Source organism: Lederbergia sp. B243.17, from assembly GCF_057657925.1.
Genome location: NZ_JBWBKF010000088.1, coordinates 1 through 55,838 on the forward strand (window position 1 = coordinate 1; position 55,838 = coordinate 55,838).

At 48.5% G+C, this 55,838-nt stretch carries 63 protein-coding genes, 1 pseudogene, 1 riboswitch and 1 other annotated feature (1 of these 66 running past the window's edge); of the genes and pseudogenes, 55 read left to right on the plus strand and 9 right to left on the minus strand.

All coding sequences use genetic code 11. From position 1 onward, the window contains the following. Together AC0TWI_RS18270 and AC0TWI_RS18275 are read right to left on the minus strand one after the other, a co-directional pair. Nucleotides 1-188: hypothetical protein (locus AC0TWI_RS18270; protein ID WP_488127839.1), on the minus strand; the 188-nt coding region annotated here is incomplete at its 3' end. Beyond that, entirely contained in the window at nt 176-577 is a 402-nt protein-coding gene (locus tag AC0TWI_RS18275) for a peptide ABC transporter substrate-binding protein (RefSeq protein WP_488127773.1), read from the minus strand. The genes AC0TWI_RS18275 and AC0TWI_RS18270, both read right to left, overlap by 13 nt. Nucleotides 578-771: 194 nt before the next feature. On the opposite strand from AC0TWI_RS18275, the gene AC0TWI_RS18280 reads away from it, so the two are divergent. From AC0TWI_RS18280 to AC0TWI_RS18290, 3 genes are all read left to right on the plus strand, one after another. Then, nucleotides 772-2,292 carry a carboxypeptidase M32 gene (locus AC0TWI_RS18280; RefSeq protein ID WP_488127774.1) on the plus strand — a complete coding sequence of 507 codons (1,521 nt, stop codon included), beginning with the start codon at nt 772-774 and terminating at the stop codon, nt 2,290-2,292. Nucleotides 2,293-2,342: 50 nt separating this feature from the next. Then, nucleotides 2,343-2,444, plus strand: a riboswitch (purine riboswitch). 170 nt (nt 2,445-2,614) lie between these two features. After that, nucleotides 2,615-3,199: a xanthine phosphoribosyltransferase gene (locus tag AC0TWI_RS18285; RefSeq protein ID WP_488127775.1), complete on the plus strand. Its 585-nt coding sequence runs from the start codon at nt 2,615-2,617 to the stop codon at nt 3,197-3,199. Between the two features lie 8 nt (nt 3,200-3,207). Then, a complete protein-coding gene (locus AC0TWI_RS18290) occupies nt 3,208-4,500 on the plus strand; it encodes a nucleobase:cation symporter-2 family protein (protein WP_488127835.1) in 1,293 nt (430 codons plus the stop codon). A gap of 378 nt (nt 4,501-4,878) precedes the next feature. Here AC0TWI_RS18290 and AC0TWI_RS18295 read toward each other — a convergent pair whose 3' ends face one another. Further along, nucleotides 4,879-6,000 carry a bifunctional 3-deoxy-7-phosphoheptulonate synthase/chorismate mutase gene (locus tag AC0TWI_RS18295; protein WP_488127776.1) on the minus strand — a complete coding sequence of 374 codons (1,122 nt, stop codon included), beginning with the start codon at nt 5,998-6,000 and terminating at the stop codon, nt 4,879-4,881. 297 nt (nt 6,001-6,297) lie between these two features. Then, nucleotides 6,298-6,531 (plus strand) — a binding site (T-box leader). Between the two features lie 44 nt (nt 6,532-6,575). On the opposite strand from AC0TWI_RS18295, the gene aroC reads away from it, so the two are divergent. The 11 genes from aroC to AC0TWI_RS18350 all read left to right on the plus strand — a co-directional run bounded on the left by aroC (nt 6,576) and on the right by AC0TWI_RS18350 (nt 19,134). Then, complete coding sequence (gene aroC / locus AC0TWI_RS18300; RefSeq protein WP_488127777.1) at nt 6,576-7,748, plus strand: chorismate synthase; 1,173 nt, start codon at nt 6,576-6,578, stop codon at nt 7,746-7,748. A gap of 30 nt (nt 7,749-7,778) precedes the next feature. Beyond that, nucleotides 7,779-8,858: a histidinol-phosphate transaminase gene (gene hisC / locus AC0TWI_RS18305; protein ID WP_488127778.1), complete on the plus strand. Its 1,080-nt coding sequence runs from the start codon at nt 7,779-7,781 to the stop codon at nt 8,856-8,858. 63 nt (nt 8,859-8,921) lie between these two features. Beyond that, nucleotides 8,922-10,025: a prephenate dehydrogenase gene (locus tag AC0TWI_RS18310; protein WP_488127779.1), complete on the plus strand. Its 1,104-nt coding sequence runs from the start codon at nt 8,922-8,924 to the stop codon at nt 10,023-10,025. 14 nt (nt 10,026-10,039) lie between these two features. Next, complete coding sequence (aroA, locus tag AC0TWI_RS18315; protein ID WP_488127780.1) at nt 10,040-11,329, plus strand: 3-phosphoshikimate 1-carboxyvinyltransferase; 1,290 nt, start codon at nt 10,040-10,042, stop codon at nt 11,327-11,329. 131 nt (nt 11,330-11,460) lie between these two features. Further along, nucleotides 11,461-12,549 (plus strand): type III polyketide synthase, encoded by a 1,089-nt coding sequence (locus tag AC0TWI_RS18320; protein ID WP_488127781.1) that lies wholly within the window; start codon nt 11,461-11,463, stop codon nt 12,547-12,549. Continuing rightward, entirely contained in the window at nt 12,546-13,061 is a 516-nt protein-coding gene (locus AC0TWI_RS18325) for an isoprenylcysteine carboxyl methyltransferase family protein (RefSeq protein WP_488127782.1), read from the plus strand. Before AC0TWI_RS18320 ends, AC0TWI_RS18325 begins: the two co-directional genes overlap by 4 nt. 196 nt (nt 13,062-13,257) lie before the next feature. Then, nucleotides 13,258-13,557, plus strand: a complete 300-nt coding sequence (locus AC0TWI_RS18330; RefSeq protein WP_488127783.1) for a hypothetical protein — start codon at nt 13,258-13,260, stop codon at nt 13,555-13,557. A gap of 122 nt (nt 13,558-13,679) precedes the next feature. Further along, entirely contained in the window at nt 13,680-13,892 is a 213-nt protein-coding gene (locus tag AC0TWI_RS18335; RefSeq protein WP_488127784.1) for a hypothetical protein, read from the plus strand. A 313-nt stretch (nt 13,893-14,205) separates the two neighbouring features. Continuing rightward, on the plus strand, nt 14,206-17,802 hold the full coding sequence (locus tag AC0TWI_RS18340) for a dynamin family protein (protein WP_488127785.1): 3,597 nt from the start codon (nt 14,206-14,208) through the stop codon (nt 17,800-17,802). 118 nt (nt 17,803-17,920) lie between these two features. After that, complete coding sequence (locus AC0TWI_RS18345; RefSeq protein ID WP_488127786.1) at nt 17,921-18,829, plus strand: 5'-3' exonuclease; 909 nt, start codon at nt 17,921-17,923, stop codon at nt 18,827-18,829. Further along, nucleotides 18,826-19,134, plus strand: coding sequence for a DUF6123 family protein (locus AC0TWI_RS18350; protein ID WP_488127787.1), 309 nt, complete (start codon nt 18,826-18,828; stop codon nt 19,132-19,134). Before AC0TWI_RS18345 ends, AC0TWI_RS18350 begins: the two co-directional genes overlap by 4 nt. A gap of 12 nt (nt 19,135-19,146) precedes the next feature. Here the strand turns inward: AC0TWI_RS18350 and AC0TWI_RS18355 are convergent, their stop codons facing one another. Continuing rightward, nucleotides 19,147-19,533 carry a reverse transcriptase-like protein gene (locus AC0TWI_RS18355; RefSeq protein ID WP_488127788.1) on the minus strand — a complete coding sequence of 129 codons (387 nt, stop codon included), beginning with the start codon at nt 19,531-19,533 and terminating at the stop codon, nt 19,147-19,149. Between the two features lie 141 nt (nt 19,534-19,674). Here AC0TWI_RS18355 and AC0TWI_RS18360 point away from each other — a divergent pair, with 141 nt between their 5' ends. Both AC0TWI_RS18360 and AC0TWI_RS18365 read left to right on the plus strand, forming a co-directional pair. Further along, nucleotides 19,675-20,340 carry a reverse transcriptase-like protein gene (locus AC0TWI_RS18360; RefSeq protein WP_488127789.1) on the plus strand — a complete coding sequence of 222 codons (666 nt, stop codon included), beginning with the start codon at nt 19,675-19,677 and terminating at the stop codon, nt 20,338-20,340. A 7-nt stretch (nt 20,341-20,347) separates the two neighbouring features. After that, complete coding sequence (locus AC0TWI_RS18365; protein ID WP_488127790.1) at nt 20,348-20,524, plus strand: zinc-finger domain-containing protein; 177 nt, start codon at nt 20,348-20,350, stop codon at nt 20,522-20,524. 36 nt (nt 20,525-20,560) lie between these two features. Here AC0TWI_RS18365 and cspD read toward each other — a convergent pair whose 3' ends face one another. Continuing rightward, the gene (cspD, locus tag AC0TWI_RS18370) at nt 20,561-20,770 is read right to left on the minus strand and encodes a cold-shock protein CspD (RefSeq protein WP_488127791.1); all 210 of its coding nucleotides are present in this window, start codon (nt 20,768-20,770) and stop codon (nt 20,561-20,563) included. A gap of 247 nt (nt 20,771-21,017) precedes the next feature. Between cspD and mntR the strand changes: the two genes are divergently transcribed. The 13 genes and pseudogenes from mntR to AC0TWI_RS18435 all read left to right on the plus strand — a co-directional run bounded on the left by mntR (nt 21,018) and on the right by AC0TWI_RS18435 (nt 31,905). After that, complete coding sequence (gene mntR / locus AC0TWI_RS18375; RefSeq protein ID WP_488127792.1) at nt 21,018-21,488, plus strand: transcriptional regulator MntR; 471 nt, start codon at nt 21,018-21,020, stop codon at nt 21,486-21,488. A gap of 128 nt (nt 21,489-21,616) precedes the next feature. Continuing rightward, nucleotides 21,617-23,503, plus strand: a complete 1,887-nt coding sequence (locus AC0TWI_RS18380; protein ID WP_488127793.1) for an ABC-F family ATP-binding cassette domain-containing protein — start codon at nt 21,617-21,619, stop codon at nt 23,501-23,503. A gap of 81 nt (nt 23,504-23,584) precedes the next feature. Then, nucleotides 23,585-24,724, plus strand: coding sequence for a conserved virulence factor C family protein (locus AC0TWI_RS18385; RefSeq protein ID WP_488127794.1), 1,140 nt, complete (start codon nt 23,585-23,587; stop codon nt 24,722-24,724). A gap of 15 nt (nt 24,725-24,739) precedes the next feature. After that, a complete protein-coding gene (locus AC0TWI_RS18390) occupies nt 24,740-25,174 on the plus strand; it encodes a BrxA/BrxB family bacilliredoxin (RefSeq protein ID WP_488127795.1) in 435 nt (144 codons plus the stop codon). Nucleotides 25,175-25,485: 311 nt separating this feature from the next. Then, complete coding sequence (locus AC0TWI_RS18395; RefSeq protein ID WP_488127796.1) at nt 25,486-25,608, plus strand: hypothetical protein; 123 nt, start codon at nt 25,486-25,488, stop codon at nt 25,606-25,608. A gap of 6 nt (nt 25,609-25,614) precedes the next feature. Beyond that, nucleotides 25,615-26,208: a YpjP family protein gene (locus AC0TWI_RS18400; protein WP_488127797.1), complete on the plus strand. Its 594-nt coding sequence runs from the start codon at nt 25,615-25,617 to the stop codon at nt 26,206-26,208. Nucleotides 26,209-26,328: 120 nt separating this feature from the next. Continuing rightward, on the plus strand, nt 26,329-27,021 hold the full coding sequence (locus tag AC0TWI_RS18405) for an anthrax toxin lethal factor-related metalloendopeptidase (RefSeq protein WP_488127798.1): 693 nt from the start codon (nt 26,329-26,331) through the stop codon (nt 27,019-27,021). A 21-nt stretch (nt 27,022-27,042) separates the two neighbouring features. Continuing rightward, nucleotides 27,043-27,999 carry a thymidylate synthase gene (locus tag AC0TWI_RS18410; protein ID WP_488127836.1) on the plus strand — a complete coding sequence of 319 codons (957 nt, stop codon included), beginning with the start codon at nt 27,043-27,045 and terminating at the stop codon, nt 27,997-27,999. 17 nt (nt 28,000-28,016) lie between these two features. Then, complete coding sequence (locus AC0TWI_RS18415; RefSeq protein ID WP_488127799.1) at nt 28,017-28,502, plus strand: dihydrofolate reductase; 486 nt, start codon at nt 28,017-28,019, stop codon at nt 28,500-28,502. A gap of 54 nt (nt 28,503-28,556) precedes the next feature. Next, nucleotides 28,557-29,255 (plus strand): Type 1 glutamine amidotransferase-like domain-containing protein, encoded by a 699-nt coding sequence (locus AC0TWI_RS18420; protein ID WP_488127800.1) that lies wholly within the window; start codon nt 28,557-28,559, stop codon nt 29,253-29,255. 175 nt (nt 29,256-29,430) lie between these two features. Continuing rightward, nucleotides 29,431-29,817, plus strand: a complete 387-nt coding sequence (locus AC0TWI_RS18425) for a VOC family protein (protein ID WP_488127801.1) — start codon at nt 29,431-29,433, stop codon at nt 29,815-29,817. A 24-nt stretch (nt 29,818-29,841) separates the two neighbouring features. Then, nucleotides 29,842-30,024 (plus strand): annotated as a pseudogene (locus tag AC0TWI_RS18430) (GNAT family N-acetyltransferase); the annotation flags it as partial. A 660-nt stretch (nt 30,025-30,684) separates the two neighbouring features. Next, complete coding sequence (locus AC0TWI_RS18435; protein WP_488127802.1) at nt 30,685-31,905, plus strand: MFS transporter; 1,221 nt, start codon at nt 30,685-30,687, stop codon at nt 31,903-31,905. Between the two features lie 50 nt (nt 31,906-31,955). Here AC0TWI_RS18435 and AC0TWI_RS18440 read toward each other — a convergent pair whose 3' ends face one another. The 3 genes from AC0TWI_RS18440 to trhA form a co-directional block, all read right to left on the minus strand. Continuing rightward, complete coding sequence (locus AC0TWI_RS18440; RefSeq protein WP_488127803.1) at nt 31,956-32,339, minus strand: VOC family protein; 384 nt, start codon at nt 32,337-32,339, stop codon at nt 31,956-31,958. 137 nt (nt 32,340-32,476) lie between these two features. After that, the gene (locus tag AC0TWI_RS18445; RefSeq protein WP_488127804.1) at nt 32,477-32,833 is read right to left on the minus strand and encodes an MmcQ/YjbR family DNA-binding protein; all 357 of its coding nucleotides are present in this window, start codon (nt 32,831-32,833) and stop codon (nt 32,477-32,479) included. 290 nt (nt 32,834-33,123) lie between these two features. After that, nucleotides 33,124-33,753: a PAQR family membrane homeostasis protein TrhA gene (trhA, locus tag AC0TWI_RS18450; RefSeq protein WP_488127837.1), complete on the minus strand. Its 630-nt coding sequence runs from the start codon at nt 33,751-33,753 to the stop codon at nt 33,124-33,126. A 176-nt stretch (nt 33,754-33,929) separates the two neighbouring features. On the opposite strand from trhA, the gene AC0TWI_RS18455 reads away from it, so the two are divergent. The 20 genes from AC0TWI_RS18455 to AC0TWI_RS18550 all read left to right on the plus strand — a co-directional run bounded on the left by AC0TWI_RS18455 (nt 33,930) and on the right by AC0TWI_RS18550 (nt 48,963). Next, nucleotides 33,930-34,772: a DegV family protein gene (locus tag AC0TWI_RS18455; RefSeq protein ID WP_488127805.1), complete on the plus strand. Its 843-nt coding sequence runs from the start codon at nt 33,930-33,932 to the stop codon at nt 34,770-34,772. A 138-nt stretch (nt 34,773-34,910) separates the two neighbouring features. Then, nucleotides 34,911-35,708 (plus strand): SGNH/GDSL hydrolase family protein, encoded by a 798-nt coding sequence (locus tag AC0TWI_RS18460; protein ID WP_488127806.1) that lies wholly within the window; start codon nt 34,911-34,913, stop codon nt 35,706-35,708. Nucleotides 35,709-35,738: 30 nt separating this feature from the next. Further along, nucleotides 35,739-36,323: a YpmS family protein gene (locus AC0TWI_RS18465; RefSeq protein ID WP_488127807.1), complete on the plus strand. Its 585-nt coding sequence runs from the start codon at nt 35,739-35,741 to the stop codon at nt 36,321-36,323. Between the two features lie 22 nt (nt 36,324-36,345). Continuing rightward, nucleotides 36,346-36,882, plus strand: a complete 537-nt coding sequence (gene msrA / locus AC0TWI_RS18470; RefSeq protein WP_488127808.1) for a peptide-methionine (S)-S-oxide reductase MsrA — start codon at nt 36,346-36,348, stop codon at nt 36,880-36,882. Further along, nucleotides 36,879-37,307 carry a peptide-methionine (R)-S-oxide reductase MsrB gene (gene msrB, locus AC0TWI_RS18475; protein ID WP_488127809.1) on the plus strand — a complete coding sequence of 143 codons (429 nt, stop codon included), beginning with the start codon at nt 36,879-36,881 and terminating at the stop codon, nt 37,305-37,307. Before msrA ends, msrB begins: the two co-directional genes overlap by 4 nt. A 20-nt stretch (nt 37,308-37,327) precedes the next feature. Continuing rightward, complete coding sequence (locus AC0TWI_RS18480; RefSeq protein WP_488127810.1) at nt 37,328-37,828, plus strand: PTS sugar transporter subunit IIA; 501 nt, start codon at nt 37,328-37,330, stop codon at nt 37,826-37,828. A gap of 159 nt (nt 37,829-37,987) precedes the next feature. Further along, a complete protein-coding gene (locus tag AC0TWI_RS18485; protein WP_488127811.1) occupies nt 37,988-38,152 on the plus strand; it encodes a YjcZ family sporulation protein in 165 nt (54 codons plus the stop codon). A 173-nt stretch (nt 38,153-38,325) separates the two neighbouring features. After that, nucleotides 38,326-39,333, plus strand: coding sequence for a beta-ketoacyl-ACP synthase 3 (locus AC0TWI_RS18490; RefSeq protein ID WP_488127812.1), 1,008 nt, complete (start codon nt 38,326-38,328; stop codon nt 39,331-39,333). A 26-nt stretch (nt 39,334-39,359) separates the two neighbouring features. Further along, nucleotides 39,360-40,046 (plus strand): HAD family hydrolase, encoded by a 687-nt coding sequence (locus AC0TWI_RS18495; RefSeq protein ID WP_488127813.1) that lies wholly within the window; start codon nt 39,360-39,362, stop codon nt 40,044-40,046. A 102-nt stretch (nt 40,047-40,148) separates the two neighbouring features. After that, complete coding sequence (locus tag AC0TWI_RS18500; RefSeq protein ID WP_488127814.1) at nt 40,149-41,534, plus strand: aspartate aminotransferase family protein; 1,386 nt, start codon at nt 40,149-40,151, stop codon at nt 41,532-41,534. Continuing rightward, nucleotides 41,500-42,195 (plus strand): CoA transferase subunit A, encoded by a 696-nt coding sequence (locus AC0TWI_RS18505; RefSeq protein ID WP_488127815.1) that lies wholly within the window; start codon nt 41,500-41,502, stop codon nt 42,193-42,195. The genes AC0TWI_RS18500 and AC0TWI_RS18505 overlap by 35 nt, the downstream gene beginning before the upstream one ends. Then, nucleotides 42,177-42,848 (plus strand): 3-oxoacid CoA-transferase subunit B, encoded by a 672-nt coding sequence (locus tag AC0TWI_RS18510; protein WP_488127816.1) that lies wholly within the window; start codon nt 42,177-42,179, stop codon nt 42,846-42,848. The genes AC0TWI_RS18505 and AC0TWI_RS18510 overlap by 19 nt, the downstream gene beginning before the upstream one ends. After that, complete coding sequence (locus AC0TWI_RS18515; protein WP_488127817.1) at nt 42,845-44,119, plus strand: peptidase; 1,275 nt, start codon at nt 42,845-42,847, stop codon at nt 44,117-44,119. The genes AC0TWI_RS18510 and AC0TWI_RS18515 overlap by 4 nt, the downstream gene beginning before the upstream one ends. Before the next feature lie 6 nt (nt 44,120-44,125). Then, nucleotides 44,126-44,983, plus strand: a complete 858-nt coding sequence (gene ablB / locus AC0TWI_RS18520) for a putative beta-lysine N-acetyltransferase (RefSeq protein WP_488127818.1) — start codon at nt 44,126-44,128, stop codon at nt 44,981-44,983. Between the two features lie 64 nt (nt 44,984-45,047). Beyond that, entirely contained in the window at nt 45,048-46,460 is a 1,413-nt protein-coding gene (kamA, locus tag AC0TWI_RS18525; RefSeq protein ID WP_488127819.1) for a lysine 2,3-aminomutase, read from the plus strand. After that, complete coding sequence (locus AC0TWI_RS18530; RefSeq protein WP_488127838.1) at nt 46,460-46,738, plus strand: YokU family protein; 279 nt, start codon at nt 46,460-46,462, stop codon at nt 46,736-46,738. Before kamA ends, AC0TWI_RS18530 begins: the two co-directional genes overlap by 1 nt. 68 nt (nt 46,739-46,806) lie before the next feature. Then, nucleotides 46,807-47,028: a YozE family protein gene (locus AC0TWI_RS18535; RefSeq protein WP_488127820.1), complete on the plus strand. Its 222-nt coding sequence runs from the start codon at nt 46,807-46,809 to the stop codon at nt 47,026-47,028. 17 nt (nt 47,029-47,045) lie between these two features. Further along, the gene (locus AC0TWI_RS18540; RefSeq protein WP_488127821.1) at nt 47,046-47,219 is read left to right on the plus strand and encodes a YozD family protein; all 174 of its coding nucleotides are present in this window, start codon (nt 47,046-47,048) and stop codon (nt 47,217-47,219) included. Between the two features lie 169 nt (nt 47,220-47,388). Beyond that, entirely contained in the window at nt 47,389-48,096 is a 708-nt protein-coding gene (gene deoD, locus AC0TWI_RS18545; RefSeq protein ID WP_488127822.1) for a purine-nucleoside phosphorylase, read from the plus strand. Between the two features lie 30 nt (nt 48,097-48,126). Beyond that, nucleotides 48,127-48,963 carry a M15 family metallopeptidase gene (locus tag AC0TWI_RS18550; RefSeq protein WP_488127823.1) on the plus strand — a complete coding sequence of 279 codons (837 nt, stop codon included), beginning with the start codon at nt 48,127-48,129 and terminating at the stop codon, nt 48,961-48,963. A gap of 203 nt (nt 48,964-49,166) precedes the next feature. Here AC0TWI_RS18550 and AC0TWI_RS18555 read toward each other — a convergent pair whose 3' ends face one another. Beyond that, nucleotides 49,167-49,487, minus strand: coding sequence for a hypothetical protein (locus tag AC0TWI_RS18555; RefSeq protein ID WP_488127824.1), 321 nt, complete (start codon nt 49,485-49,487; stop codon nt 49,167-49,169). A 304-nt stretch (nt 49,488-49,791) separates the two neighbouring features. Here AC0TWI_RS18555 and AC0TWI_RS18560 point away from each other — a divergent pair, with 304 nt between their 5' ends. From AC0TWI_RS18560 to AC0TWI_RS18585, 6 genes are all read left to right on the plus strand, one after another. Further along, the gene (locus AC0TWI_RS18560) at nt 49,792-51,378 is read left to right on the plus strand and encodes an L-lactate permease (protein ID WP_488127825.1); all 1,587 of its coding nucleotides are present in this window, start codon (nt 49,792-49,794) and stop codon (nt 51,376-51,378) included. Between the two features lie 74 nt (nt 51,379-51,452). Continuing rightward, nucleotides 51,453-52,160, plus strand: coding sequence for a FadR/GntR family transcriptional regulator (locus AC0TWI_RS18565; RefSeq protein WP_488127826.1), 708 nt, complete (start codon nt 51,453-51,455; stop codon nt 52,158-52,160). Nucleotides 52,161-52,244: 84 nt separating this feature from the next. Then, the gene (locus tag AC0TWI_RS18570) at nt 52,245-52,973 is read left to right on the plus strand and encodes a (Fe-S)-binding protein (RefSeq protein ID WP_488127827.1); all 729 of its coding nucleotides are present in this window, start codon (nt 52,245-52,247) and stop codon (nt 52,971-52,973) included. Nucleotides 52,974-52,998: 25 nt separating this feature from the next. Further along, entirely contained in the window at nt 52,999-54,426 is a 1,428-nt protein-coding gene (locus tag AC0TWI_RS18575) for a LutB/LldF family L-lactate oxidation iron-sulfur protein (RefSeq protein ID WP_488127828.1), read from the plus strand. Continuing rightward, nucleotides 54,423-55,133, plus strand: coding sequence for a LutC/YkgG family protein (locus AC0TWI_RS18580; RefSeq protein ID WP_488127829.1), 711 nt, complete (start codon nt 54,423-54,425; stop codon nt 55,131-55,133). Before AC0TWI_RS18575 ends, AC0TWI_RS18580 begins: the two co-directional genes overlap by 4 nt. Nucleotides 55,134-55,311: 178 nt before the next feature. Continuing rightward, nucleotides 55,312-55,838 carry the 5' portion of a lmo1851 family serine protease gene (locus tag AC0TWI_RS18585; protein WP_488127830.1) on the plus strand. The gene runs 943 nt beyond the window's last position, so the window shows 527 of its 1,470 coding nt (coding positions 1-527); it begins with the start codon at nt 55,312-55,314; the stop codon falls past the right edge of the window.

Sequence of the window (55,838 nt, forward strand, 5' to 3'; positions counted from 1 at the left end):
AGCGAGGGAAGCGGCTGGAGCCGTGCCCGCGGAAAGCGTCCATCCGTAGCGGAAATCAACTTTTTCAAATAATACTTCCATTGTAAAAGAAAAAAGGCTGTAGGCAAACTCCTGAATTTCTGGAGTTTGTCTACAGCCTGAGAGGTGCAAACTGCACCTCTTTGTTCATTTTTGTTTAGCTTATCCAAGTCAAATTCGACTCTTTTATTTCCCATTTTCCATTTGTATAATGGACGGTGCTCTCTACACCAATCGCCCCTGTCCCCGACTTGAATTTCGAGCCTTCGAATATAACATTTTTGTTAAATGTAATGTCAACCTTCTCAATCGTGAGAAGTACACCGGCCAATGCCAGAGTATCCTGGTTGAAATGGCCTGCTTCTGTCAGCTCATCCATTGTCGCATCTATGGCCTCAACCTTATATTTATCCTTAAAATTATGTAAAATCGCTTGTTTCTCCTCCTCGTTTATTCCATCAAAATTACTCATATCAATCGCGATGAATTCCATTTCGTGATTTAATGCTTGATCCATCTCCATCATGGAGTCGAGAGCAAGGATGTAAAGTTCTTCCAAATGCTCCTTTGGATTCTCTTTAATGTTAGCGGAAAATAAAAGCCTTACTAAAGCTGCCAGCCATATGCTGAATGATGATAGATAGTTCATAGAACCCGGCGATTTAATGAGAGAAGAATCTGTTTATTTTTTTGCTTCGGTAAAGTACTTTCCTCCCAGTTTGTGGTACACTCAGATGGAAAGGGAGGATGGCTATGGCAGAACAACATCTAGAGATTGAGAGAGAATTTTTGCAATATGTGAAGAAAATGACCGCTTACGAGGAAGCGCTATCATTGATTTATTGGGATCTTCGGACCGGCGCGCCGAAAAATGGCGTTTCCAGACGTTCGCAGGTAATCGGGATGCTGTCTTCTGAAGTGTTCAATATGTCCACCTCTGAGGAAATGGCAGCTTTCATCGCGAGCTTAGCCCCGCATGCCTCGAATCTCTCCAAAGAGACGAGACGGATTTTGGAAGTGAGCAAAGAGGAGTACGAGAGAAACAAGAAGATTCCTGCCCATGAATATGAGGAATTTGTGGTTCTCAAATCCGAAGCGGAACATGTGTGGGAAACGGCACGAGAAAAATCTGATTTCAGCCTGTTTCAACCTTATCTTGAAAAACTCGTTGACTTTACGAAGCGGTTCCTTCGATACTGGGGCTATGATGCCCATCCATACGATACGCTGCTTGACCAATATGAACCGGGTGTAACAGTCCAGCTTGTCGACAAAGTTTTTGGCGAGCTCCGGGATGCAATCGTACCGCTCGTCAAGAAAATCCAGGAAGAGGGCAAGGAACCGGAAACATCCTTCTTGTTCGGCCATTTTCCGAAGAAGACACAGATTGATTTCAGCGTAGAGCTGCTTAAAGGGATGGGCTATGATTTCGATTCCGGCAGACTCGATGAATCGGTCCATCCGTTTGCAATCGGATTGAATCCCGGCGATGTAAGGATAACGACCCGCTATGACGAGAATGATTTCCGGATGGCGATTTTCGGCACGATCCATGAGGGAGGCCACGCGCTTTACGAGCAAAATATATCCAAGCAGCTTTTCGGCACACCGCTCTGCACGGGCACATCGATGGGTATTCATGAATCCCAATCATTATTTTACGAAAACATTGTGGCACGAGATCGAAATTACTGGGTCCATAATTACCCGCTTCTGAAAAAGTATGCGCCTGACCAATTTGCGGACGTCTCTTTAGACGATTTTTATCGTGCCATCAATGAGGCAAAGCCTTCGCTGATCAGGATTGAGGCAGATGATCTTACATATGCACTCCATATCATCATCCGCTATGAAATTGAAAAGGCGCTGTTCAGCGATGAGATCGAGGTTACGGATCTGCCGCGGATCTGGAACGATAAATATGAGCAATATTTGGGCATCAGGCCTGAAAATGACGGGGAAGGCGTGCTGCAGGACATCCACTGGTCAAGCGGCGACTTCGGCTACTTCCCGTCCTATGCACTCGGCTATATGTATGCAGCCCAGCTGAAAAATGCGATGGTGAAAGACTTGCCGAACTATGATCAGCTGCTTAAGGAAGGCGATCTCCAGCCGGTCAAACAGTGGCTGAACGAGAAAGTCCATGTCTACGGAAGATTGAAAAAGCCGCTGGAAATTATTGAAGCGGCGACCGGCGAAGGTCTCAATGCCAGTCATCTGATCGAGTATTTAAAAGCGAAATTTTCGAACGTTTACCAACTTGACCGAGCATGACGATTTTCGCAGAAATTTGTTGAAAAAACAGTCCCCGGTGGTATAATGAAACTATTCTAATCGCATTCACTCATATAATCGCAGGAATATGGCCTGCGAGTTTCTACCGGTCCGCCGTGAACGGACCGACTATGGGTGAGCAATGAAAGTCTCATAATCATCGGGGCTTGTTTCCTTTTGGTGGAAACAGCACGGATTGATGGGCTTTTCAAATCCTTTCGTCGATAAGCGAAGGACATTGCTCCACTCATAATGATGGATGCAACTGTCTTTGGGCTTATTTTTTTATGCCCATCGGCAGAAAACGAAAGGGGAAAGCTATATGGAGCTATTGCAGGAATTCATCGTAAGAGAAGGGAAAGTACTGTCCGATACTGTTTTGAAAGTGGACTCTTTCCTGAATCACCAAATTGATCCGCAGCTGATGGTGGAAATGGGCAAGGAGTTCGCCCGGCTTTTTGCCGACAGCGGCATTACGAAAATCGTCACTATCGAGTCTTCCGGTATTGCGCCGGCTGTCATGGCAGGCCTTTATTTGGGCGTCCCGGTCGTTTTTGCAAGAAAACGCAAATCCCTCACATTGACGGACGGTCTTTATTCGGCAAAGGTGTACTCGTTCACGAAAAGAGAGGAAAGCGAAATCAGCATATCTTCATCTTTTTTGGATGAAAACGATACGGTCCTGATCATCGATGATTTTCTGGCGAATGGACAGGCTGCTCTCGGGTTGATGGATATTGTCGATCAGGCACAAGCAAATACTGCCGGAATCGGCATCGTCATCGAAAAAGGTTTCCAGGAAGGCGGAAAGCTGCTTCGCGACAAAGGCATTCGGGTAGAATCGTTGGCGATTATCGAATCGCTTGCGGACGGCAAGGTCGCATTTGCTAAAGAGGTAACCGCATGAAATCAAAGATGAAGCTGACGGCGCTTGGGATCCAGCATGTGCTCGCGATGTATGCCGGGGCTGTACTAATTCCGCTAATAGTCGGTGCTGCCATGGGTCTTACCGGAGAGAAGCTGACGTATTTGGTGTCGATTGATATTTTCATGTGCGGAATTGCGACCATCCTTCAGGCAATGCGCACCCGCTACTTCGGCATCGGCTTGCCCGTTGTGCTCGGCTGTACCTTTACCGCTGTCGCTCCAATGATTTCGATCGGGGAAGAGTATGGACTCAGTGCCATCTATGGTGCGGTAATTGCTTCCGGACTTTTTGTCGTGCTGATCAGCACCTTTTTCGGTAAGCTCGTCCGGTTCTTTCCACCGGTTGTCACTGGTTCTGTCGTGACCATTATCGGGATTACGCTTATCCCGGTTGCGATCAACAACATGGCTGGCGGACAAGGAGCGGCAAACTTCGGATCCGTCGCAAATATTTCGCTTGCATTCGGCACGCTGTTTTTCATCATTTTGCTTTATCGCTTCTTTACCGGTTTTATCCGGGCGATTTCCATTTTGCTCGGCCTTGTTTTCGGAACGATTGCCGCGGCGCTCGCCGGTATGGTCGATTCCCAGCCTGTCGCAGAGGCGGCGTGGGTTCATATGGTGAAGCCTTTCTACTTTGGCACGCCGACTTTTGAATGGCCGGCCATCTTGACCTTGACACTTGTCGCTATGGTCAGCCTCGTTGAGTCAACAGGAGTGTACTTCGCACTTGGCGATATCACCGACCGAAAGCTGACCGAAAAAGACTTATCGAGAGGATACCGCTCTGAGGGGCTTGCAAGTGTGCTCGGCGGGCTTTTCAACGCGTTTCCTTATACGACTTTTTCACAAAACGTAGGTCTGATTCAATTATCGGGTGTGAAAACGAGAAAGGTCATTTTCATTTCGGGTGGTTTGCTGATCGCGCTTGGGCTCGTACCGAAAATTGGTGCCGTGACGACAATTATTCCAACACCGGTCCTTGGCGGGGCAATGATTGCGATGTTCGGCATGGTTGTCTCACAGGGGATCAAAATGCTGAGCAAGGTAATTGGCGAATCACAGGAAAACTCCCTGATTGTCGCTTGTTCGATTGGAATCGGCCTCGGCGTTACAGTCGTACCCGATTTATTCGCACAGCTGCCAAAAGGAATGAGCATCCTGACGAGCAACGGCATCGTGGCCGGAAGCCTGACAGCCATCTTCCTGAACATCATTTTCAACATGCTGCCAAGAAGACAAAAAGCAGCAACATTGCAGGAGCAGAAACAATCTGCTTAATAAATTCCTAATACAGCAGGAGAAGAAAAACGGATCGTTTTTCTTCTCCTGCTTTTTGATTTCCTAATTGGAGATTGGGATCCATTGATGATGTTTTGACAATTTCAAGGATAGATACCTAAAGTAATGGTTTTTCTTTTTCCTCAGGTGTTAAAGAGGGGGATAGACACCTGAAGAAAAGGAATTTCGAAATCTTTCGGTGCCAAAGAGGGGGATAGACACCTGAAAAAACGAATTTCGAACTCTTCCGGAGTCGAAAGCCAGGGCAGCCCCGAAAAAACTATATATCACCTTAAAAACAAAAAAAGCGGGCTGCCTGGAAAATCAGTTTTCACTGACTTTCCGGACAGCCCGCCTGTTTTTTATAGGAATCTCGATTTACGCTTCAACCGGCTGTTTGCTGACCAGTTTTGCGAAATCTTTAACTTCTTTCATGAATTCGCCGAATTGTTCGATGTCCATTTGCTGGGCTGAGTCGGACAGGGCGACGGCTGGATCTGGATGCACCTCAGCCATGACTGCATCGGCGCCGATCGCGATCGCTGCGCGTGCAGTAGGGAGGAGCAGGTCTTTCCGTCCTGTGGAGTGGGTCACGTCAACAACGACAGGCAGATGCGTCTCTTTTTTCAAGATCGGCACAGCGGAGATGTCGAGTGTGTTCCGTGTCGCTTTTTCGTATGTGCGGATGCCGCGTTCACAAAGAATGATCTCTTCATTGCCTTGGGCAAGGATGTATTCCGCTGCATACATGAATTCCTCGATTGTCGCAGACAGGCCGCGTTTAAGCAGCACAGGTTTTTTCACAGCGCCAGCAGCTTTAAGCAATTCGAAGTTTTGCATGTTGCGCGCACCGATTTGGATTACATCCACGTAGTCCAGTGCTGTTTCGATATCATTCGGATTGAGGATCTCACTGATGATCGAGAGTCCTTCCTCGTCCGCAACCTGGCGCAGGATTTTCAATCCCTCAAGCCCGAGTCCTTGGAAATCATAAGGAGAGGTGCGTGGCTTGTAAGCACCGCCGCGCATAAGTGTAAGACCTTGCTGCTTCATCGCCTTGGCGACAAGCTTAACTTGGTCGAAGCTCTCAACCGCACATGGTCCCATGATGAAGTGAGTTTGACCGTCGCCGATGTTTTCTCCGTTGATGGAGACAATCGTATTCTCCGGCTTCTTTTTCCGAGAAACGAGCAGCGCTTTGCGGTTATCGTCTTTTTGCAGCTCTAGGCTCGCTTTGAACACCTGTTTGAAAATATGCTGTACCGTAGAAGTGGCAAAAGGGCCTTCGTTGTTTTCTGCTATCATGTCAAGCAGCTTTCTTTCCTGGACAGGATCAAAGCGTTTTGTGCCCTGCATTTCTTTTAGTTTTCCGATTTCCTGGGCAACCTTACCCCGTTCATTCAACAGCTCCAGCATTTTTAGCGTAATCTCTTCGATGTCTTTTCGCAATGATTCAAGTTCTGACAACGTAAGCCCTCCTTGTTTTTTCAGTTCATACATCCCGTTGAAGCGAACTTGCCAATCTATTATACTTGATTTTAGCGCTTCAACGCTTTAAAGTGTGTATGAAAGGATTTTTGTTTATAGTTCAACACATTAGAGGACGCCAGAACAAAAGTCAATAGCTTTTTCGTTTGTTTTACAAATGCTTTGAAAGATTGTGAATATTTTCTTGTTGAAAGTCCGCTCCACTAGCGGCTTTCAGTCGGATGAAAATAATTCTTTTCCGAAAAATAAGAAAAATGGTCTTTACAAAGATGATCGATTGTGGTTAAAATTGAACGTAATATTATAAAGCGATAAGCAATGACGGGACACAGTAGCGGCATTTTCTTGTTAATCCAGAGAGCTGATGGACGGTGTGAATCAGCACAAATTTGCCTAGTGAATTACGCTCCCCGAGCTTCTTTCCCCAACTCCCGTTCTCGGGCTCATAAGGAAAGACGGCGCCCGGCCGTTATATGATCAATGAAGAGGCGGAGCCATGTGTTCCGCAATTAGGGTGGTACCGCGATAAACTTCGTCCCTGCTATTACAGCAGGGACGTTTTTGTATTTTTAAGGAGGAAGATGGAGATGAGATACTTAACTGCAGGGGAGTCGCACGGCCCCCAATTGATGACGATCATTGAAGGGGTTCCGGCAGGATTATCGCTGACGGCTGAGATGGTGAATGAAGAACTGGCAAGGCGGCAGAAGGGCTATGGCCGCGGCAGAAGAATGCAGATCGAAAAGGATACAGCTGAAATTACAAGCGGGGTACGTCATGGAGAAACGCTCGGTTCCCCGATTGCGCTAGTGGTAAAAAACGATGACTACAAACATTGGACGAAAATCATGGGAGCAGAGCCGCTTTCTGAAGAGGAGATCCAGGAGGTCAAGCGTAAAATCACACGCCCGCGTCCGGGGCATGCCGACCTTAACGGTGCCATTAAATACGGGCATCGCGATATGCGGAATGTGCTCGAGCGCTCATCGGCAAGGGAAACGACAGTGCGCGTGGCAGCCGGAGCAGTTGCCAAACGGATTCTTTCGGAGCTTGGCATAAAGGTTGGCGGCCATGTATTGGAAATCGGCGGCATCCGGGCTGAAAAGACGGAGTATACATCGATTGATGATCTTCAGGAGAGGACAGAGGCATCACCTGTTCGCTGTCTTGATGAAGAGGCCGGAGAAAAAATGATGAGGGCAATTGACGAGGCGAAGCAAAACGGAGACTCAATCGGCGGCATTGTTGAGGTGATCATCGAAGGAATGCCAGTCGGAGTCGGAAGCTATGTCCAAGCGGACCGCAAGCTCGAGGCGAAACTCGGTGCGGCGATGCTGAGCATAAATGCTTTCAAAGGCGTGGAAATCGGCATCGGCTTTGAAGCGGCGCACAGGCCGGGAAGTGAAGTCCATGATGAGATTCTCTGGGACGAAGAAAAAGGATATACGAGAAGAACGAACAATGCCGGCGGGTTCGAAGGCGGAATGACGACTGGGATGCCGATTGTCATCCGCGGCGTCATGAAGCCGATCCCGACATTGTATAAACCGCTCCAGAGCGTTGACATCGACACGAAGGAACCGTTCAAGGCAAGCATCGAACGCTCTGACAGCTGTGCCGTCCCGGCAGCAAGCGTCGTCGCGGAGGCTGTGATTGCCTGGGAGGCAGCAACCGCCATTTTGGAACAGTTCGGCAGCGACCGGATAGAAGCGATCCGGGAACAGATCGATCAACATCGCAAGTACGCAAGAGAATTTTAATATTAAACTAAAATAAAGGACGGGATCCGAATGAGAGTAAAAGAACAGCTCCTCAGCCTTCAGGCCTATGTGCCGGGAAAATCATCGGAAGACGTGAAAAAGGAATACCAGCTTGAACAGGTCGTGAAATTGGCATCCAATGAGAATCCTTATGGCTGTTCATCTCTTGCACAGAAAGCGGCACAAGAAGCGATTTCGAGCTTTGCCATCTACCCGGACGGGGCTGCCCAGAGGCTGCGCGAAGCCGTTGCCGCTGACAAAGGAGTCCTTCCGGAAAATCTTGTTTTTTCAAGCGGGCTCGATGAATTGATTCAAATGATCTCAAGGGCCCTGCTAAGTCCGAATACAAACGTCGTCATGGCAGAGAACACATTCCCGCAGTACCGGCATCACGCGGTCATTGAAAACGCCGATATCCGTGCGGTACCGCTGAAGGATGGAAAGCACGACCTGACAGAAATGGCAGCCCAAATTGATGCCAATACGCAGCTCGTCTGGATTTGCAATCCAAATAATCCGACCGGGACATACATCGGTGAAGAAGAGCTCGTCTCCTTCCTTCAGGTAGTGCCGGACCACGTGCTCGTCGTTCTCGATGAAGCATACGCCGAATATGCAGCTGCCGCGGATTTCCCGGATTCATTGTCCCTGCTTCCTTCATATGAGAATTTGCTCGTTATGCGGACGTTTTCAAAAGCATACGGCCTTGCCGCTCTGCGGATCGGCTACGGAATCGGCAATGCGGAACTGATCCGCAAGCTGGAAGTGACGAGGCTGCCATTCAATACGTCAGCAGTCGCTCAAGCTGCTGCGGAGGCAGCTTTACAAGACAAATCATTCATTCAAGAGTCGGCAGCGAAAAACAGGGCGGAACTGGAAAAATGCTATGCATTCTGTGAGGCTCATCACATCAACTTTTATCCGTCGGAGGGCAACTTCATTTTTATCGACATCCCCGAGAAATCAAGCTTTGATGCAGCGCAATACTTGCTTGAACACGGATGGATCGTCAGACCGTTTCCGTCCGGTATCCGGATTACGGTCGGCACCGCCGAAGAAAATGACGGCCTTCTCTCACTGCTTGAGCAAATGATGCTTGTAAAATCATAATAGATAATCATACTGCGGGTTAACCCAAATACTGAACATTCATAGGATTGGCGTTGAGAAATCATGAAAAACAAGAAACGTATATTGCTGATCGGCACAGGCCTGATCGGCGGCTCCGTCGCATTAGCAATCCGTAAAGAGCATGATCCCTGGATTGTCGGCTTTGATGCCAACAAGGAGCACTGCATGCTTGCACAGAAACTGAACATTATCGATGAGTGCACGGAAGATCCTGATGGCGAAGCAGAAAGGGCAGACCTGATTATTCTTGCCTGCCCCGTCGATAAGGCAGAGACGTTCATCAGCAGGCTGAGCAAGCTCCGTCTGAAGGAATCGGTAATTGTCACCGATGTTGGGAGTACAAAGGCGAGAATATTAAAAAGCGCGAAAGCTCTGCAGGAAAAAGGGATCTTGTTCATCGGCGGACACCCGATGGCCGGTTCGCATAAAGGCGGACCGGGAAGCGCCAAGGCTCATCTGTTCGAAAATGCTTTTTATGTGATTGCTCCACTACCTGGCACTCCGGTTGAAAAGGTCGAGGAATTGAAAGAGTGGCTGAGTGGGACGAAGGCAAATTTCATTGAAATGGCAGCCGATGAACATGATAAGGTGACGGGCATCGTCAGTCATTTTCCCCATCTTGTCGCAGCAAGTCTTGTCAGGAGGGTGGAGGCGCACGCCGGCCAGAACGAAAAAGTGAAATGGCTGGCGGCGGGCGGCTTCCGGGATATTACGAGAATCGCCTCGAGCAGTCCGGAAATGTGGAAGGATATCGTTCTTCATAATAAGGAAGAATTGCGTTTTCTTCTTGATGAATGGATGGAAGAAATGACATTTGTCAAAGAACTTCTTAATAAGGATGAAAACGACCTTCTCCATTATTTTTCAGGAGCAAAAAGGTTCCGTGACGGCCTGCCTGTCCGGGCAAAAGGGGCGATCACCTCGTTTTATGATCTCTATGTCGACGTACTCGACAAGCCGGGGGTTATCTCGGACGTAACGACTTTGCTCGCGAAGGCGAATATTAGTTTGACAAATATCCGCATCATCGAAGCAAGGGAAGATGTGTACGGTGTGCTTAGGCTCAGCTTCCAAACAGAGGAAGATCGCGAGATGGCGAAAACAGAACTTGAAGAACAAGGGTATGAGACCTATCTCAGTTTTTAGAAGGGGGAAAAGTCATGCAAAAAGCTGCTAAAAAGACGGCTGGCCTACAGGGAACAATTACAGTTCCAGGAGACAAATCCATTTCTCATCGGGCAATCATGTTCGGTTCCGTTGCAGAAGGAACGACAATTGTGGAAGGCTTGCTGACAGGCGATGACTGTCTCCGGACGATCGATTGTTTCCGAAAGCTTGGAGTCAGCATTACTCAGGAAGGGACACGCGCAGTGATCGAAGGAAAAGGTTTTGCAGGGCTGAGCGAGCCGAAAGAAGCGCTTGATGTCGGAAATTCGGGCACAACGATCCGGCTGATGCTCGGTATTCTCGCAAATACACCATTCCATACGGTAATCGCAGGAGATGACTCAATTGCAAGAAGGCCGATGGCGAGGGTAACGGATCCTTTGAAGATGATGGGTGTAAAGATTGAAGGGCGAGAAAACGGCAAATATACGCCGCTCAGCATCAGGGGAGGAAATGCGCAAGGCATTGATTACCATTCCCCGGTCGCAAGCGCACAAGTAAAATCGGCAGTATTGCTCGCGGGTTTGCAAGCAAGCGGCTCGACCTCCGTTACGGAGCCGGAGACGTCCCGTGACCATACCGAAAGAATGCTACGGGAATTCGGCTGTAATGTAACCGTCGAAGGAAGAACGAGTACAATCGAAGGCCATCAGTCTTTAAAAGGAACCAAAATCGATGTGCCCGGAGATATTTCGTCAGCGGCCTTTTTCCTGTCGGCGGCAGCCATCTTGCCGGAAAGCCAGATTACAATCGAAAATGTCGGCATTAACCCAACAAGAACGGGAGTCCTTGATGTTTTGAAGGAAATGGGAGCCAAGACGGAAATCAAAAATGTCCGCAATGAAGACGGAGAGCCGGCAGCCGATATTTCAATCCACTACTCTTCTTTAAAAGGGACGGAAATCGGCGGGGACATTATTCCCCGGCTGATTGACGAAATTCCGATTTTGGCATTAGCGGCAACACAGGCAGAAGGCGTGACCATCATCAAGGATGCCGCCGAACTGAAAGTGAAGGAAACAAACCGGATTGATACGGTCGTGAATGAACTCAAAAAAATGGGTGCAAACATTGAAGCGACCGAAGATGGCATGAAGATCACCGGGAAAACGCCGCTTCACGGGGCGGAGGTTGACAGCCATGGCGATCACCGGATCGGCATGATGCTCGCGATTGCTTCTTGTCTGGCAGAAGGGGAAACCGTGATCAGAAACACAGAGGCGATCGGCATCTCATTCCCTGGATTTTTTGAAACGATTGAAAAACTGAAAAAAGCGGAATAACCCGTTTCTTCCATATTATATGTTCCGATTCTCTTTTAGCCGGCCGGTAGTTAGCCCGGTTGCCAGTTTGGGTATACTATAGCGACTGGATACTATTTCTGACGATCGTGCTAAGAGAGGATGATGGGACTATGGCCCGAATTATGTCCACGGGATTGGCCGTACCGGAACAGGCCGTTACGCAGGAGGAGACGATGGAATTTGTCCGGCAGCTTTTTGCCGGGTCTGTCCGGGATATCGATCGCCTGCTTAAAGTGTTTCAAAACGGAGAAATTGAGAAACGACATTTTGCGAAAGATATGGACTGGTATCAAGAAGAGCACAGCTTTGAAGAGAAGAACGAGGCGTTTATCGAGACTGCTGTTCCTCTTTGCATCAAGGCGATTGAAAATTGCCTCGGGTCGCCCCATTTGGGGAAAGGCGTGCCTTACGAAGAGATCGATGCGATTGTCATGGTCTGCACGACGGGGCTCGCAACGCCAAGCCTTGAAGCGAGAATTATGAATAAGCTTCCTTTTTCTTTACATACGAAGAGGATTCCGATCTGGGGACTTGGCTGTGCCGGGGGAGCCGGCGGCCTATCCCGCGCATTCGACTATTGCAAGGCACATCCGAAGGCAAAAGTATTGGTCGTCGCTGTTGAGCTATGCAGCCTCACCTTCCAAAAGGATGACCTGACAAAAAGCAACATCATCGGCACCTCGCTTTTCGCCGACGGAGCTGCTGCTGTGCTTGTATGCGGAGAAGAAGCCGCAGTCAGCGAAGGGGCCAGCGGGGCGAAGCCAGTGATCATCGATACGTTCTCCAGCCTTATGCCCGATTCTCTTGACGTCATGGGCTGGGACATTAAGAACAATGGGCTGTATGTCGTCTTTTCCAAAAGCATACCGAACATCGTGGAAAGCTGGCTCGCCCCTCAATGGTCGGCTTTTTTGGAGAAGCATCGCATAGAAGAAGCGGATATCCGCCATTTCATTGCCCACCCAGGCGGTAAAAAGGTGATTGATGCGTACGAGCACTCGCTCGGCCTCACAGCCGAACAGACAGCCTGTTCCAAAAGGGTGATGAGCGAATACGGCAATATGTCTTCACCGACCGTACTCTTTGTGCTAGACAGGTTCCTCGAAAAGGAGGTTGCTGCAGGCGAATACGGTATGATTGCAGCACTGGGTCCTGGTTTCAGTTCCGAGCTTCTGCTTGTAAGGTGGGAGGCACCATGATCGGCTGGCTCGTCCTCATTTTTATTATTGTCCAGAGATTATCGGAACTTGTTATTGCGAGAAGGAATGAGCAGTGGATGAAAAGCCAAGGGGCGATTGAATACGGCCAGTCACATTACCCTGCGATGGTTGCCATCCATGCGTCCTTTTTTATCGTCCTCCTCGGGGAAATCTTCATTTTTCACCGGACGCTCAGCCCGGTCTGGCCATTATGGTTCGTGCTATTCATCGCCGCCCAGGCAGGAAGGATCTGGGTCATTGCGTCGCTCGGGAAATATTGGAACACAAAAATCATCGTCCTGCCCGGCGCCAAACCTGTCGACCGCGGACCGTTCAAATACGTGAAGCATCCGAATTATTGGATTGTGACCGTCGAACTGATCGTCATCCCTCTTCTTTTCAATGCGTACATCACGGCCATCCTTTTCTTCGTGCTGAATCAAATTATTTTACGAATTCGCATTCCTCAGGAAGAAGCGGCACTGCGGGAGCATACGGAGTATCCCGGCTGAAATAAAGTGATGAATCCGGCATGGACAAAGAGGATGATTTGATACAATATAATAAGAAGAGAAAAAGTTTGGAGCAAATCCAAACTTTTTTTCTGGGCAGCAAGAGGTGCTTGAAAAGAAAAAGTCGAATAGAACGAAAAAACAGATTTCCTGAAAATGATAGTATGGTAGAATTTTATTGGAGGATCATGTAAATATGGAAATAGTTGTTACCTTGGTATTTGTGTTGGGCATTGCTTTACTCTTCGATAAAATTTATAAACGAATCGATTTGGATACGTATTCACCGATATGGGAATATTTTTCAAAGGCTTTTCTATATGGACTGATTACCGTCTTCACCCTTTTTTACGGCAAGGACTCACTTACCGATGTTTCCCCTGTTGAATGGGCGATTATTGCCGTGTCTGCAATCGAAGGAACCGGAAATTACATTAATTATTTAAAAGAAGCGAAGATCAGAAAAGAGGCATGGACACGAGTGCCAAAAAAATAATTAGTATGGCAGAAGTTGATTTCCCACAATAAAGGAAGAGGGTCACAGCATCTTGCGGCTTAACATTCAAATTAGAGTGCGCTCACATGCTAGTCATTATAAGGAAGGATGAAAGAAGTTGGATGGCAAAAAGAAATTCATCTGCGAAACTAGTCTTTTACTCTGTTATCCTTGGCTTAAATATGATACCCGAAAGTCTGTTGATCTTATACTCTCCCGTCTTGTTTCTAAAGATACTGAACCTTATCGCCCTTATTGCTAATGCAGCATTGATTGGAGCACTTATTAGAGAGATTTTTGTGGTGAAAGAAAAAGAACGGGCATACCGAATTTGAAAAAATGGGCTGCGCTTAATCCGAGGGGAATGCACCAGGAAGAATACTGCAAGTAAGTTTTATCAATCTAAGAAGATTAACCGTGCCATCCTGTTATCTGTTATTTTATACAAACATAAGCCAGCGACCTGGAAAAGTAATCAAAACAGCTGCACATTTTCACTTGGCGAGCTAGTAAAAATCCATCTAGGTGCATACAGTTTTCTGGTGTATAATTGAAATCGTATCCAGAAGACGGCCGTTCAATGGAGGCCGCTTTCCTGTTATTTAACTGAAAACATAGTCAAAAATAGATGAGGGGTCATGCAGCATCATGAAAACGTTGGTGAACGACATAGAAATGGAGAAACAGCTTGAACGGGTGCTGCCGCTTTTGCAGCATTTCCGTCAAAACGGCGATGCGGAGCGGGCCGGCAAAGCGGAGAAACTCGTCAGAAAAATTATGAACCAGGAATTTGCCCTTGCGTTCAGCGGACATTTCTCAGCTGGGAAGTCGTCCATGATCAATGCGTTGACAGGCGACCACGTACTCCCGTCCAGCCCAATTCCGACGAGCGCAAATATCGTCAAGCTGCTTCATGCCGAAGAGGAATATGCGAAAGTCTTTTTCAGTGAAGAACCGCCTGTCCTGTTTGAAGCGGGGGTTTCATTTGATGCGGTCCAGCAGTACTGCAAAAACGGAGAGGTAACAGAAATTGAGATCGGCAGAACCGATTCCGAGCTTCCGAAAGGCGTAACGGTCATGGATACGCCGGGGGTGGACTCAACGGATGATGCGCACAGGCTTTCCACCGAATCAGCGCTCCATTTGGCCGATGCGGTCTTTTATGTGATGGACTACAACCATGTGATGTCCGAGCTGAATTTCACGTATACGAAAAGTTTGCTCGCACACGGGGTCCGGCTCTACCTCGTCATCAACCAGATCGACAAACACCGGGATGCCGAGTTGTCCTTCGATTCATTCAGGGAGTCTGTCACAAAGTCCTTTGCTTCCTGGGATGTTCATCCGGAAGGGATCTTTTTCACTTCGCTGAAAAAACCGCAGCAGCCCGGCAACCAATTCCGGGAAGTGAAAGCACTGATTGAAAATGCTTTTGCCCATAAGGAAGAATGGATCAGGCAGACGGTGGAAGCTGCATGCAGCCTGCTTGAGGCAGAACATACGGCATGGCTTGCGGAAGAAAAGGAGCACCGATCGGAAGATTGCCGTGCTGTGTTGGATTCCTTCTCCGGCAAGACAGACGAGGATTTGCTTGTAGAGGAAGCAGCCTTGAAGGAGGAAATACGCCAGCAGGAAAGCCGACCGGCCGAATGGGAAAAGGGCTGGGATGAAGAAGTGGCTTCGCTGTTGAAAAGCGCCTACCTGATGCCGTTTGAAACGAGGGAGCTTGCCGCATCTTATCTGGAAGCAATGCAGCCCGACTTTAAAGCCGGGTGGCTGTTCAACCGGAAAAAGACGGAAGAAGAAAGAAAGTCGAGGCTCGCTCTTTTTCACGAAAGTGTGCAAAAACAATCGGAGAGCGGAATAGACTGGCACTTGCGGCAGCTCGCTTCAGAACAGTTGAAAAAGGCGGGCATCCATAACGAAGAACTCCAGCACGCCTGCCAATCGATCCATGTGAGCGTGACGGAAGAGCTGCTTGAAAAGACAGTAAAAAAAGGGGCAGGGGCAACCGGGGATGCGGTGCTTCATTACTGTAACGACGTCGCAGCAGAAATCAAGAAATTGGCTTTGGCGGAAAGCGACAAGCGGAAGGCAGAGATTCTTGTCCAGCTTGCCAACAGGACGGAGGCGGAGCTATCCGGAACGAGGGCAGAATTGGCCTCTATTGAAAAAGGTGCTGATGCTGCGAGGGAACTCCGGAGTCTTCAAGAGGAATTCGACAGGATGGCAATTATCCGCCCATTGTTGGATGGGGATGGAGAGCGACTGATCGGCGGACTGCAAGCCGAATGGGCGGCCGATGACAAGGCGCTTCGGCTCTATGACGGAAAGGCAGCTGTAGAGACGGGAGAAAAAGCGGAACCTGTTCCATTTGAGGACGAAGCGGCCATCCGCAAGTGGGATATTACACCTGATCGGATGGTAGAAAAAGCAAGGAATGCAGCCCGGCTGCTCAAGGCAGAGGAAGGGTTTGATCGACTCGTCCGTCAGCTTGAGGCGAAAGCGGACCGTGTGGAGAACCGCCGTTTCACCATTGCCTTGTTCGGCGCATTCAGCGCAGGCAAGTCCTCTTTTGCCAATGCTCTGCTTGGGGGAACGGTCCTGCCTGTGTCCCCAAATCCGACGACAGCGGCGATCAACCGGATTTTGCCGCCGGAGGAAGGCCATCATCATGGTACGGCCGTCGTCAAGATAAAAGCGGAAGCACAGATGCTCGCCGATGTGAACGAATCGCTGAAGATGTTCGGTGCCCGGGCATCTGATCTCTCCGAAGCGTCCGTACTTGACCTCGGCAAGATCAGCGGCAGCAGGGCGGAAGGGAAAGAAAAGGTCCATCTTGCCTTTTTATCTGCCTTCCAAAACGGTTTCGGTAAATATGCAGGCATGCTTGGCGAAAAAGTGGAGACCGGACTCGAAGGTTTTCGCACCTATGCGGCGGATGAGGAGTCTGCTTGCTTTGTCGAGTCGATCGATTTGTATTATCAATGCCCGCTGACCGAAAAAGGCATCACACTTGTCGATACGCCGGGGGCGGATTCGATCAATGCTCGCCATACGGGCGTCGCATTCGACTACATCAAAAATGCCGATGCGATTTTGTTCGTCACGTATTACAACCATGCGTTTTCCAAAGCGGACCGCGAGTTTCTTATCCAGCTCGGCCGGGTGAAGGATGCGTTTGAGCTCGATAAAATGTTCTTCCTCGTCAATGCGGTCGATCTTGCGGACAATGAAGAGGAACTAAACGATGTAATCGGCTACGTCCGGAGCCAATTGACTGGGTACGGCATCCGTTTCCCACGGATATTCGGCGTATCGAGCAAACTTGCCGTCGATCCCGAACGGTACGGCGAATCAGGGATGAATGCTTTCAACAGTGGATTTACCCAGTTTGTTGACAATGATCTGACGGAAATGAGTGTTCAAGCGCTTGATGCTGATTATAAACGGATCATCCGCCTGCTTGATGAACTGATTGAACAGGCCAATCTTGATGAAAACGTCAAAGCGGAAAGGAAGCGAGGATATGAGACCGGGCGCGAAGCCGTTCTCGCAGCCATTCGGCAGTCAGGCATCCGTATGCAGGAGGAAAAACTGGCGCAAGAAGTGAAGGAGCTGCTTTTCTATGTGAAGCAGCGCGTCTTCCTCCGTTTTTCCGACTTTTTCAAAGAGGCGTTCAACCCTGCGGTGCTTCAGCAGAAAAGCGGCTTGCCGCAATCGCTAGAAGAATTGCTTCAGTCATGCGGCTATGATTTCGCCCAGGAAATGCGTGCGACAAGCTTACGGATTGAAAAATTTGCTGGAGGCCTCCTAAAAGAAAAGTTGGAAATCCTCCAGTCTGACCTTCAGTCCATTCAGCCGAGCCTTACTTTTGCTTCGGTTGAAGCGGAGTCGGTCGCAGTTCCGGAGTTTGAAGCGGCGTTCACAGACACTGACCGCTCCACATTTGGGAAAGCTCTCCGTCACTTCAAAAACCCAAAATCCTTCTTTGAGAAAAATGAAAAGAAGGAGATGGAAGAGGAGCTGAAGGAACTGCTCGCTCCGTTAGCGGATGTCTATTTACAGGAAGCGCAAAGGACGATCGAAGCCCACTATGAACAATTTTTAGCCGAGGAATTCAAAAAAGCGAAAGATGCGGCGGCGGCCGATGTTGCAGAGCAATTCTCCATGTGGCTGAATGCCCTGCAAAGCGCCGACCGGATTGGCGAATGGATGGATATCCGTACAGCACTTGAGGAATAAGTTTACGTACACTGAGCGGTCTGGTTCCCCTTGAACGAAGGGAGGCCAGGCCCGCTTTTGTTATGGTATAATGGTTATAGGTACTATAGAGTGTGAGATTGAGGAGTTGGTTTACAGAATGAAGAATCAGCATTTGCTGTTAATTGACGGCATGGCCCTGTTGTTCCGGGCTTTTTTTGCGACTGCGGTCAACCGCCATTTTATGATCAACGGAAAAGGAATACCGACCAATGCGGTCCAAGGCTACTTGCGCCACTTGCTGACGGCGGTGGAAACGGTGGAGCCGACCCATGTCGCAGTCAGCTGGGATATGGGAAGCGTGACGTTCCGCAACGAGATGTATTCAGACTATAAGGCGAACCGCCAGGCACCGCCTGTGGAAATGCAGCCGCAATTCGACCTCGCAAAGGAAGCGACAACAGCGTTTGGCATTCCGAATATCGGTGTCGCCGGGTTCGAAGCCGATGACTGCATCGGAACGATCTGCAAAAAGATGACCGGCTGCGGCAAAGTAACGGTCGTCACCGGCGACCGGGATCTGCTGCAAATCCTTGATGACCATATTGAAATTCTATTGCTGCAAAAAGGAATGGGCAATTACCGCCGTTATACAGTGGAAAGCTTCACGGAAGAATACGGCATCCGCCCAAAACAGCTAGTTGATGTGAAAGCACTGATGGGTGATCCGAGCGATGGATATCCTGGCGTAAAAGGAATTGGTGAAAAAACAGCCTTGAAGCTGATCCAGCAATACGGGAATGTTGCCGGTGTCCTTGAGCATATCGAGGAACTGAAGCCCGCTCAGCAGAAGAAAATTGCAGAAGATATGGAGATGCTCCACCTTTCTCTTAAACTTGCCGCCATTGAATGCGATGTCCCGCTTCCATTCGCCATTGATCCTTGCGAGTGGGGAGAGGTGCCGGAGTCTGCTTACGAGCATGTCATGGAGCATGAACTGAAAACAGTTCGGAATCACCTCGTGAAATACAAGCCGGCAGCGGACGAAGTGTTCGGAAGCCGCGCATGAAAAACAAACCGGATAGGGATAGGCGGCCTTTCCGCCTAGAGGAATACCTTTTGTCGCTTGATGCGAAAGGGTTTAAATTCAAGGATGATGCGATCTCCTTTATCTATTTTGGCAAGCAGTCGACGGGCGCTTCTGATTTTATCGTCTCACTGGCGATCGAATGGACGATTAAAACACAGAAGCGGTTTGACGGCAGCTTTTATCTGGCACTGCTGGAATCATTGGTAGAGCAGAATATTAAGACAAGACGCGAAGCAGCGGAGTTTTTGACAGAGCAAGGAATACTAAAGGGCGGACCTGTATGACAGGCCGCCCTTTCAGTTTTTCCTGATGCCCTCACGCGCGAGTTCATCCGCCTTTTTATTTTGCTTTGATGGAATCCATTTGATGAAGAACAAGGCGAACTGCTCAGAAAGTGCCAACGCACGCTCCAGCAACGGTCTGTATTTGACTCCCTTTGCATATCCTCTTTCCATAGCGTCTACGACTGCGGTGGAATCGGAGCGGATGGAAATGACGGAAAAGCCTTTTTCAAGACAGATTTCTAGGCTTTTGATCAGGGCGGTAAATTCGGCCTCGTGATTGTTTAATGTACCAAGTGGAATGGAATAATATAAGGCATCACCATCATGCTTGATGAAAATGCCGGCACCGCTTGGGCCCGGATCTCCGGCGCTTGCTCCGTCTATATATACTTCGATCATTGGCGTCGCATCCTTTCCTGACCGGCAGCTATTTTTCATTATGCCTAAAAAAATCATTGCTGTACCGGATGTTCCATGTTCATATCGAGTAAATTATATAGGCTGGATTGCGAAAGTTCAAAGGTTGAGGGGGAATGAAGAATGAATGTAAAATTGCTTGTTCAATATAAAGGACCAAAAACGGCAAAGGTTGCGTTCGAGTCTGAGTGGCTATCGGAAGAGGCAGCAGACGGCATCATCCGTGATTTAGAAAAGTCAGGAAGACTCGCAAATCTTTCAATACAGGATGAGCTCGGCCAGGAATGGACGCTGAAGGAATACGAGAAACTGAAGAAAAAGGCGGCGGAAATGCCGTCGGATCCGACGATATACTTTGATGCAAGCTTCGATAAAGCGGCGGGTGATGCAGGACTGGGCATCGCTATTTATTACCGCCTTGGCAAGGAAGAATACAGAACGCGCGCCAACATGAAAATCGAAGGAATGGAATCGAATAATGAAGCAGAATATGCGGCCCTTTACAATGCGCTCGCCGTCGCGGAAGAGCTAGGCATTCGGCACGTCCCATGCACGATTAAAGGAGACGCACAGGGTGTGCTGAAACAGCTTGCGGGAGAATGGCCGTGCTATGAGAAAAACTTGATCGCATGGCTCGACAGGATTGAAGCGAAAATTGGAGAGCTCGGAATCAAGCCGTCATTTGAAGCGATCGGCCGAAACAGTAATAAAGAAGCCGACAAGCTCGCCGGGCAGGCACTGGCGGGGACAACCATCCTGAGCACAATCAACAGGGATGGACAAGGATAAGCGGCGGATGAGACGGACAGAGGTCGTAAAGGAATTAGACAGCATTATGGACACGTATTGTACGGATTGCCTGCTGAAAAGCTACATGAGGGCTGAACATGGAAGAAAAACGGCACATCAATTTTGCCTGAACCAGTGTACGGTTGGGGAGAAGATAAAACATCTCGGCGACAAATTGAAATGAAAAAAGGCTGACTCTGAGAGCCAGCCTTGACATTTTTTATAGTGAGGATTGTTTAGAGACATTGGCAGCTTGCGGGCCGCGGTTGCCTTCGACGATTTCGAAAGTGACTTCTTCGCCTTCTTCAAGCGTTTTGAAGCCTTCGCCTTGAATGGCTGAAAAATGAACGAATACGTCTTCACCGTTTTCTACTTCGATAAATCCATAGCCTTTTTCATTGTTGAACCATTTTACTTTACCGTTTTGCATATTTCTTATTCCTCCTAAATCTTCGGCAGCATCTGCCATGTAAAAATGTATCATTCGGGAAATGCATGAGCATTTCATCTAATGATGAATCCACTATACCGCAGAATTTTCATGCAGTCAAGGGAATATTTAGGTAGATAACGCTTACTTTCAGTTTATTTATATCTTTCTGACAAGTAACCAACTTGTTAAAAAGACCAGTGTATAGTAAAATTTTTTGTAATGGATAGCAAGGGAGGGAAGGTCTATGCCTACTCCAAGCATGGAAGATTATATTGAACAGATTTACCTGCTGATCGATCAAAAAGGGTACGCCCGTGTTTCAGATATAGCAGAAAACCTGGCGGTGCATCCGTCATCCGTTACAAAAATGGTTCAGAAGCTTGACCGGGACCGGTATCTGGATTATGAGAAATATCGAGGCCTTGTCCTGACGAAAAAGGGGCATAAAATCGGCAAGCGGCTTGTGGAGCGCCACGATTTGCTGGAAAAATTCCTTGCCATCATCGGTGTCAAGGAAGAGAACATTTATGAGGATGTTGAAGGAATCGAACATCATCTCAGCTGGAATTCGATTGACAGGATCGGCGATCTTGTCCAGTTTTTCGAGGAGAGCCCCCAGAGAATGGAAGAGCTGAAACGGCTCCAGGAGAAAAATGAATCAATCGTCTCGGAAGAGGCCGGCATACAGGCCGAAACGGAGAAGGAGCCAGGATAAGCAATATCTGGTTCTTTTTTTATGCGGCATGAAAAGTATCGGGCATTGACATATGTTATAGTAACAACAAGAGAGGGTGCGTGCGGAAGTAACGGACCCTGATAGAATGGAAGAATGGATGGTTCACGATGAATATATTTTCAGCAGAAAGCATTACAAAATCGTACGGAACGAAACAATTATTCCAGGAGATTGATTTTCATATCGGTGAAAACGAGCGGATCGGCATTATCGGCGTGAATGGAACAGGAAAGTCGAGCTTGCTTAAATTGATGGCAGGATGGGATGAACCGGATGCAGGGCAGTTCGTCTCCCCGCGGGACTACCGGATCGGATACCTTCCGCAAGATCCGGAAATGGTATCGGGCCTGACGCTGATTGAGCAAGTATTCCGGGGCAATGCCGCAGCTGTGAAACTGATGCAGGAATACGAAAAGACTGTCGCTGAATTGCAGGCACACCCGGAAAATGCATCCCTGCAGGATAGTTTGTTTGAGTTGCAGAAAAAGATGGACGCGGAGAACGCATGGGAAGTATATACGAACGCAGAAACGATTTTATCCAAACTCGGGCTTTCGGATACGCATGCAATCGTCGATACGTTGTCCGGCGGACAGAAAAAACGGGTGGCACTTGCGCAGGTACTCGTCGAAACACCCGATCTGCTCATTCTTGATGAGCCGACGAACCATCTTGACTTTGAAAGCATTGCCTGGCTTGGGGAGTACCTAGGAAAATACCCGAAATCAGTTGTCGTCGTCACCCATGACCGCTATTTCCTCGACCAGGTCGCGACGCGGATTTTCGAGCTCGATCATGGAAAACTCTATTCCTATAGCGGGAACTACCAGGATTTCATCGAGGCGAAAGCGATCCGGGAAGAAGAGGAACAATCGGCAGAAGCGAAACGGCGGAACCTCTATCGCAGGGAGCTCGCATGGATGAGAAGAGGCGCAAAAGCCCGGTCAACAAAACAGAAGGCGAGAATCCAGCGATTTGACACGCTCCAAGGTGAGCTTGGCAAGGTTCCATCAAAGGAGCAGGTTGACATTTCAACCGGTACGAGCCGCCTTGGTAAACAAGTGTTTGAACTGAAACACGCTTCCAAGCGGTTCGAGGACAGGATCCTCTTAAATGACTTTTCCCTGCTTGTCAAACCGGGAGCAAGAATCGGCATCGCCGGAAAAAACGGGAGCGGAAAGTCAACATTGCTGAACATATTGGCGGGGCGGCTTGAGCTCGACTCCGGAGAGTTGATCAAAGGCCAGACGGTCTCCATTGCCTACTATACGCAGGAAAACGAAGGCATGGATGAGAACAAGAGGATGATCGCGTACTTGCGTGAAGTGGGGGAAGCGATTGAAACCAATACCGGGGAAGTCATTTCAGCCGCGCAGATGCTGGAGCGTTTCCTTTTCCCGCCTAACTCCCACGGTACGCTTATTTCAAAGCTTTCCGGCGGAGAAAAACGCCGGTTGTATTTGCTGAAGCTGCTTATGCAAAAACCGAACGTATTGTTGATGGATGAGCCTACAAACGATCTGGATACTGCGACACTGACCGTGCTGGAAAATTATATTGAGGAGTTCAAGGGTGTCGTTATTTCAGTATCCCATGACCGATATTTCCTCGATAAGACTGCAAACGAATTGCTCATCTTTGAAGGAGAAGGGCATATCAGCCGTTATTTGGGTCAATACTCTGAGTATTTGGAAACTGTCCAGGCGGAAAAGGCAGCAGCCGTTGCTCCGAAGCCGGCTCCAAAGGCGGAAAAAAAGCCGGAACCGGAAAAGAAAAAGAAGAAACTAACCTTCTCCGAACAGAAGGAATGGGATGAGATTGAAGGAAAGATCGAGACGGCGGAAAGCGATCTTGCCAGATGGACTGAAGAACTGGAAGCAGTCGGCTCTGATTTTGAAAAAGCCCAGGAACTGACTGTAAAAATTGAAGCGGCAAATGAAGAACTGGAAAAGCTGATTGAAAGATGGACGTATTTATCCGAGTATGCCGATTAAGGTCCCCATCGATAGAGGGGAAAAGCGGCCTATGTTATAATACGGGATAAATGGAATGATGCGAGAAAGGCGGGGGTATAGTTGAAAATCAAAACAATTGAGCCGACTCCAAGTCCGAATACGATGAAAGTGATCCTTGACGAAGAGCTGGCAGCCGGCAAAAGCAATAATTATAAAAAGGACCAGGCGGCCGGTGCTCCCCCTGTGATCCAAACGATTTTGGAGATCGAAGGGGTGAAAGGCGTCTACCATGTTGCCGATTTCCTTGCGGTTGAGAGGAACGGCAAGTTTACATGGGAGGAAATCCTGCCTGAAGTTCGGGCGGCATTTGGCGAAACCCCGGCAGAGGCTGCGGAAAAGGCCGTTCAGGGAAATGAACATTTTGGCGAAGTAGAGGTTCATGTCCAAATGTTCAAAGACATACCGCTCCAAGTCAAGCTGAATTCTGGCATGGAAGAGAAAAGGTTCGGCCTCCCGGAACGCTTTCTGCAAGCGATGCAGAAAGCACAGCAGAAGGACGATAACTATGTGCTTGAACGGAAATGGAAAGATCTCGGTGTCCGCTATGGGGAGCTTGAAGGGCTCGGAAAGGACATCGTCGAGGAATTAAGCGCCGCTTACCCGGAAGAGCGCCTTGCACAGCTTGTGGAAAAGGCACTTCATCCCGAACGGGCGGCCGCAAAACAGGCGAAGCAAATGCTAAAGCTCACTCCGGAAATGCTTGATGATCCGGATTGGAGGAAACGGTATCAGCTGCTTGAGCGGATGGAGGAGCCGACGCTTGAAGACCTGCCGGTACTGGAAAAGGCGCTCCGCGATGATAAATCATCGATCCGCCGCCTGGCAGTCGTCTATCTCGGCATGATCGAAGATGAACGGGTTCTTCCATATCTTTATGAAGGGCTGCATGACAAGACCGTCACAGTAAGACGGACGGCCGGGGACTGCTTGTCGGACCTCGGATTCCCGGCGGCGATGGACGAGATGGCCAAAGCCCTTCAGGACAAGAGTAAAATCGTCCGCTGGCGTGCGGCGATGTTCCTCTATGAAGCAGGGGACGAGCGCGTCCTGCCTGCCCTTAAGGCGGCCGAGAATGATCCTGAATTCGAAGTGCAGCTGCAGATAAAGATGGCAATTGAACGGATCGAAGGCGGAGAGAAAGCAAAGGGTTCCGTCTGGAAGCAGATGACCGAGGCAAGACAAAAAAATATCCAGCAATGATCAGGAGGAATCGGCATGTCAATGGCATATGAGGAATACATGAAACAAATTGTAAAACCGATGCGTGAAGAACTGACGTCATCAGGGTTTGCAGAACTGACAACAGCGGAGGAAGTGGAGGGCTTCATGGAAAAGGCGGAGGGTAAAACGCTCGTCGTCGTGAACTCCGTCTGTGGCTGTGCCGCAGGATTGGCCCGGCCGGCAGCCATCACGGCTGTTGAAGATGCCGCGAAGAAACCGGACCGGCTCGTCACCGTGTTTGCAGGCCAGGATAGGGAAGCGACAGAGAGAATGCGCGAGTATTTTGAGGGTTACGAACCGTCCTCGCCTTCTATGGCGCTTCTAGACGGCAACAAGGTTGTCCACTTCATCCCGCGGGATGAAATCGAGGACCACGAGGTCGAGGAAATCGTAGAAAATCTCAGCAAGGCGTTCGAAACATACTGCTAAGCAAAAGGACGGCTAGGAAAGTAATATTGCTCCCTAGCCGTCCTTTTCATGTTTACCGGGCCTCTGCAGGCCCATTTTTGGTTTAGTCTGCGATCGTCAAATATACGAAATAACCTAAAATGACAAAAGCGCCGATAGTCATAAGAACTTCTTCCATCTTGCCGTCCTCCTTTTCGAATGGGCGTACTAGTATTATACCTCATCCTTATTCTTTTTCCATTGCTTAAGCCGATTGATCCTCCAAGCCTAGACTAAAAGAAGGAGATTGATAAGTTGTTTTGCGAATTTTCTATTTTGAGGAGATTTTCTTGATGAAAACATCCTGCCGGCATGGTAAGATGATAGTAATAACAATTCGGACAGATTCTTTGTTTGCGGATCTGCCGATCATGAATTTGTACTGTATCAAGCCGCATGCCGGGGAAGGAAGCTAGGCTCTTATGAAAAAATGGTTAAGAAAATCCCTAATAATATTGGTCTCCATCTTTACGTTTGGAACCGTCACCCCATCACACGCCGTCTGGGCACAGGACCAGGGAACTGGCAAGGAGCAAAGGGGGCAGCCTGATTCGTCAAGGCCGCTTGACTCACCATCTGTCAGTACGGTGCTTGAGCAGCAGGAGGACGATGAGGATGTTGTGTCTTCTTTGCTGGAAGAAGCAGAGCGCCAGACGATCATGAAATTCGGCCCGAAGATTGCCGGTGTTATTGAGGATGAATTCCGCCAGGTTATCCTGCCGAATATCGAGTCGGCGATTGAAATGACAGCTGCACAGTTTCCGGAAGACGAGCTTACGCAGCTGGCGATTACTGAAAAGCCGGGCGGAGGCGTGAGCGAAAAGATCTTCCACATTTACAACCGTGCAACGAATGAAGACGTGATCCGCTTCCACGTAAGAAGGGATCGTCCGCCGCTGGAAGGCTACACGTTCAATTTTCATTACCACACATACCATGACAACTTCCAGACCCATTACATGCTCGGCACCATCTATTGGGATAAAAATACGCCGCCAAAGTGGATGTCTGTCTGAAAAAATACGCCGCCTGGCGTATTTTTTTTGTCCAAGCATGCCAATAAAACGCACCTATTACAGGAAGATGTCAAATGGTATAATAGAGTTACAGACAGGTAACTTGAAAGAAGTGATACGATGCGAAAATGGATAGGATCATCCGTGATGATTGTGCTCATCTTCTTTTTGGCAACAAATATATCAAAAGCGAAGGTGGAGGGCGTCGCCTTGTCGGAGACTCCGCTAAGAGAGCTGCCTTTGCATTCTTCACGTTCTCTAGATGACATCGTCTTGCTGCCTGAAGGCGGTTTTGACGAAGGGGAAGCGGCTTCGATTGTCGGCAGGCTCGACCGTGTGCCTGAAGCAGTTTTGGACCAGGCAGCAAAAAAAGAGATAAAGGTCATCCTGTTTAAAGGAAATTTGACCGATCAGCCAAGTGCCGCACACTTGAAAGGGGAATCGCCGAGAGGCTATAATAACGGGACGGTCTGGGACGACGTACCCGGAATCGGCGGCACGAAACAAGTGCTTGTGAAAATCGGCAGCAGTGAAAAAGGCCATGGCCATGGCTCCGTCAATCTCGAGCTGCATGAATTTGCCCATTCCCTTCAGCATTATCTTTTTGCGGATGCGAAGAATGAAGAGGCAATCGTCCAAGCTTGGAGAGAGGAAAGCCAGCCGATGTTCGGGGAGAATCATTATTTCCTCGATTATGAAGAGGAGTTCTTCGCCGAGTGCTTTGCCTATTACTATTATTCTGATGAAACGCGGACAGAATTGGCACAGCATGCGCCTTCCATGTACCGCTTTTTTGAAAAACTAGGTGTCTAAGAGAGGAAAGGAATGTTGCAAATGAGCGCCAGTGAACAGGCCTATTTGGATTTATGCAAACACGTACTGGAAAAAGGAACAGCGAGAGGAGACAGAACGGGAACCGGAACCATCTCGACATTCGGTCACCAGATGCGGTTCGATCTCAGCGAAGGCTTTCCGCTCTTAACGACGAAACGCGTCTCCTTTCGCCTCATTGCAAGCGAACTGATCTGGTTTATGCGGGGCGATACAAATATCCGCTTCCTTCTCCAGCATAATAACCATATTTGGGATGAATGGGCTTTTAAAAACTGGGTTGAGAGCAGTGAATATGAAGGCCCGGACATGTCCGATTTCGGCAGGCGAGCTGCCGTGGACAAAGAATTTGAAGCGGTTTACCGTGTAGAAATGGAAAAGTTCACAAAAAGGATTTTGGAAGATGAAGCATTCGCAGCAAAATACGGCGAGCTCGGCAATATTTACGGCAAGCAATGGCGTGAATGGAAAACATCCACTGGTGAGACGATCGATCAACTGAAAAATGTCATTCATGATTTGAAGACGAATCCGGAATCACGGCGCCATATCGTCACAAGCTGGAGTGTTGAAGATATTCCGAACATGGCCTTGCCGCCGTGCCATACACTGTACCAATTTTACGTATCCGATGGAAAGCTCTCCTGCCAGCTCTACCAGCGAAGCGGTGACATCTTCCTCGGCATTCCGTTCAATATCGCAAGCTATGCCTTGCTGACGCATCTCGTCGCCTTTGAATGCGGACTGGAACCAGGCGAATTCGTTCATACGCTCGGCGATGCCCATATTTATTCCAATCATGTCGATCAGGTAAAACTTCAGCTTAAGCGGGAGCCAAGGAAGCTGCCGATACTCAAAATCAATCCGGATTTGGAGTCTATTTTTTCTATCAGCATGGAAGATCTTTCGGTTGAAGGATACGATCCGCATCCGCCGATTAAGGCGCCAATCGCTGTTTGACGGAAGGAGAGAACGAGATGATTTCATTGTTAGTCGCATACGACCGGAACCGGACCATCGGGAAAGACAACGAATTACCGTGGCGCCTCCCGAATGATTTGCAGTTTTTTAAAAAGACGACGATGGGCCATACGATCATCATGGGCAGGAAAACATACGAATCGATCGGCAGGCCTTTGCCTGGAAGGAAGTCAGCAGTTTTAACGAGACAAACTGATTTTTCCGCCGCTGAAGGCGTGGACATCCTTCATAGTCTCAAAGATCTGGAACAATATAAGGAATCCGACGAGGAGCATTTTGTCATCGGCGGCGCGCAGCTGTTTGAGCAGGCGCTTCCCTATGCCGACCGGATGTACATAACTTTCATTGATGAAGAATTTGCCGGAGACACTTGGTTCCCCGAGTGGGACAGTGCCGAGTGGGAACTCGTTTCCGAAACGAAGGGCGTCAAGGACGAGAAGAACCCGTACGATTATTATTTTAGGACGTATGAGAAAAAATAAAATCCGGTTTTCAAGGAGCTCGACTTGCGTTTCACTTCCGAAAGGATGGATGGAATGAGACAAATCATTACCTTGGGTGGCGGGGGATTCTCAATGGAACCCGAAAATCCGTTATTAGATCGATATATTCTTAGCCAGTCCTCTAAAACAAGTCCAAAAGTTTGTTTTATTCCAACTGCAAGTGGCGACTCGGATAATTATATTTCCAGATTTTATCACTTCTTTGAAAAAGAAAATTGCCAGCCTTCCCATCTATCGCTATTTAAACCACCTACAAGAGATCTGGAGAGTTTTATCTTAAAGAAAGATATTATTTATGTTGGTGGCGGAAATACAAAAAATCTACTTGTGTTATGGAAAGAATGGGGATTGGATACGATTTTAAAAAAAGCTTGGGAGAAGGGAATCGTATTAGCCGGCATAAGTGCAGGTTCGATTTGCTGGTTTGAAGAGGGAGTTACGGACTCATACGGAGACAGGCTCGAACCAATAAAGGGTTTGGGATACCTAAAAGGCAGCAACTGTCCTCATTACGATGGAGAAGAAAACCGAAGACCTTCCTACCAGAAACTCATAGCCGAAGGCAAAATTAAAGCTGGCATTGCCTGTGATGATGGTGCCGCACTTCACTTTATTGACCAAGAATTAAGGGGAATTATTAGTTCAAGGCCGGATGCAAAGGCCTATCAAGTATCTTTTGATAACACCTTAAAAGAGGTCGAATTGAAGACCCATTATTTAGGGGCGAATTGAAGTAAGGGCTATGGGAAGGAAAACAGCAGCCTTGTCCCAGACAGGCTGATTTTTTGGAAAACCGTACAAGCAGTCCAATGAGAGTAATTTGTCATCATTGGGGCCAAGCTGTTTAAGCAGGCGTATCCATATGCCGACCGTGTGTACATCACAGGCATTCTAGGAGGGAAAATATATGAAAATCATCGTTACCAGTTTATTTGTAGACAATCAAGAAAAGGCTTTAAAATTTTATTCAGAAACGCTTGGTTTTCTAAAAAAGCATGACGTTCCAGCCGGTGAATTTAGATGGATAGCGCTTGTTTCTCCTGACAGCCAGGACGGTACCGAGCTTATACTCGAACCAAATGTCAATCCAGTCGCCAAAGATTATCAAGAGAAACTATTTGAGCAAGGTATCCCAGCAACAATGTTTGGCGTTGCCGATGTTCAAAAGGAGTACGAAAGATTATTGAGTCTTGGTGTCAAGTTTACTATGAAGCCGACAGTGGCGGGAGACAACACATTGGCTGTCTTCGACGATACGTGCGGTAATCTTATTCAGATAATAGATCATAAGTAAATTATGTTAACCCTGTCCAAATTAAAACAACTCATTCATATGGCGAAATCAGCCCAACTGACTACCCTGAAAGCTGTGATTGACCCGGACAATATTGCTTCTCGAAAAATTTTAATCAAATTGGGGTTTACTTCTGAGATGATTTGTGAAATTGAGGGCCTTCCTGGCGAAGTGTTAAGCAAATCAATGACACACCAATTAAGTTAAAGGTCTTAGGAGAATAATGAGTCAGCCAAGTTTGATAAGGGTGCGCACAAAGCAAATTAACGGTTTTTATAGTCTTGACCAGGTAGGCTGATTTTTCCGCTACTGAAAGTGTGGACATCCTCCATAGCCTCAAAGACTTGAAACCGTCTAAGCAGTCCGACGAGGAGCATTTCGTCATCGGTGGCGCGCAGCTGTTTGAGCAGGCGCTAATGAGGACATCTTCAAGGAATGGGAGGGAATTGAAGCACGGCAAGAAGGAATTAAAGAGGGGATTACAGAAGGAATACTAAGGACTGCAAAACGGACGGCTACAAGAAGCGGTCGATGTTGAAACCGTTATCCGCCTATCAGGGCTTTCTAAGGAACGAGTTGAAAATATAAGCGAGAAATAAGTTAGGTGATTCGCCAATATGTCCAAGAGTCGATCCAGTTCAACGATTCATTTAAGTTTGAATAACTACAAAGCACTGAACAAGTAACCAACCCAAATGCTGGCTAGGCGTTTAATGGATGGTTACTTTTTTGTTATGACCGTAATGTGATAATCCCTCAAACCACTTCATTGTAACCATATTCAAACTATGATAAATTTAGTAAGTCTTTAGATAAATCTTCGTTCTATCAATATTATTCTTCTGGTGAACTAGGGAGTTGGTTTCAATGGGATATGCACTTACATCTAGGCAGATTCAACTTTGGCGCTTGGCGATCTATTTTTATTTTGGCCTATCCGGTTTTGCCATGGCGTCATGGGTAGCTCAAACCCCGAATATCCGTGATGCATTGGGGATATCAACCGCGCAAATGGGATGGATTATTTTTGGATTGTCTGCTGGCTCCATCATCGGTCTCCTTTGTGCGAGCCATTTTATTGCTCGCTGGGGAGGGCGCGTCATCATGCTGGCAGGGCTAGGATTTAGCTCACTTGGACTTATCGTTGTCGGAGTAGGGAGCTCATGGCTGACCGAGGCAATCATTGTTTTTATGGGACTGGCTTTCTTCGGCTATGGAATCGGTATTTGTGATGTTGCGATGAATGTAGAGGGAACAACAATCGAGCATAAAATAAAAAAGTCGATTCTGACCAGTTTTCATGCAGTATACAGCTTAGGAACATTTTTTGGGGCGATTCTTGGTTCGATTGCTAATAAACTGCATCTTTCTGTGATTACTCATTTATCCGTTGTCGCAATGATTGTATTTGTTTTGATTGTCTATCTCTTCCGGTTCGTACCTGCGGGAACAGGGCAGGATAATAATAATGATTCCAATGATCCACCCATGACGACCAAGGAGCGACTCGCTGTTTGGAAGGAGCAAAGGACCGTCTTAATCGGACTTATTGTTTTAGGAATGGCTTTTGCTGAAGGTTCGGCAGGTGATTGGCTGCCCTTAGTGATTGTAGATGGGTATGAAAAAACTCCCGCATCAGCATCCTTTATGTATGGTTTATTTGTCGCAACCATGACGATTAGCCGGGGAGTGGGTGACTTCCTTCTAAACAGATTTGGAAGAGTGGCAATTCTCCGGGCATCGGCGATCTCTGCTGCGATCGGACTCATGATTGTTATTTTTAGTGGAAACTATTATGCAGCAGCAATTGGCATTGTCTTTTGGGGATTTGGTTCAGCCTATGGCTTTCCTGTCGGATTATCTGCCGCAGGTGATGATCCGCGTGGTGTCGCTACCCGGGTTGGAGCGGTGACTACGGTTGGTTATCTTGCTTTCCTTGTAGGCCCTCCTGTATTGGGAGCGATCGCCGAATCTGTCACATTATTAAAATCATTGATCTTCGTTTTAATTGGTGTGACAATTGCCGGCCTACTGTCGCATGCTGCGAAGCCATTGGCGACCAGCGATCAAAAAATGGAGCGACAATAAATAGCGGAATAAAGGCAAAGGCTGGATTATTCCGCCTTTGCCCAACTGATTCAACAATTGCAGATCATTAATACATTCCCATCCGGATCCTCAAAGTTGAAGTAGGCGAAATCGCCAATGCGCTCTATTTCTTTTACCACCTTGATTCCTTTGTTTTTGACAAAATGATAGGCTTCATCAATATCGCTGACGAAAAAATTAAATAACACATGATTCGAAGGGTTTAACGTAAAGCCTGGATCAAATGTGTGATCATCTAAAGTAATTCCAGTTTCAGCTTTGACAGGGATATTATAAACGGGAGATTCAACTGTATCTTTGTCAATCGGAATACCAAGCAAGTCACTGTACCATTCGGCTGATTTTCTTAAATTGCTAACATGGATGAAAACATTATTAACTTTACAGGCAATGGGAGAAGCAATCGAATTCATAACATTCCACCTTTTGATTTTGATGATAGTAGTATTCGACAAAAGAGGGAAAAACCCTTTTAAAGTCTTATAATCAGAGGCCCACTAAATGCACTCGCTAATAAACCTGCTGGCTGAATCGTTAAGTATGTTAATTTTTATTTTATTAAATTGTAACTGAAATCTATCAAATCGTAGATTTCATTTTTGGGAAAAGAACTATCCAAAACAATTGTAATCCAATGCTCCTTATTCATATGATATGCAGGCAGAACTCCTTGTTGCCCCCTTGATAAACTGTTGAATTCTGGATTTCCCTTTACGTTCATTATTTCAACATTTCCTTCTCCTGGTAAACCTAGTTTGACTCTCGGTACATTCATTATCACTCCATACCACTTGCCATTCCTATAATTTCTTAATACCGCATACTCTTGATGCTTAGACCAAGGGTAGTCTGGCTCTGTTCCGAATTTTTCTTTTACATAAGTGAATATTTCTTCTCTTTTTATCATAAAAAACATCTCCTCAATAGCTGCATGATTGTTAGAGTTGCGAACAAGCATTGTCTTCAGCATTTCAAAAAACTAATAAAGTTAGTAAAACTTGTTCTATGATAGTTTGGACTAGCTATTACAGATTCAGTCCGGGTGGTTCGAAAAAGCTTGCTCGAGGGGAGAATAGTCGATTAATACTCGGAAGCGAGAAAGAAATGGGAGAGTCGGAACTCCGGAACGATAAGTTGAGGAAAGAAAGGTAAAAAAAAAGCGGGGTTCATCCACTCCGGACGAGTCCCGCTTTTGTGTCAGACATAAATTAAAATACAGAAATACATGCAGGCACTGCCAGCGATAACAAACAAATGCCAGATCGCATGGGAGTACGGAAGGTTTCGCCAGATGTAGAAAATGGCGCCGACTGAGTAAAGGATGCCTCCGGTCAAGAGCAGCATGAATCCGGACGGGCTCAAACTCGTGTATAGCGGTTTAATGGCAATGATGACAAGCCAGCCCATGGCCAAGTAAAAAATGGTGGACAGTACACGGAACTTATTGATCAGCACGCATTTGAAGGCAATGCCGGCAATAGCAAGTCCCCAGATGATTCCGAACAGCGTCCAGCCCAAAGCCCCTTTCAGGCTGACCAGCACAAGCGGAGTGTATGTTCCAGCGATGAGCAGGTAGATTGCTGAATGGTCCAAAATCGCGAAAAGGTTTTTTGCTTTGGAAGGTTTAAAGCTGTGCAGCATCGTTGAAAAAAGGTAAAGGAGCATCATTGTAATGCCGAAAATCGTAAAGCTGACCACTTCCATCGGCCCTTGCTTCGCCGCAGATACAATCAGTACGACAAGTGCCGGGATGCTGAGCAAAAATCCGATTCCGTGCGTAATGGCGTTTGCCAATTCCTCTTTCCAGTTATACGTTTCACCATCGATATAAAAGGTTGTTTCCATATCATTGCCCCCGTTTCCCTGTTGTTTCATCATACGGGGAAAATGTTTAAAAAGCAATGGAATCACGCTCCTAACGTACGAATTTCGACATGTATTATTCTATCTATTCAGCCGTGAAACATGTATAATGATGAAGAATATAAAAAGGATGTGGCCCGATGCGTAAAATCAAGGTCGTTACCGACTCTACATGTGATCTATCACTCAAAGAAGCAACTGATTTGCACATACATGTTATTCCTTTATCCATTTCAATTGACGGAGAAACCTTTTTGGATCGTGTTGAATTGAGCCCTGCCCAATTCATGGCAAGGATGGGGGCATCCGCTGTGCTTCCGAAAAGTTCGCAGCCGGCGGTGGGCGAGTTCGTCAAGCTATACGATGAGCTCGGCAGTGACGGCAGTGAAATTTTGTCTTTGCATATGACAGGAAAGTTAAGCGGTACGGCCGAGGCAGCGAGAAGTGCATCCGAAATGACGGAAACGAAAGTAACAGTCATAGACTCTCTCTATATATCTCGTGCGCTGGCCTTCCAGGCAAAAGCAGCGGCCGAATTGGCCGAAAAAGGCGCATCAATGGATGAAATCGTTGAACGGATCAACCGTGTACGGGATGAGACAAGACTCTACCTTGTTGTTAATACGTTGGAGAACCTTGTCAAAGGGGGCCGGATCGGCAAAGCGAAAGCGATGATCGGCTCATTGCTGAACATCAAGCCGATCGCCATGCTGGAGCATGGGGAACTCACAGCCGTCACAAAGGTTCGCAGCCAGACCCAGGCGATCAAATATTTAATAAAAGAGTTTATGGAAGACGTAAAAGGAAAGACAATTAAGCAAGTGGCGATTTCCCACGCAGACGCGCTTGAACTGGCGACCTCAGTCAAGCATAAAATCGAAGAGCTTACCGGATTTTTGCATGTAGAAATTTCTGAGGCGACGCCTGTTATCAGCACGCACACCGGAGCAGGAGCTATCGGGTTCATGTACTACGCCGAATAGGCGGCGGGAGCCCGCTCCTTTTTCGGGTGGAAGAGTCAAAAGCAGTCTGCAGCGATCTTCGTGATCGCTCTTTTCATTATAGGCAAACAACAATCGCATGCTATACTAATTTTTGAGACGGAGTGCAGGTGAGAAGGATTGAAGAGGAGCATTCTCTTGCTAATCAGCCTGCTTCTCGCTCTTGCCGGCTGCTCTTCTGTGGAGCCGGCGAGGCAATCAGCTTCAAGGGAGTACCAGCATGAAATGAAGCAGCAACCGCCTGTCGGATTCTTTCCGAAAGACATTAAAGTGGTGGCCGCGGGAGATTCTCTCACCCAAGGCGTAGGCGGACTGGAAGGCTTAGGAGGGTACATCCCGAGATTGCAGGAGAAGCTGGAAGGAAATCGTGGAATCAATAAAGCGGATTTTGAGAATTTCGGTGTAAAAGGAAATCGGACAGATCAGCTGTTGACCAGGCTTAAGCAAAAAAAGGTGAAAAACGCTGTCCGTGACGCGGACTTGATCATCATTACGATTGGCGGCAACGACGTGATGCAAGTATTCAAGGAGAACTTGATGGGCTTGCAGCTGAAAAAATTTGTTGCTGCGGAAAAGGGATACAGCGAAAGGCTTGAGGATATTTTCGAAACGATCCGCCGCGAAAATGAAACGGCGCCGATTATGCTCGTCGGCATCTACAATCCGTTCATGAAGTGGTTTTCCAATATCAAGGAGATGGACATCATCGTGGACAACTGGAATGAAGAAAGCCTAACCGTAGTTTCCGAGTTTGATAATGCACGCTTTGTCCCTGTGGCAGATATATTTAAAGGCAATGAGGAAAGCCTGCTGTATACCGATTATTTCCATCCGAATCCGCATGGCTATGAGCTGATTGCAGACCGGATTTACATGCGGATGGAGGAAGAAGGAATTTTGCGGGAGCTGGCGGAATAATCATTTGTTCAAAAGGGAAGAGATATGAATATGAAGAGAAACAAGTGGAAAATAGCATTTTTCTCGCTGGTCGCCGTGCTCGTCATCGCGGCAGCGGGATTAGTCATTCTCGTATTCTCTGAGCCTGAAGGGGTGAAGCCCCCTGCAGCTGTAAAGGGAACGGAAGGAAAGTATTCCGCTTTTACAATTCAGACGGAGAAAGAGGATCTGACAGATCTGATCAACCATTATATTGAAAAAGAAGGACTGAATGGGCCGATTCATTATCAAGTCTTGCTTGGTGACGAGGTTGAATTGTTCGGCGAAGTGGAGGTCTTCTCAGAAGCACTGCATCTGAAGATGACGTTTGAGCCGACAGCGTTGGAAAACGGGGATTTGGTCCTCAAGCAGAAAAGCCTTGCTCTAGGCGGTGTCAAGCTGCCTGTTTCGTATATCTTGAAGTTCATTAGCGACGCGTATAAATTGCCGGAGTGGGTGACGATTCAGCCTGATGAAAAGCAAGTTTATGTCGCTTTGAATCAAATGAGACTAAATGGCGGCATCCAGGTCCGAGCAGAAGAATTCAATTTGCCGGATAATCATATTACAATGAAAATGCTTGTTCCGGCACAATAAATTTTGTGAGGCGGTGGCATATATGGACAACCATCTGGAAAAAGCGACCTTTGCCGGCGGCTGCTTCTGGTGCATGGTCAAACCATTCGATGAGCAGCCCGGGATTGAAAAGGTCGTGTCAGGATACACAGGCGGTTCGGTCGCCAATCCGACCTATGAGCAGGTCTGCTCGGGGACGACGGGGCATACGGAAGCAGTGGAAATCACATACGACCCATCGATTTTTCCGTATGAAAAGCTTCTCGCCGTTTATTGGCAGCAGATCGATCCGACTGACAGCGGCGGCCAATTTTATGACCGCGGCGTTTCATATCGGCCGGTCATCTTCTACCACTCCGAAGAGCAGCGGAAATTGGCCGAGCAATCGAAGCGAGACCTTGAGGCGAGCGGCCGGTTCTCCAAGCCAATTGCGGTCGCGATCGAGCCTGCCCATCCGTTCTATGCCGCTGAAGCGGAACATCAGGGTTTTTATAAAAAGAACCCAGAACGCTATACCTCCTACCATATCGGTTCAGGCCGAGCCGGCTTTATCAAAAAACATTGGGAGGATGTTCAATGACTAAAGAAGATTTGAAACAGAGACTGACCCGGATCCAGTATGAAGTGACACAGAATAACGGCACGGAGCCTCCTTTCCACAATGAATTTTGGGATAAGGAGGACGAAGGGATTTACGTGGATATTGTATCCGGCAAGCCGTTATTCAGCTCAAAGGATAAATACGACGCAGGCTGCGGCTGGCCAAGCTTTACAAAGCCGATCGAAGAGAAAGAGATCGTGGAAAAGATGGACCAAAGCCATGGCATGGTCCGGACAGAAGTGCGAAGCAAGGAAGCCGATTCCCATCTGGGCCACGTGTTCGATGACGGACCGGGTCCGACAAGGCTCAGGTACTGCATCAACTCTGCAGCTTTGCGTTTTATCCCGAAAGAGAAGCTGGATGAAGAAGGATATGGGCCATACAAAAAACTATTTACAGAATGAGATAGAGAGGCGCTGAGATTATGTTCAAAAAATTATTCGGTAAACAAGAGAAAGTAAGCAAGACCATTACATTGTACGCACCTGCTGCGGGGAATTTGAAAGGGCTCGAAGAGGTTCCCGACCCGGTTTTCGCTGAAAAAATGATGGGCGACGGAGTGGCTGTTCTTCCGGATAACGGGGAAATCGTTTCTCCGGTCGACGGGGAAATCATCCAAGTCTTCCCGACGAAGCATGCGGTAGGCATCAAGGCTGTCAACGGAGCGGAAATCCTGATCCATATCGGTCTTGAGACTGTTGGCATGAACGGGGAAGGTTTTACCGCCCATGTTACTGAAGGATCCAAAGTGAAAAAAGGCGACCGTCTTGTCTCCTTTGACATGAACCTTGTGAACGAAAAAGCGAAAAGCACCATCACACCGCTGATCATCACAAATTCAGATGACGTTGAATCGATCAGCAAGCAGCCGAACGGCCCTGTTACTGCTGGCGAATCGCCGGTGATGGAAGTTACAATGAAATAATCATGCCGATATGCCTGCTGGGATTCAATCCTTGCAGGCATTTTTTTCTGTATTTTCATCCTGATTGCAAAATAATTCGATATGGGCATTCGCACATACCGGCAAGGGCTCATATACATACAATGAGATCGAAAGATAAAGAAATGGGAGTGAGAATCTATGTATGGAGGATATGGCTGTTACGATCCATGCTATCCGGTCCACGGTTATGGCGGAGGTTTTGTCGGTGGAGGATATGGCTGCGGAGTACGAAACAATTTCGCGCTAATTGTCGTGTTGTTCATTTTGTTGATTATCATCGGTGCATGCTGGGTTTGCCCATAACACATCAGGGCTGCCGGGAAATCAGTGAGAACTGGTTTCCCGGCAGCTTTTTCTATTTTTACTGCCTCAAAAAAAGTGGACTGGCGAATTATCTTGATTTGAGGTTGAATCAACGGTTATAATTAGCACTAGGTACTAATATCAGATAATAAATATTAAGTGGGGTGGACTTCATGATTGGTGCGAGAATAACCGCCATCGGTACATATGTGCCTGAGAAGAGACTGACAAATTTCGATTTAGAGCAAATGGTGGAAACAACGGACGACTGGATTCGGCAAAGAACAGGTATTCATGAAAGAAGAATCAGCTGGCGGGATGAATATACGACAGACCTATGCGAGGCTGCCATCAAAGACTTGATGCACCGGTATGATAAGCAAGTTGACGATGTCGACATGATCATTGTCGCTACGAGTACACCGGATTTTCCTTTTCCGTCTGTTGCCAGTATCCTGCAAAACCGTTTGCAAATTGCTCACACAGGGGCGATGGATCTGAGTGCGGCCTGTGCCGGATTTGTTTATGCCTTGCATACAGCTCACACTTTCATTGCCTCTGGACTCCATAAAAAGGTGCTTGTTCTCGGAGCTGACACTCTTTCGAAAATTACCGATTATACAGACAGAAACACCTGTATTTTATTTGGCGATGGTGCAGGTGCCGTACTGGTGGAGAGGGACGAAGGGGCGAAAAGCTTCCTCGAATATCATTTGGGGAGTGACGGCAGCGGAGCACAGCATGTATATCGTCCCGGACTTTCTAGAAAGGTGAATGGTGTCGAGCTCGTCGATACGGAGTGCCTCGTTCAAAACGGAAGGGAAGTTTTCCGCTGGGTTGTCAGGAATGTCCCGGAAAGTGTGAAACAGCTGCTCGAGAAAGCGCAGACTGGTGTAGAGGCGGTGGATTGGTTCATCCCGCATAGCGCCAACCTAAGGCTGATTGAACCGGTTTCTGAAAGACTAGGAATTCCGATGGAAAAAACGCTTTATAGTCTGGTGAATTTCGGAAATACATCTGCCGCCACGATTCCATTGGCACTCGACCTTGGCATTCGTGAGGGGAAAGTGAAAAATGGCGACCGGGTTCTGTTGTATGGCTTTGGTTCCGGTTTGGTTCATGCCGGCCAATTGCTGGACCTGAATTTTGATGAACAGATTCATCCGCCAGCGCCGTTATAATCAAGGTCGGAAAGGCTGTGAAGCGATTGAAAAGATATGAAGCGGTGCTATTTGATCTGGATGATACCTTGATTGATCGAGAGAGAGCAATAGATAAACTGTTCTCCGTCCTGTTAGAAACGTGTTATTCGAATGTAGAGCCTTCTATGAAGAAAGAAATGAGACAGTCATTTAAGGAATATGATCACGCTAGTTATGGAAACGGAGATAAGACGGCTGTTTTGGAACCGTTTTTCGCGGATTTCCCTCCAATCAATCAACTGTCGCGCACTGATATGCAGGATTTTTGGAACAGCCATTTTCCAAAATGTTTTTCGATCGATCCGAACACGCTGAAAATTGTCGAAGCGATCAAGCGGCAAGCAAAAGTTGCCATCATCACCAACGGCTCTACACTTAGACAAAAAGCAAAAATCAGGCAAACAAATTTAGATCGCCTAGTGGATGTCGTCGTCATTTCGGAAGAAGCGGGCTATCGCAAACCCGACAAAAGGATATTTGAACTCGCATTACAGAGGCTCGCTGTACTGCCGGAAGCTGCGGTATTCGTTGGCGATCATATCGAAAATGATATTGGCGGTTCACAAAATGCAAAGATGAAAGGCATTTGGTTCAATCCTCATATGACCTTGAATCACACTGAAATTACGCCTGACGCCGAAATTCATTCATTGGACCGCCTTCTGGATTTCGTAGCTAAACAAATTTTGTAAATCTAAATTGAAAAGGGCGTTTACGATCCCTTCCCTGGTGCTTCATAAAACCGAATGATTGCCTCCCGTACGCATATCTTTTAGTACGGGAGGTGTTTTCATTTGCGACGGTCCTTTCTGATAAAGCCTCTGTTGAACGAGCCGTATAAGCGGGCGGTGAAAGGGGAAGGTGCCTATCTTTTTGACGAGGATGGGAAGCGGTATCTTGATGGCTGTTCCGGCGCGGCATCGGCCAATTTAGGCCATGGCCAGAAGAAGATTGCGGAAACGGCCGGGAGCCAGGCGGAGAGGCTTGCCTTCACATACCGGTCCCAGTTTTCCAATGAGCCGGCGGAAAAGCTAGCGGAACAATTATTCAAATTGACAGGAAAAAAGTATGAATCAACCTTTTTGGTAAATAGCGGATCAGAGGCGGCAGAAACCGGAGCGAAAATGGCGATTCAGCACTGGCAGGAGAAAGGGAAGCCGGAAAAGCGGCTCATTCTTTCCAGATGGATGAGCTATCACGGCATTACAATGGGTGCCCTTTCCCTTTCCGGACATCCGGCGAGACGGGAAATTTTCGCCCACGAGCTTTCCGGGACGCCGCTGATTGAGCCTCCTTATTGCTACCGTTGCCCGTTCGGAAAGGAGTACCCGGAGTGCGGGCTGTTTTGCGCATCCCAGCTGGAAACAACGATCGCCCGGATCGGCGCGGAAAAAATTGCCGCCTTTATCGCTGAACCGATCATCGGTGCTGCTGGCGGGGCGATTACACCGCCGGCAGGCTACTATGAAAAAATCGAAGAAATCTGCCGGCGCCATGATGTGCTTTTCATCGCGGATGAGGTGATGACCGGATGCGGAAGGACAGGGCCGATGCTCGCCATGTCGCATTGGGATGCTTCGCCCGACATTGTCCTCCTCGGTAAGGGGCTGGGAGCCGGCTACACGCCGATAGCGGCAGTGCTTGCCAAAAGGGACGTGATCGAGCCGATCGCAACTGGTTCGGGGGCGATCATGAGCGGACATACGTTTTCCGCAAACCCGCTCTCGGCCTCAGTCGCGCTTGCCGTGCTGGATGTTCTTGAACAAGACAGTCTGTTTGTAGCAGCGGAGGAAAACGGCAATAGGCTTATGCAGGAACTTGAAAACATAAAAAAACGGTCGCCCTTGATCGGAGACATCAGAGGAAAAGGGTTGCTGATTGGAGTAGAGCTTGTCGCAGACAAAAAGACGAAGAGACCTTTTCCTACAGCACGGCAGGCGACCGAGACACTTGTCAGCCTGGCGAAGCATGAGGGATTGCTGCTATACCCGGCCGCTGCAGGACCGGATGGACGGTCCGGAGCCGCTGTCCTCATCGCCCCTCCGCTGAATTGCAAAGAAGAGGATTTGAAGCAGCTCGTCCTTCTTTTTGAAAGGTCAATTCGAGCTTTCGAACAAAAGATGAAGGAAAAGGAGGGGGGAGGCAATGAACAGCGGCGTGAACAAGCGAATGGCGATTGATGAAGCCAAGAGTTATTTCAAGACTGGCATGTCGGTGCTGTTTGGCGGCTTTGGCGGCGTCGGCACCCCTCCTGGCCTGATTGATGCCCTCCTCGCTTCAAATGCCCAAGATCTGACGCTGATCGGCAATGATGCCGGCTTCCCTGAAATCGGTATCGGCAAAGTAATTGTCGCAGGGCGGGCGAAGCGGCTGATCGCCTCTCATATCGGTTCCAATCCTGTATGCGGCGACCTGCTCGGAAGAGGTGGGATTGAGGTTGAATTTTCACCGCAGGGGATCTTGGCCGAAAGGATTCGGGCAGGCGGCGTCGGCCTGGCCGGGATTGCCACAGATATCGGCATCGATAATTCACACTTGAGCCGGGAGAAAAAACGGTTTGTGATCGAAGGGAACACCTTGCTGTTTGAGCCGGCGCTCACAGCCGATATCGGCATCGTCTATGCGAAAAAGGCAGATGAATTCGGCAATCTGATCTATGACAAGAGTGCAAGGAATACGAACCCGCTTGTCGCTATGGCGGCCGATTTCACGGTTGTCGAAGCGGAGGAAATTGTGCCTTTCGGGTGTCTCGATCCCGAAGAAATTGTGACGCCGGGCATTTTCGTCGACAGGATTGTCGAGTCAAAAGGGGTGAACTGGAAATGGGCATGGGAGCGGTAATGAGAGCGATGGCCGAGCGGGCGGCTGCGGAAATACAAGACGGAATGATTGTCAATTTAGGCATCGGTCTACCATCCCTTGTACCGGACTGTCTCCCAGCCGGCAGAAAGGTGATGTTCCAGGCGGAAAACGGCATTCTCGGCATCGGTCAAAGTCCCTCGGCCGGGGAGGAGGATGGGAATCTATGCAATGCCGGCGGACTCCCTGTCACGTTGGCAACGGGAGGCTCGTATTTCGATTCCGCCATCGCATTCGGCATGATCAGGCGGGGATTCATTGACCTGTCGATTCTCGGTGCGCTTGAAGTGAGTGCATCTGGCGACTTGGCCAATTGGATTGTTCCCGGCAAGCGGGTGCCCGGTATCGGGGGTGCAGTGGAGCTGGCGGAACACTCGAAGCGTGTCATCGTCATGATGAAGCATACCGATAAATACGGCCGTAGCAAGCTGAGAAAGGAATGCGGGCTTCCGCTCACTGCCAAAAACTGCGTATCGATGGTCATCACGGATCAAGGGGTCTTCACGATCAGGGACGGGCAGCTCGTGCTTGAAGAACTATTTTCGCAGATAGGCATCGATCAGCTTGCTGCCATGACGGAAGCTCCATTCACGGTTTCAGAGAAGGTGCGGATACCAGGGGAGGGCGATACATGAAAACAATCCAAAAAGGTGTGCAGAAATGGCTGGCGGATCATCAGGATGACGGCGTTCGGCTGCTGCAGCGGCTCGTCCAGGAAAACAGTGTGAGAGGGAACGAGAGCCCGGCTCAGGCGGTTATCATCGAAAAATGTCGGGAGCTCGGCCTTGAACTGGACATATGGGAAATAAACGGGGATTCGATGCGGTCGCATCCTTTTTTCCATTCGGACCGGGAAGATTTCAGCGGCCATCCGAATGCAGCGGCCATCTGGAAAGGGGCTGGGGGTGGTCGATCGATTATTTTGAACAGCCATGTTGATGTCGTGCCTGAAGGCGATTTGGCCGATTGGGAGGCGGACCCGTTCAGCGGAGCCGTCAAGGATGGAAAAATGACCGGCAGAGGAACAACCGACATGAAAGGTGGCGCTGTTGCTTTCCTCCTTGCGATCGAAGCGCTGCAAAAAAACGGGATCCGTCTCAAGGGCGATGTTGTGTTCCAAAGCGTGATTGAAGAAGAAAGCGGAGGTGCGGGAACACTGTCCGCGGTCCTCCGCGGCTACCGGGCGGACGGGGCGATTATCACCGAGCCGACGAATCTGAAATTTTTCCCGAAGCAGCAAGGGTCGATGTGGTTCCGGGTAAAAATCAAAGGGAAAGCGGCCCATGGAGGAACGCGGTATGAAGGGGTAAGTGCGATCGAGAAGGCCTTCCTCGTCGTACGGGCGCTTGAAGAGTTGGAGAAAGAACGGAATGCCCGGATCACCGACCCGCTGTACAAACAGACGCCGATCCCAATTCCGATCAACATCGGAAAAATTGCCGGCGGAACATGGCCGTCCTCTGTCGCCGATGCCGTCGTGATCGAAGGAAGGATGGGCGTCGCGCCTGGTGAGTCGACGGCGCAAGCGGAAAAGGAACTGGAGATAGCAATACAAGCTTGTGCGGAAAAGGATCCATGGCTGCGAAAGAACCAGCCGGAAGTCGAATGGTTCGGCGGAAGATGGCAGCCGGCCGATACAGATACGAAACATCCGCTAATTGAGACTGCGTCATTCGCATTTGAACGGGTATTCGGCGTATTGCCCGTTGTCGAAGCCTCTCCCTGGGGGACGGACGGCGGCATTCTCGCTGAATGGGGCGATACCCCGGTTCTCGTCTTCGGACCGGGCGATACTGCAGCTGCCCACCAGGCGAATGAGTTCATTGTACTGGAATCCATGTTAAAGGCAGCGGAAGTGCTTGCCTTGACGATCGTTCTCTGGTGTGGCGTTGAGACGAAAGGGTGATGCGCTTTGACAGAAAGGACCGATTCTCGCTTTTTCATCGACTACTGCGAAGACACGGCAAACCGCAGAGTCCGGCTCGACGACTATACAGGCAATATCGATGAAGTCTCCCGCTTTTTACAGGACCGGGCAGTTGAAATCGGTGCCGAGAAACTGATTGTCAAAAGCAAGCGCGAGGACATATTGCCGTTTATCGAGGCAGGCTACAGCATCGAGGGCTGGCTCGACCGTTACTTCCATGGCAGTGATGCGGTGATTTTGGCGAAATATTTGAAGCAGGCCCGGAGAGAAACAAAAAACTGGGAGAAAGAAGAAAATATCCTGCAGGCAATCCGGCTGCGGCCGGCCGCTAAGGAACCCGTACCAAGCCGGGAAATCAATGAGGCAGCTGACGGAGACAGTGAAAAATTGGCCCGGTTTTATACCGGAATCTTCCAAAGCTATCCGGTTCCGATTGCAGACCCGGCTTATATCCGGGAATCGATCGGAAGGGGGACGATTTTCCTTTTCGCTGAAGAAGATGGCAACGTAATCAGCGCAGCTTCAGCGGAAATTTGCCGCAAAAACCGGAATGCGGAAATGACCGACTGTGCGACACATCCTGAGCACCGCAAGGAAGGACACGTCCAGATCATTTTGCGGAAGCTTGAAGAGAAGCTGAGGGCAGAAGGAATCTTTATGGCCTATTCGCTTTCACGCGCATCCTCTTTCGGCATGAATGCGGCTTTTTATCGACTTGGCTACAGGTACAGAGGGAGGCTCGTCAACAATTGCTATTTTGACCATGAGCTTGAGAACATGAATGTCTGGGTGAAAGACTTGAGCGGATGCGGGCAGGACATTTTCCCCCAAGCCGACATATAGTAGTAGGGAAGGCGGCCGCTGCTTTATTATCCTCAACATTTTGCCTTCAATCGGAGGGATGACGATGAAGTTTGATCTGTATGCTCCCAAACGACATTGGAAGGATATTGAACTGTGGAAAGATGTCCCCGAGGAGAAATGGAATGACTGGTTGTGGCAGCTGACGAACACGGTGAAGACATTGGAGGACTTGCGCAAAGTGATCAACCTCACTCCTGAAGAGGAAGAGGGAGTGAAAATCGCCACGAAAACAATCCCGCTCAATATTACGCCTTACTATGCATGGCTGATGGATCCTGATGATCCGGAATGCCCGATCCGTATGCAGTCCGTTCCTCTTATACAAGAATTGAATAAAACACGCTTTGACCAGGAAGATCCCCTTCATGAGGACGAGGATTCCCCTGTGCCCGGGCTGACGCACCGCTATCCGGACCGTGTGCTGTTCCTCGTGACGAACCAGTGCTCGATGTATTGCCGTTATTGTACGCGGAGAAGGTTCTCCGGACAGATCGGTATGGGCGTGCCAAAAAAACAGATGGATGCGGCTATTGATTACATCCGCCGGACTCCGGAGGTGCGGGACGTGCTATTGTCGGGCGGGGATGGGCTGCTCATCAACGACCAAGTGCTCGAATACATCCTGAAAAACCTGAGGGAGATTCCTCATGTCGAGATCATCCGGATCGGAACGAGGGCACCGGTCGTGTTTCCGCAAAGAATTACAGAAAAACTGTGCGAGACGCTCCGGAAATATCATCCCATCTGGCTGAACACTCATTTCAACACCTCAATCGAAATCACCGAGGAAGCGAAGAAGGCTTGTGAAATGCTTGCGGACGCCGGTGTTCCCGTCGGCAATCAATCTGTCATTCTCGCAGGCATCAACGACAGCTTGCCGATCATGAAAAAACTGATGCATGACCTCGTGAAAATACGCGTCCGTCCCTACTATATATACCAGTGTGATCTATCCGAGGGAATCGGCCATTTCCGGGCACCTGTTTCAAAAGGGCTCGAAATCATCGAGGGCTTGCGCGGTCATACTTCCGGATACGCAATTCCGACTTTCGTCGTCGATGCTCCTGGCGGCGGGGGGAAGATTGCCGTCCAGCCGAACAATATCATTTCCCAAAGCCCGGATAAGACCGTCCTGCGCAATTTTGAAGGGGTGATCGCCGCTTATCCGGAGCCGGAACAATACGTTCCCGGGAGAGCGGAAAGGTATTTTAAAAAGGTCTATCCTGAAATGGAAACGTACAACACCCGGACCGGCATCACCGGACTCCTCAACGAAAGCCGTCAGTCAATCATACCGAAAGAACTGGAAAGGATGAATCGGCGGGAGACGTTCCAAGCCGATCCGGCGCACTCAAGCTTGAAAGACTTCCGTGAGAAGCGCGACCAACTAAAAGAAAAGAAATACAAGTCGCAGCTGAAAAAGATGGAAGAACAGCAAAAAGAGGCGCCGTCATGATCCGCGCCTGCGATTGGTGCGGCGAACAGGGCGCGGAGCTTGTCAGCCGGCCCGTATTCTGGGAGCTGCCCGAGGGGACGAAGTCAATCGAGATCACTGATACACCGACCATCCATTGTCCCGCTTGCGGGATTGAATACCAGGACGATAAAATGACGAAGGAAATCGAAGACCAGCTATTCCTGATCGACCGCCGCCAGCTCGAAAAGGAAATCAGCTATCGAGACTTCATGTCGCTTCCGCGAATATTGAAGCGGAATTATTTTGATTTTGAGTGAATATATTTACGGAAGCAGTCCAATTCGATATATTGGTATCAATACCGTTTGGCAAAGAGGCGATGTTCATGCAAAAATCATTCTACCGTTTTTTAATGAAATTCAGACAACCTGCCGCTAAGGATCCGCTCACACAGTTCGCAAATGATGCCTACGACGACCTCAGTTTTCCGAAAGAGTCGGAGGATTATCATGAACTGTCGGCCTACTTGGAGCTGAATGGGCAGTATTTGCCATCTCTCGCCTTGTTTGATGAGGCATGGGACTTATATATCGAATCGGAACAATGAAAAAAGGGGCTGATGGGATGAAGGAAATTGAGGTGTATATCGATACGGAAGAGATCGCTGATTTTTTCTTCCGGGAGCTCGTCAGCCGCGGCTATGTGCCCGCTGAAGAAGAGACGGACGAATTGGCGGATATTGTCTTCGATTATCTGCTGTCAAAATGCATGATAGATGAGGAAGAGATAGACGATTAAACCCCTGCGCAGGTTCAGGTCGAAAGTGACCTTGCCTGCGCTTTTTGCTGCCCGGCTGGCTGGTTTTGACTTTTTTCAATGAGACTTCTAAGCGTGATTCTGTTAAGATGGTGAGAGGATCGGGCTGTTTTTTCTGCCCGGGATAGATGAAATACAGGAGGAATAACAAATGAGCGTACATATCGGTGCGGGACAAAACGAGATTGCGGAAACGGTATTGCTGCCGGGAGATCCGCTGCGGGCGAAATATATTGCCGAAACTTTTCTTGAAAATGTCACCTGCTACAACGAAGTGAGAAATATGCTCGGGTTCACCGGCGAATATAAAGGGAAGCGGATTTCCGTCCAAGGAACAGGAATGGGCGTCCCATCCATCTCTATTTACGTAAATGAACTCATACAAAGCTATAATGTGAAAAACTTGATACGTGTCGGCACATGCGGAGCGATCCAGAAAGACGTAAAGGTGCGTGACGTCATTTTGGCGATGACGGCTTCGACCGACTCACAAATGAACAAGCTGACGTTCGGCGGTATCGACTACGCCCCTTGTGCGTCATTCGATCTTTTGAAAAATGCATACGATGCAGGCATGGAAAAGGGATTGCATTTGAAAGCGGGCAATGTATTTACCGCGGACATGTTCTATAATGACAACGCCGACCATGAAAAATGGGCAAAATACGGCATCCTTGCAATTGAAATGGAGACGTCCGCGCTGTACACACTCGCTGCGAAATTCGGACGCCGCGCTTTGTCGATCCTGACTGTGAGCGACCATATCCTGACAGGGGAAGAAACGACTTCAGAAGAGCGGCAGACGACGTTCAATGAAATGATTGAAGTCGCACTAGAAGCGGCCATCCAGCCTGCATAAATGAAGCTTTAACAGAAATCGGGGATTAACATGAAAAAAATGATCGGAATTTTGCTGGCAGCCGTATTGCTTACGGCATGCCAGCCGCAAAACCTTTTGAATAAAATAAAACCTGCTCCTGAAGAAACAGCGGAGCCGGAGGTGGAGACACCGCAGCCTGAAGAGAATAGCGGGCAAGCGGTGAAGCCGCCAGAAGAAAATACAGAGAGTGAAGAGACTGGTCTCGAGCTTGAGGCTGTCTATTTCAATGAAATCCAAGAAACGAACGGAGAAAAGGTGATCCTTAATCCTGAGAACATGATGGCGCTCGTCAATAAAACGTACTCGCTGCCGGGGACATACGCACCAGCTGACCTGATCCGTCCCGCCGTCCGTTTTCCGTTCGGTGACGAAGACATCGAGAAGAGTTATATGAGGGAAGAGGCGGGCCATGCACTTGAAAAGATGTTCCAGGGAGCAGAAGCGGAAGGCATCTATTTGTTCGCGGCTTCGGGATACAGATCTTATGCTCGCCAGGAAGCTGTTTTTCAGGCTGAAGTGAATCGGGTCGGCGAAGAACAGGCGGCCCAGGCAGTCGCCATTCCGGGAAGCAGTGAGCACCAGACTGGGCTGACGATGGACATTACCGCAGAGAGTGCCAACTATTTGCTGACGGAGGAATTCGAAGCGACCGCGGAAGGAAAGTGGCTGAAGGAGAATGCCCATAAATACGGCTTTATCCTCCGCTATCCGAAAGGGAAAGAGGCCGTGACCGGCTACCAGTTCGAGCCTTGGCATTTCCGCTATGTCGGCGAGAAGGCCGCCAGCGTCATTTATGAGAACGACTGGACACTTGAGGAATTTTTCCAGCATGTGAAGAAAGTATGAAGAGGAGGGGAACAGAAATTCAGTGAAAGCTGATTTTCTGTTCCCCTTTTTCTTTTGTTATGTAAAAATAATGGCTGATCCTGTTGTTTTCAATCCCTTCCGCTTTCCCAGGCTGCTTGTGACTCAGGACAGCACAAAACTGGAGATGCAGGGAGGCACATGCTATTCCATCAGGACACAGAAAGATGAATAAAAATCAGATTTTAGCTTTTTCGCGATTGCAGAGCCTTTAAACCATTTTCTAATATTCTAGTATTTTCTATCGTTCCCCCACGGTCTATATAATTCGACCATTTCGGATAATAAATTGTAAATAACTCATTACCAATGTCCGTTAAATCTGATTTGCGGATTGTTAAATCATCTTTTAAAGTCCCATCCTCTTTAAAAGGCTCCAATCTTATTAACCCATTTCTTTTTAAAAATGTCATAAGAACTTTCGTCAGTGTCATTACCTGTCGTTGATAACTTCTTGACTTGCTTCTTTTGAGCAGAGTTGAATAGTTAAATCGCAATATGTCCATCCTCATTGCACCTCCCATCCTCAATAATAATTGGCGAGGGAATAAATTAGAATAAATCAGAACCATTTTCTGTAGAATTGTTTAAATAACCATAGGAAACTGACAAATCTCAAGTCTCATCTGAGTAGTGCGCTTTCGCAATAATGACTGTTTTCAAGATAGGAAACTTAGAAATGATTTAAAAAGTATTTGACAAGTTGGTAAATGTTGACTAGATTAATAGAGAACAGGTCATCAGATGACCTGATTAAAAACAACATGTGCTTTTGAAACCGTTTTACTTCACATCAAGGGGGAACTCAATATGTTGCTCGCTGCACTCAGTGCAATCATTGCTCCATTCATTTTTCTTGTTATTTTGCGGATGCCCGCAAAGACCGGCATGTTTTACAGTGCCATTATCGTCATCGGCCTTGCCTATTTCGTCTGGGGAATGGACGGAATATCAGCAACAGCTTCGATTCTCGAAGGATTCCATAAAGCGCTGACCATTTTATTTATTTTGTTTGGAGCGATCGTTTTGCTCAATACGCTTGAAAATACAGGTGCGGTCGCCCGAATCAATCAAGGTTTCCGGAGCCTTTCCGGCGATATGCGTGTCCAGGCTGTCATCGTCGCTTTTCTATTCGGGGCGTTGATTGAAGGCGCTGCGGGTTTCGGTACTCCTGCCGCAGTTACTGGACCACTTTTGGTTGCTCTCGGATTCAACCCGTTGGCTGCCGCTGTCCTGGCCCTTGTCGCGGATAGCGCATCCGTCCCGTTTGGCGCAGTGGGGACGCCGGTCAATGTCGGATTGAGCAATATTCCAGGAGCTGACCTGTCTTTTTTCAAGACAATCGCCGTACATATTACATCAATCGATCTGTTCGCAGGCACCTTCATCCCGTTCATTACAGTATGCCTATTGACTGTTTTCTTCGGAAAAGAGAAAAAAGGGCTGAAGCATGCGCTGCCGATCTTGCCATGGTCGCTGCTGATCGGCCTTTCTTATACAGGTTCAGCGCTGTTGTACGCATGGCTTTTCGGTCCGGAATTTGTGTCCATTCTTGCGTCGCTTACCGGCTTGATCATCGCGGCCTTTACGGCGAAAGTCCGTTTCCTCCTGCCGAAGGAGGAGTGGTCCGATGCCCTGCAGGAAGGTTTCAAAGTCGATACTGAAAAATCAAAGATGGGCCTGGTCACAGCCTGGTCTCCATATCTCCTTGTCGTCGGGCTTTTGCTTCTGACGAGAATTGTGGGACCGGTTAAGCAATTCACGTTACAAGCGATAAATTTAACATGGAGCAACATTCTCGGTATTGAAGGCATTACATCCAAGTGGGAGCTCCTATACTCGCCGGGCATGATTCTCACATTTGCCGCCATCACCGCTATTTTCATCCAGCGGAATTCCTTCTCGGCATTTTCAACTGCGGCTAAAAAATCGGTTCTGTCCATAAAAGATGCGGCACTCACGCTGCTTTCAACGCTTGCGCTTGTACAGGTCTTTACCCATTCGAACTTGAACACCAATGACATTCTCGGCATGCCGCAGTACATTGCGAGCGCTTTAGCCGACGCTTTCGGTTCGATGTGGGTGTTCGCCGCGCCATTCCTCGGTGAGCTTGGGGCGTTCATTACAGGAAGCGCTACCGTGTCGACGCTGACGTTTTCCCCGATCCAATACAGCATTGCGAATGAGACAGGGATGCATGCGAATATTGTTCTCGCACTGCAGGTGATCGGGGCAGCCGCGGGAAATATGATCTGCGTGCACAATGTTGTTGCCGCCTCTGCCGTTGTCGGGCTCGCAGGAAAGGAAGGCGACATCATCCGCAAAACGCTTGGACCAGCTATCCTTTATGGCCTGCTTGCCGGTCTTGGCGGTTTCATTCTGATGAAATTCATCTGATGCAGGAAATATCTTTTCTCTTTCAGCGAAAAAGGAGTACACTATAGATATTGGATTCATTGGAGGTAGCGGAAGTGGACACGAAACTGATTAAATCAAAAAAAATTTATGAACAGGTGGCCGACATGATCGTCCATTCGATCCGAACAGGGGACCTGCGTCCAGGGGACCGGATGGAATCAGTCGAGCAGCTTGCGAAAAAATTCGGAGTCAGCCGTTCCGCTGTCCGGGAAGCGCTTAGCGGGCTGAGAGTGATGGGCCTGGTAGAGATGAGGCAGGGCGAAGGGACATTCATCACAGAGTTCAATGCTTCCTCTTTTTCTCTTCCTCCTTCGATTGCTTTGACCATGAAGCAGGAGGATATCCGCGAGCTGGCGGAAGTTCGGAAAATCCTTGAAGTCGGAACAGTCGGCCTCGCCGCGGTTCATTACGGAAAGGAAGATCTGCTTGCAATGGAAAAAGCGCTGCATGATATGGAGGAGGCGAAGGGCCGGGATGAAGTTGGCGAAAAGGCCGATTTAGATTTCCATATGGCCATCGCCCATGGATCCGGTAATCAGTTATTGATCAACCTGATGTCGAGTGTTGCCGATATTACACTCGAATCGATGCGGGAGACGCGAAGGCTGATTCTTTATTCCGAGAAGCAGATGTCCTCCTTGCTCGAAGAACACCGGATGATTTATGAAGCGGTGAAGAAACGGGATGCCGCCGAAGCCGAAAAGGCGATGGCCGTTCATCTTGCAGAAGTAGACCGTGTCCTTTCTGCTTATATTGATTGAAAAGATGCTGAAGCAAGCCTTGGCATCTCTGTTTTTTGCCCCAGTCATATGATGACCTGATTTATACAATAGAGGTGAAGGAAAATGAAAGTTTCATTGTTTATAACATGCATGTGCGACATCATGGCTCCGGGTGTCGGCAAGGATACAGTCGAGCTTTTGGAAAAGCTCGGCTGTGAGGTGGATTTTCCTGCCGGCCAGACGTGCTGCGGACAGCCAGCATACAACAGCGGGTATTTGAAAGATTCTAAAGAGGCGATGAAGCAAATGATGCGTGCCTTTAAGGATTCTGAATATGTTGTCGGCCCATCCGGCTCCTGTGTCGGTATGATCCGTGAATACCCGAAAGTGTTCAAGGGAGATCCGGAATGGGAAAGCGTGGCCAAAGAACTGGCGGCCAAGACGTATGAAGTGACGCAATTCATCGTCGACGTCCTCGGTGTCGTTGAGGTAGGATCCCAATTCAAAGGCAAGGTCACTTACCATCCTTCCTGTCATATGACGAGAATTCTCGGAGTGAAAGATGCACCGCTCACTCTTCTCAGAAATGTGCCGGGAGTCGAACTCGTCGAGCTGCCCATCAAGGAAGATTGCTGCGGTTTTGGCGGTACCTTTTCGGTGAAAAACCCGGTGATTTCGACTGAAATGGCGTCGGAAAAATCAAGGCATGTGACTGAAACCGGAGCCGAATACCTTGTTGGCGGCGATATGGCTTGCTTAATGAATATCGGCGGAAGGATGAAGCGCGAAGGCAAGACCGTCAAAACGGTTCATATTACAGAGATATTGAATTGCAGCGGAATGCAGCAATAAACGTGCAAGAACGGAGGATCGGAAGATGAGCATAACAATAGGTAAGGATGCGTATGAAAAACGGATTCAAAAAGGAGTAGAAAACGACTTTATGCGCCAGGCGGTCGCTTCCGCCCAAGGAAGGTTCCGGGACGGCAGGCAGCGCCAGGCAGATGAACTCGGAAATTGGGAGGAGTGGCGCACACTCGGATCGGAAATCCGGACGCATACGCTTGAGAATCTTGATTTTTACCTGCAGCAACTAAGCGACAATGTGGAAAGACAAGGGGGGCATGTTTTCTTTGCCGAAACGGCGGAAGAGGCAAACCAGTATATCCAGGACATCGTGAAGAAGAAAAATGCCAAGAAGGTTGTCAAATCAAAATCAATGGTGACAGAGGAAATCGGCCTGAACAAAGCGTTGGAGGAAGCAGGAGCGGAAGTTGTCGAATCGGACCTCGGGGAATGGATCCTTCAACTCGATGAAGATCCCCCGTCTCATATTGTCACACCGGCCCTCCACAAAAACAAAGAGCAAATCCGCGAAACATTCGCGAAAAAGCGGGGCTATACGAAATCCTCTGCACCGGAAGAGCTGGCCTTGTTCGCCCGGGAACAGCTGCGGAAAGACTTTCTCGCATGTGACATCGGCATTACCGGCTGCAATTTTGCGGTAGCGGAGTCGGGTACGATTACATTTGTTACAAATGAAGGTAACGCACGGATGGTGACAACGGTTCCCGATACACAAATTACAGTCATGGGGATGGAAAGAATCGTTCCGACATGGGAAGAACTCGACGTTCTCGTCAGTCTGTTGACAAGAGCGGCAGTCGGCCAGAAACTGACCAGCTATGTGACCGGCCAGACAGGACCAAGACGGGAAGGGGAAAGCGACGGTCCCGAGGAATTCCACCTCGTCATCGTCGATAACGGCAGATCAAAAATTCTCGGTACCGAATTTCAGGACGCTTTGAAATGCATCCGCTGCGCCGCTTGTATCAACGTCTGCCCGGTCTACCGGCATATCGGCGGCCACGCATACGGATCAATCTATCCCGGCCCGATCGGCGCCGTACTGACGCCGCTTCTCGACGGGTATGAGGATCATAAGGAATTGCCGTACGCTTCGTCACTATGCGGCGCATGTACGGAGGTATGCCCGGTTAAGATTCCGCTTCATGAGCAGCTGATCCTTCACAGACAGCACATCGTCGAAAAAGAAAACTTCGGCAAGAAGGGTGAAAAGCTGGCAATGAAAGGCTTTGCGACCTGGGCTTCGAGCCCGGCTGCCTATAAAATGAGCACGAAAATGGCGCGAACCGCCCTGAAGCCGTGGACAAGAGATGAGACCGTCCAAAACGGCCCCGGTCCACTAAAAGGATGGACCGGCACAAGAGACTTCCCCGCTCCTGCTAAACAGAGCTTCCGTGCCTGGTTCAAAGAACGGGAAGGAGGGAATAAGACCCAATGACAATCCAGAACAGAGATGCGTTTTTGGGCAAGGTGGCAAATAGCCTTGGAAGGCCGCTTCGGACTGAAGGGGTCAGCCGCCCGGCTTGGAGTGTGAAACCGCAGTATGAAGTGCTGAGCGGATATTCTCAGGATGAACTGGCAGCCGTATTGGAACAGCATTGCAACGTCATTCATACCGCATTTAAAAGGACGACAAAAATAGAACTACACAAAACGATCAAAGAAACCATCAAGGAATATAGCGGCAGTTCGATCATCTCAGGTAGTGACGAGCGGCTGCAAACCTATGGCTTAGACGCGCTTTTTACTGAGCTTGAAGAGAGCGGAAGCGAGGTTCATTTATGGGATGACGCAAAGGGGAAAGAGAACATGGTGTTTGCTGAACGAGCCGATATCGGCATCTCGATCAGTGACATTACGCTCGCCGAATCGGGAACGGTCACCCTTTTCATCAACAGGAGGAATGGACGGTCGATCAGCCTGATGCCGGAGTCCTTTATCGCCCTCATTCCAAAAAGCACGCTTGTCCCGCGCATGACCCAGGCGACGCAACGTATCCACGAAGCGATTGAACAAGGAGAAGAAGTGGCGTCCTGCGTCTCGTTCATCACAGGACCGAGCAATTCTGCCGACATCGAAATGAAACTGATTGTCGGCGTCCATGGTCCAATCAGGGCAACGTATATTTTGATTGAAGACTGTTAAGGAACCCGCCATTGGGCGGGTTTTTTATGCTATTAAAGCGAAGCCGGCAGGTCATCCGGCATGTTTTGCACCCCACGATTCTTTCCCTCTAGCAAGAAAACTGTTAGAATAAGTACGTATATGAAAGTCATTCAGATTTCGATGAGGGCGATTGCCCGTTATTCAGGAAAGTGGTGAAATGAACGTGGAAGAAGATCAAAAGGATGTGCAGCCTTCACAGCCTGATCAGCCCAGATATATACAGATGAAAAGATTTACGTTTTTCATGCTGATTTTCGTCCTTATATTTGCAACCGCAGGCGGGACACTGCTCGCCTTGTCCTTCGGCGAGGAAAAGCCGGTTGCGAGAGTGATCCAGGATCAGCGCGGGTTTGATAAGCTATACAAGGCCTATGATGAGTTGGAGAAAAACTATTATACAAAAGTTGATAAGGATAAACTTCTCAACGGAGCAATCGACGGGATGGTGAAAGCCCTCGATGATCCATATTCCGACTATATGACGAAAGAAGAGAGCGAGAAATTCCAAGAAAGCATTTCATCCTCGTTCCAGGGAATCGGTGCGGAGGTCCAGGAACAGAACGGCAGCATCATTGTCGTTTCTCCGATAAAAGGCTCCCCGGCTGAAAAAGCCGGCATCCTGCCGAATGACAAAATTGCCGAAGTGGACGGAAAAAGCGTCCAAGGAATGAGCGCAAACGAGGC

Excerpts from the sequence above, each read along its gene's own strand:
- AC0TWI_RS18320 (WP_488127781.1), top strand. The coding sequence starts at position 11,461 with ATGGCCCGAATTATGTCCACGGGATTGGCCGTACCGGAACAGGCCGTT.
- AC0TWI_RS18285 (WP_488127775.1), top strand. The coding sequence starts at position 2,615 with ATGGAGCTATTGCAGGAATTCATCGTAAGAGAAGGGAAAGTACTGTCC.
- AC0TWI_RS18435 (WP_488127802.1), top strand. The coding sequence starts at position 30,685 with ATGGGATATGCACTTACATCTAGGCAGATTCAACTTTGGCGCTTGGCG.
- AC0TWI_RS18340 (WP_488127785.1), top strand. The coding sequence starts at position 14,206 with ATGAAAACGTTGGTGAACGACATAGAAATGGAGAAACAGCTTGAACGG.
- AC0TWI_RS18290 (WP_488127835.1), top strand. The coding sequence starts at position 3,208 with ATGAAGCTGACGGCGCTTGGGATCCAGCATGTGCTCGCGATGTATGCC.
- AC0TWI_RS18570 (WP_488127827.1), top strand. The coding sequence starts at position 52,245 with ATGAAAGTTTCATTGTTTATAACATGCATGTGCGACATCATGGCTCCG.
- AC0TWI_RS18280 (WP_488127774.1), top strand. The coding sequence starts at position 772 with ATGGCAGAACAACATCTAGAGATTGAGAGAGAATTTTTGCAATATGTG.
- AC0TWI_RS18580 (WP_488127829.1), top strand. The coding sequence starts at position 54,423 with ATGACAATCCAGAACAGAGATGCGTTTTTGGGCAAGGTGGCAAATAGC.
- aroA (WP_488127780.1), top strand. The coding sequence starts at position 10,040 with ATGCAAAAAGCTGCTAAAAAGACGGCTGGCCTACAGGGAACAATTACA.
- AC0TWI_RS18515 (WP_488127817.1), top strand. The coding sequence starts at position 42,845 with ATGAAAACAATCCAAAAAGGTGTGCAGAAATGGCTGGCGGATCATCAG.
- AC0TWI_RS18295 (WP_488127776.1), bottom strand. The coding sequence starts at position 6,000 with ATGTATGAACTGAAAAAACAAGGAGGGCTTACGTTGTCAGAACTTGAA.
- AC0TWI_RS18380 (WP_488127793.1), top strand. The coding sequence starts at position 21,617 with ATGAATATATTTTCAGCAGAAAGCATTACAAAATCGTACGGAACGAAA.
- AC0TWI_RS18505 (WP_488127815.1), top strand. The coding sequence starts at position 41,500 with ATGAACAGCGGCGTGAACAAGCGAATGGCGATTGATGAAGCCAAGAGT.
- kamA (WP_488127819.1), top strand. The coding sequence starts at position 45,048 with ATGAAGTTTGATCTGTATGCTCCCAAACGACATTGGAAGGATATTGAA.
- AC0TWI_RS18455 (WP_488127805.1), top strand. The coding sequence starts at position 33,930 with ATGCGTAAAATCAAGGTCGTTACCGACTCTACATGTGATCTATCACTC.
- AC0TWI_RS18540 (WP_488127821.1), top strand. The coding sequence starts at position 47,046 with ATGAAGGAAATTGAGGTGTATATCGATACGGAAGAGATCGCTGATTTT.
- AC0TWI_RS18410 (WP_488127836.1), top strand. The coding sequence starts at position 27,043 with ATGAGCGCCAGTGAACAGGCCTATTTGGATTTATGCAAACACGTACTG.
- AC0TWI_RS18345 (WP_488127786.1), top strand. The coding sequence starts at position 17,921 with ATGAAGAATCAGCATTTGCTGTTAATTGACGGCATGGCCCTGTTGTTC.
- AC0TWI_RS18550 (WP_488127823.1), top strand. The coding sequence starts at position 48,127 with ATGAAAAAAATGATCGGAATTTTGCTGGCAGCCGTATTGCTTACGGCA.
- AC0TWI_RS18390 (WP_488127795.1), top strand. The coding sequence starts at position 24,740 with ATGTCAATGGCATATGAGGAATACATGAAACAAATTGTAAAACCGATG.
- AC0TWI_RS18465 (WP_488127807.1), top strand. The coding sequence starts at position 35,739 with ATGAAGAGAAACAAGTGGAAAATAGCATTTTTCTCGCTGGTCGCCGTG.
- AC0TWI_RS18365 (WP_488127790.1), top strand. The coding sequence starts at position 20,348 with ATGAGACGGACAGAGGTCGTAAAGGAATTAGACAGCATTATGGACACG.
- msrA (WP_488127808.1), top strand. The coding sequence starts at position 36,346 with ATGGACAACCATCTGGAAAAAGCGACCTTTGCCGGCGGCTGCTTCTGG.
- AC0TWI_RS18325 (WP_488127782.1), top strand. The coding sequence starts at position 12,546 with ATGATCGGCTGGCTCGTCCTCATTTTTATTATTGTCCAGAGATTATCG.
- AC0TWI_RS18555 (WP_488127824.1), bottom strand. The coding sequence starts at position 49,487 with ATGGACATATTGCGATTTAACTATTCAACTCTGCTCAAAAGAAGCAAG.
- mntR (WP_488127792.1), top strand. The coding sequence starts at position 21,018 with ATGCCTACTCCAAGCATGGAAGATTATATTGAACAGATTTACCTGCTG.
- AC0TWI_RS18575 (WP_488127828.1), top strand. The coding sequence starts at position 52,999 with ATGAGCATAACAATAGGTAAGGATGCGTATGAAAAACGGATTCAAAAA.
- AC0TWI_RS18400 (WP_488127797.1), top strand. The coding sequence starts at position 25,615 with ATGAAAAAATGGTTAAGAAAATCCCTAATAATATTGGTCTCCATCTTT.
- hisC (WP_488127778.1), top strand. The coding sequence starts at position 7,779 with ATGAGAGTAAAAGAACAGCTCCTCAGCCTTCAGGCCTATGTGCCGGGA.
- aroC (WP_488127777.1), top strand. The coding sequence starts at position 6,576 with ATGAGATACTTAACTGCAGGGGAGTCGCACGGCCCCCAATTGATGACG.
- AC0TWI_RS18445 (WP_488127804.1), bottom strand. The coding sequence starts at position 32,833 with ATGATAAAAAGAGAAGAAATATTCACTTATGTAAAAGAAAAATTCGGA.
- AC0TWI_RS18330 (WP_488127783.1), top strand. The coding sequence starts at position 13,258 with ATGGAAATAGTTGTTACCTTGGTATTTGTGTTGGGCATTGCTTTACTC.
- AC0TWI_RS18360 (WP_488127789.1), top strand. The coding sequence starts at position 19,675 with ATGAATGTAAAATTGCTTGTTCAATATAAAGGACCAAAAACGGCAAAG.
- AC0TWI_RS18480 (WP_488127810.1), top strand. The coding sequence starts at position 37,328 with ATGTTCAAAAAATTATTCGGTAAACAAGAGAAAGTAAGCAAGACCATT.
- AC0TWI_RS18440 (WP_488127803.1), bottom strand. The coding sequence starts at position 32,339 with ATGAATTCGATTGCTTCTCCCATTGCCTGTAAAGTTAATAATGTTTTC.
- deoD (WP_488127822.1), top strand. The coding sequence starts at position 47,389 with ATGAGCGTACATATCGGTGCGGGACAAAACGAGATTGCGGAAACGGTA.
- AC0TWI_RS18425 (WP_488127801.1), top strand. The coding sequence starts at position 29,431 with ATGAAAATCATCGTTACCAGTTTATTTGTAGACAATCAAGAAAAGGCT.
- AC0TWI_RS18510 (WP_488127816.1), top strand. The coding sequence starts at position 42,177 with ATGGGCATGGGAGCGGTAATGAGAGCGATGGCCGAGCGGGCGGCTGCG.
- AC0TWI_RS18415 (WP_488127799.1), top strand. The coding sequence starts at position 28,017 with ATGATTTCATTGTTAGTCGCATACGACCGGAACCGGACCATCGGGAAA.
- AC0TWI_RS18335 (WP_488127784.1), top strand. The coding sequence starts at position 13,680 with ATGGCAAAAAGAAATTCATCTGCGAAACTAGTCTTTTACTCTGTTATC.
- AC0TWI_RS18420 (WP_488127800.1), top strand. The coding sequence starts at position 28,557 with ATGAGACAAATCATTACCTTGGGTGGCGGGGGATTCTCAATGGAACCC.
- AC0TWI_RS18350 (WP_488127787.1), top strand. The coding sequence starts at position 18,826 with ATGAAAAACAAACCGGATAGGGATAGGCGGCCTTTCCGCCTAGAGGAA.
- msrB (WP_488127809.1), top strand. The coding sequence starts at position 36,879 with ATGACTAAAGAAGATTTGAAACAGAGACTGACCCGGATCCAGTATGAA.
- AC0TWI_RS18560 (WP_488127825.1), top strand. The coding sequence starts at position 49,792 with ATGTTGCTCGCTGCACTCAGTGCAATCATTGCTCCATTCATTTTTCTT.
- AC0TWI_RS18405 (WP_488127798.1), top strand. The coding sequence starts at position 26,329 with ATGCGAAAATGGATAGGATCATCCGTGATGATTGTGCTCATCTTCTTT.
- cspD (WP_488127791.1), bottom strand. The coding sequence starts at position 20,770 with ATGCAAAACGGTAAAGTAAAATGGTTCAACAATGAAAAAGGCTATGGA.
- AC0TWI_RS18535 (WP_488127820.1), top strand. The coding sequence starts at position 46,807 with ATGCAAAAATCATTCTACCGTTTTTTAATGAAATTCAGACAACCTGCC.
- AC0TWI_RS18310 (WP_488127779.1), top strand. The coding sequence starts at position 8,922 with ATGAAAAACAAGAAACGTATATTGCTGATCGGCACAGGCCTGATCGGC.
- AC0TWI_RS18485 (WP_488127811.1), top strand. The coding sequence starts at position 37,988 with ATGTATGGAGGATATGGCTGTTACGATCCATGCTATCCGGTCCACGGT.
- AC0TWI_RS18490 (WP_488127812.1), top strand. The coding sequence starts at position 38,326 with ATGATTGGTGCGAGAATAACCGCCATCGGTACATATGTGCCTGAGAAG.
- AC0TWI_RS18355 (WP_488127788.1), bottom strand. The coding sequence starts at position 19,533 with ATGATCGAAGTATATATAGACGGAGCAAGCGCCGGAGATCCGGGCCCA.
- AC0TWI_RS18395 (WP_488127796.1), top strand. The coding sequence starts at position 25,486 with ATGAAAACATCCTGCCGGCATGGTAAGATGATAGTAATAACAATTCGG.